Annotated in this window: 58 protein-coding genes and 1 riboswitch (2 of these 59 only partly in view); of the genes, 43 read left to right on the top strand and 15 right to left on the bottom strand. The window is 73.5% G+C overall.

Translation table 11 applies throughout. The features are described from left to right. The 10 genes from pepN to ACGFNF_RS02745 all read left to right on the top strand — a co-directional run. A protein-coding gene (pepN, locus tag ACGFNF_RS02790) for an aminopeptidase N (RefSeq protein ID WP_357577632.1) crosses the window boundary here: on the top strand, positions 1–754 show its 3' end. It extends 1,763 nt beyond the left edge of the window; the window shows 754 of its 2,517 coding nt (coding positions 1,764–2,517); its start codon lies off the left edge, out of view; its stop codon occupies positions 752–754. A 115-nt stretch (positions 755–869) separates the two neighbouring features. Beyond that, positions 870–1,466, top strand: a complete 597-nt coding sequence (nadD, locus tag ACGFNF_RS02785) for a nicotinate-nucleotide adenylyltransferase (protein WP_357577631.1) — start codon at positions 870–872, stop codon at positions 1,464–1,466. 110 nt (positions 1,467–1,576) lie between these two features. Further along, positions 1,577–1,987 carry a ribosome silencing factor gene (gene rsfS / locus ACGFNF_RS02780; protein ID WP_132240430.1) on the top strand — a complete coding sequence of 137 codons (411 nt, stop codon included), beginning with the start codon at positions 1,577–1,579 and terminating at the stop codon, positions 1,985–1,987. Then, the gene (locus ACGFNF_RS02775; RefSeq protein ID WP_357577630.1) at positions 1,984–2,610 is read left to right on the top strand and encodes a histidine phosphatase family protein; all 627 of its coding nucleotides are present in this window, start codon (positions 1,984–1,986) and stop codon (positions 2,608–2,610) included. Before rsfS ends, ACGFNF_RS02775 begins: the two co-directional genes overlap by 4 nt. Positions 2,611–2,649: 39 nt before the next feature. Further along, positions 2,650–3,510: a DegV family protein gene (locus ACGFNF_RS02770; protein ID WP_357577629.1), complete on the top strand. Its 861-nt coding sequence runs from the start codon at positions 2,650–2,652 to the stop codon at positions 3,508–3,510. A gap of 76 nt (positions 3,511–3,586) precedes the next feature. After that, the gene (locus tag ACGFNF_RS02765) at positions 3,587–4,156 is read left to right on the top strand and encodes a DinB family protein (protein WP_357577628.1); all 570 of its coding nucleotides are present in this window, start codon (positions 3,587–3,589) and stop codon (positions 4,154–4,156) included. A 165-nt stretch (positions 4,157–4,321) separates the two neighbouring features. Beyond that, positions 4,322–5,344: a ComEA family DNA-binding protein gene (locus tag ACGFNF_RS02760; protein WP_357577627.1), complete on the top strand. Its 1,023-nt coding sequence runs from the start codon at positions 4,322–4,324 to the stop codon at positions 5,342–5,344. 14 nt (positions 5,345–5,358) lie between these two features. Continuing rightward, positions 5,359–7,839: a ComEC/Rec2 family competence protein gene (locus ACGFNF_RS02755; RefSeq protein WP_393165349.1), complete on the top strand. Its 2,481-nt coding sequence runs from the start codon at positions 5,359–5,361 to the stop codon at positions 7,837–7,839. Positions 7,840–7,962: 123 nt separating this feature from the next. Next, entirely contained in the window at positions 7,963–8,943 is a 981-nt protein-coding gene (holA, locus tag ACGFNF_RS02750; protein WP_393165273.1) for a DNA polymerase III subunit delta, read from the top strand. Further along, complete coding sequence (locus ACGFNF_RS02745) at positions 8,940–9,461, top strand: hypothetical protein (protein WP_393165271.1); 522 nt, start codon at positions 8,940–8,942, stop codon at positions 9,459–9,461. Before holA ends, ACGFNF_RS02745 begins: the two co-directional genes overlap by 4 nt. A gap of 464 nt (positions 9,462–9,925) precedes the next feature. On the opposite strand, the gene rpsT is transcribed toward ACGFNF_RS02745, so the two are convergent. Together rpsT and ACGFNF_RS02735 are read right to left on the bottom strand one after the other, a co-directional pair. Next, the gene (gene rpsT / locus ACGFNF_RS02740; RefSeq protein ID WP_132240425.1) at positions 9,926–10,192 is read right to left on the bottom strand and encodes a 30S ribosomal protein S20; all 267 of its coding nucleotides are present in this window, start codon (positions 10,190–10,192) and stop codon (positions 9,926–9,928) included. 197 nt (positions 10,193–10,389) lie between these two features. After that, positions 10,390–11,613: an aminoglycoside phosphotransferase family protein gene (locus ACGFNF_RS02735; RefSeq protein ID WP_393165269.1), complete on the bottom strand. Its 1,224-nt coding sequence runs from the start codon at positions 11,611–11,613 to the stop codon at positions 10,390–10,392. Here ACGFNF_RS02735 and ACGFNF_RS02730 point away from each other — a divergent pair. The 8 genes from ACGFNF_RS02730 to ACGFNF_RS02695 all read left to right on the top strand — a co-directional run bounded on the left by ACGFNF_RS02730 (position 11,495) and on the right by ACGFNF_RS02695 (position 19,325). Further along, positions 11,495–12,031 (top strand): DUF4240 domain-containing protein, encoded by a 537-nt coding sequence (locus ACGFNF_RS02730; protein WP_357577606.1) that lies wholly within the window; start codon positions 11,495–11,497, stop codon positions 12,029–12,031. The two genes, ACGFNF_RS02735 and ACGFNF_RS02730, sit on opposite strands and share 119 nt — an antisense overlap. Before the next feature lie 194 nt (positions 12,032–12,225). Continuing rightward, positions 12,226–14,103 (top strand): translation elongation factor 4, encoded by a 1,878-nt coding sequence (gene lepA / locus ACGFNF_RS02725; RefSeq protein ID WP_357577605.1) that lies wholly within the window; start codon positions 12,226–12,228, stop codon positions 14,101–14,103. Between the two features lie 333 nt (positions 14,104–14,436). Beyond that, complete coding sequence (locus ACGFNF_RS02720) at positions 14,437–14,724, top strand: GlsB/YeaQ/YmgE family stress response membrane protein (protein WP_121400214.1); 288 nt, start codon at positions 14,437–14,439, stop codon at positions 14,722–14,724. Positions 14,725–14,992: 268 nt separating this feature from the next. Next, on the top strand, positions 14,993–15,280 hold the full coding sequence (locus tag ACGFNF_RS02715; RefSeq protein WP_132240420.1) for a GlsB/YeaQ/YmgE family stress response membrane protein: 288 nt from the start codon (positions 14,993–14,995) through the stop codon (positions 15,278–15,280). Between the two features lie 228 nt (positions 15,281–15,508). Continuing rightward, positions 15,509–16,798 (top strand): sugar ABC transporter substrate-binding protein, encoded by a 1,290-nt coding sequence (locus ACGFNF_RS02710; RefSeq protein WP_151452807.1) that lies wholly within the window; start codon positions 15,509–15,511, stop codon positions 16,796–16,798. Next, a complete protein-coding gene (locus tag ACGFNF_RS02705; protein WP_393165266.1) occupies positions 16,795–17,781 on the top strand; it encodes a carbohydrate ABC transporter permease in 987 nt (328 codons plus the stop codon). Before ACGFNF_RS02710 ends, ACGFNF_RS02705 begins: the two co-directional genes overlap by 4 nt. Beyond that, a complete protein-coding gene (locus ACGFNF_RS02700; protein WP_311413787.1) occupies positions 17,778–18,635 on the top strand; it encodes a carbohydrate ABC transporter permease in 858 nt (285 codons plus the stop codon). Before ACGFNF_RS02705 ends, ACGFNF_RS02700 begins: the two co-directional genes overlap by 4 nt. Positions 18,636–18,683: 48 nt before the next feature. Continuing rightward, positions 18,684–19,325 (top strand): MOSC domain-containing protein, encoded by a 642-nt coding sequence (locus ACGFNF_RS02695; RefSeq protein ID WP_393165264.1) that lies wholly within the window; start codon positions 18,684–18,686, stop codon positions 19,323–19,325. 86 nt (positions 19,326–19,411) lie between these two features. On the opposite strand, the gene ACGFNF_RS02690 is transcribed toward ACGFNF_RS02695, so the two are convergent. The 3 genes from ACGFNF_RS02690 to ACGFNF_RS02680 form a co-directional block, all read right to left on the bottom strand. Continuing rightward, positions 19,412–20,314: a phytanoyl-CoA dioxygenase family protein gene (locus ACGFNF_RS02690; RefSeq protein WP_357577604.1), complete on the bottom strand. Its 903-nt coding sequence runs from the start codon at positions 20,312–20,314 to the stop codon at positions 19,412–19,414. A gap of 221 nt (positions 20,315–20,535) precedes the next feature. Then, the gene (locus ACGFNF_RS02685) at positions 20,536–21,396 is read right to left on the bottom strand and encodes a hypothetical protein (RefSeq protein ID WP_393165262.1); all 861 of its coding nucleotides are present in this window, start codon (positions 21,394–21,396) and stop codon (positions 20,536–20,538) included. A gap of 179 nt (positions 21,397–21,575) precedes the next feature. Further along, on the bottom strand, positions 21,576–22,379 hold the full coding sequence (locus ACGFNF_RS02680) for an enoyl-CoA hydratase-related protein (protein WP_393165260.1): 804 nt from the start codon (positions 22,377–22,379) through the stop codon (positions 21,576–21,578). Between the two features lie 20 nt (positions 22,380–22,399). Between ACGFNF_RS02680 and hemW the strand changes: the two genes are divergently transcribed. After that, positions 22,400–23,623 carry a radical SAM family heme chaperone HemW gene (hemW, locus tag ACGFNF_RS02675; RefSeq protein WP_393165258.1) on the top strand — a complete coding sequence of 408 codons (1,224 nt, stop codon included), beginning with the start codon at positions 22,400–22,402 and terminating at the stop codon, positions 23,621–23,623. A gap of 40 nt (positions 23,624–23,663) precedes the next feature. Here the strand turns inward: hemW and ACGFNF_RS02670 are convergent, their stop codons facing one another. Beyond that, complete coding sequence (locus tag ACGFNF_RS02670) at positions 23,664–24,362, bottom strand: DUF4870 domain-containing protein (RefSeq protein ID WP_357577600.1); 699 nt, start codon at positions 24,360–24,362, stop codon at positions 23,664–23,666. A gap of 244 nt (positions 24,363–24,606) precedes the next feature. Here ACGFNF_RS02670 and hrcA point away from each other — a divergent pair, with 244 nt between their 5' ends. The 6 genes from hrcA to ACGFNF_RS02640 all read left to right on the top strand — a co-directional run bounded on the left by hrcA (position 24,607) and on the right by ACGFNF_RS02640 (position 30,253). Further along, positions 24,607–25,629, top strand: a complete 1,023-nt coding sequence (gene hrcA, locus ACGFNF_RS02665; protein ID WP_151452815.1) for a heat-inducible transcriptional repressor HrcA — start codon at positions 24,607–24,609, stop codon at positions 25,627–25,629. Positions 25,630–25,702: 73 nt separating this feature from the next. Continuing rightward, a complete protein-coding gene (gene dnaJ, locus ACGFNF_RS02660) occupies positions 25,703–26,848 on the top strand; it encodes a molecular chaperone DnaJ (RefSeq protein WP_192581261.1) in 1,146 nt (381 codons plus the stop codon). A 47-nt stretch (positions 26,849–26,895) separates the two neighbouring features. Next, on the top strand, positions 26,896–27,630 hold the full coding sequence (locus ACGFNF_RS02655; RefSeq protein ID WP_393165256.1) for a 16S rRNA (uracil(1498)-N(3))-methyltransferase: 735 nt from the start codon (positions 26,896–26,898) through the stop codon (positions 27,628–27,630). 280 nt (positions 27,631–27,910) lie between these two features. Next, positions 27,911–28,300 (top strand): GntR family transcriptional regulator, encoded by a 390-nt coding sequence (locus tag ACGFNF_RS02650; protein ID WP_393165254.1) that lies wholly within the window; start codon positions 27,911–27,913, stop codon positions 28,298–28,300. A 29-nt stretch (positions 28,301–28,329) separates the two neighbouring features. Further along, positions 28,330–29,274 carry an ABC transporter ATP-binding protein gene (locus ACGFNF_RS02645; RefSeq protein ID WP_393165347.1) on the top strand — a complete coding sequence of 315 codons (945 nt, stop codon included), beginning with the start codon at positions 28,330–28,332 and terminating at the stop codon, positions 29,272–29,274. A gap of 13 nt (positions 29,275–29,287) precedes the next feature. Further along, positions 29,288–30,253, top strand: a complete 966-nt coding sequence (locus tag ACGFNF_RS02640; RefSeq protein ID WP_393165252.1) for a hypothetical protein — start codon at positions 29,288–29,290, stop codon at positions 30,251–30,253. A gap of 190 nt (positions 30,254–30,443) precedes the next feature. Here the strand turns inward: ACGFNF_RS02640 and ppk2 are convergent, their stop codons facing one another. Both ppk2 and ACGFNF_RS02630 read right to left on the bottom strand, forming a co-directional pair. Then, positions 30,444–31,352, bottom strand: coding sequence for a polyphosphate kinase 2 (gene ppk2, locus ACGFNF_RS02635; RefSeq protein ID WP_151452819.1), 909 nt, complete (start codon positions 31,350–31,352; stop codon positions 30,444–30,446). Positions 31,353–31,425: 73 nt separating this feature from the next. Further along, complete coding sequence (locus ACGFNF_RS02630) at positions 31,426–32,187, bottom strand: SDR family NAD(P)-dependent oxidoreductase (protein ID WP_393165250.1); 762 nt, start codon at positions 32,185–32,187, stop codon at positions 31,426–31,428. A 93-nt stretch (positions 32,188–32,280) separates the two neighbouring features. On the opposite strand from ACGFNF_RS02630, the gene ACGFNF_RS02625 reads away from it, so the two are divergent. The 8 genes from ACGFNF_RS02625 to ACGFNF_RS02590 all read left to right on the top strand — a co-directional run bounded on the left by ACGFNF_RS02625 (position 32,281) and on the right by ACGFNF_RS02590 (position 39,770). Then, entirely contained in the window at positions 32,281–32,640 is a 360-nt protein-coding gene (locus ACGFNF_RS02625) for a histidine triad nucleotide-binding protein (protein WP_132240408.1), read from the top strand. Beyond that, positions 32,637–34,013, top strand: a complete 1,377-nt coding sequence (locus ACGFNF_RS02620) for a serine hydrolase domain-containing protein (RefSeq protein WP_393165248.1) — start codon at positions 32,637–32,639, stop codon at positions 34,011–34,013. The genes ACGFNF_RS02625 and ACGFNF_RS02620 overlap by 4 nt, the downstream gene beginning before the upstream one ends. 210 nt (positions 34,014–34,223) lie before the next feature. Continuing rightward, positions 34,224–35,279, top strand: coding sequence for a PhoH family protein (locus ACGFNF_RS02615; RefSeq protein ID WP_311413805.1), 1,056 nt, complete (start codon positions 34,224–34,226; stop codon positions 35,277–35,279). A 15-nt stretch (positions 35,280–35,294) separates the two neighbouring features. Beyond that, positions 35,295–35,768 (top strand): rRNA maturation RNase YbeY, encoded by a 474-nt coding sequence (gene ybeY / locus ACGFNF_RS02610; protein WP_132240405.1) that lies wholly within the window; start codon positions 35,295–35,297, stop codon positions 35,766–35,768. Next, positions 35,744–37,156, top strand: coding sequence for a hemolysin family protein (locus ACGFNF_RS02605; protein WP_393165345.1), 1,413 nt, complete (start codon positions 35,744–35,746; stop codon positions 37,154–37,156). Before ybeY ends, ACGFNF_RS02605 begins: the two co-directional genes overlap by 25 nt. Continuing rightward, complete coding sequence (locus tag ACGFNF_RS02600; RefSeq protein WP_101412356.1) at positions 37,149–37,535, top strand: cytidine deaminase; 387 nt, start codon at positions 37,149–37,151, stop codon at positions 37,533–37,535. The genes ACGFNF_RS02605 and ACGFNF_RS02600 overlap by 8 nt, the downstream gene beginning before the upstream one ends. Then, positions 37,532–38,428: a GTPase Era gene (gene era, locus ACGFNF_RS02595; RefSeq protein ID WP_151452825.1), complete on the top strand. Its 897-nt coding sequence runs from the start codon at positions 37,532–37,534 to the stop codon at positions 38,426–38,428. Before ACGFNF_RS02600 ends, era begins: the two co-directional genes overlap by 4 nt. Positions 38,429–38,603: 175 nt before the next feature. Then, positions 38,604–39,770, top strand: a complete 1,167-nt coding sequence (locus tag ACGFNF_RS02590; protein WP_357577597.1) for an acyltransferase — start codon at positions 38,604–38,606, stop codon at positions 39,768–39,770. On the opposite strand, the gene ACGFNF_RS02585 is transcribed toward ACGFNF_RS02590, so the two are convergent. Continuing rightward, on the bottom strand, positions 39,757–40,587 hold the full coding sequence (locus ACGFNF_RS02585; protein WP_357577596.1) for a DUF4097 family beta strand repeat-containing protein: 831 nt from the start codon (positions 40,585–40,587) through the stop codon (positions 39,757–39,759). The genes ACGFNF_RS02590 and ACGFNF_RS02585 overlap by 14 nt on opposite strands. Positions 40,588–40,687: 100 nt before the next feature. Here ACGFNF_RS02585 and recO point away from each other — a divergent pair, with 100 nt between their 5' ends. From recO to ACGFNF_RS02570, 3 genes are all read left to right on the top strand, one after another. After that, positions 40,688–41,530 carry a DNA repair protein RecO gene (recO, locus tag ACGFNF_RS02580; protein WP_311413808.1) on the top strand — a complete coding sequence of 281 codons (843 nt, stop codon included), beginning with the start codon at positions 40,688–40,690 and terminating at the stop codon, positions 41,528–41,530. 8 nt (positions 41,531–41,538) lie between these two features. Then, on the top strand, positions 41,539–42,342 hold the full coding sequence (locus ACGFNF_RS02575) for an isoprenyl transferase (protein ID WP_357577649.1): 804 nt from the start codon (positions 41,539–41,541) through the stop codon (positions 42,340–42,342). Between the two features lie 64 nt (positions 42,343–42,406). Continuing rightward, positions 42,407–42,592: a hypothetical protein gene (locus ACGFNF_RS02570; protein ID WP_311413809.1), complete on the top strand. Its 186-nt coding sequence runs from the start codon at positions 42,407–42,409 to the stop codon at positions 42,590–42,592. 141 nt (positions 42,593–42,733) lie between these two features. On the opposite strand, the gene gndA is transcribed toward ACGFNF_RS02570, so the two are convergent. Beyond that, entirely contained in the window at positions 42,734–44,176 is a 1,443-nt protein-coding gene (gene gndA, locus ACGFNF_RS02565; protein WP_393165343.1) for an NADP-dependent phosphogluconate dehydrogenase, read from the bottom strand. A 544-nt stretch (positions 44,177–44,720) separates the two neighbouring features. Between gndA and ACGFNF_RS02560 the strand changes: the two genes are divergently transcribed. Then, positions 44,721–44,957, top strand: coding sequence for a hypothetical protein (locus ACGFNF_RS02560; RefSeq protein ID WP_357577595.1), 237 nt, complete (start codon positions 44,721–44,723; stop codon positions 44,955–44,957). Between the two features lie 69 nt (positions 44,958–45,026). Here the strand turns inward: ACGFNF_RS02560 and ACGFNF_RS02555 are convergent, their stop codons facing one another. The 3 genes from ACGFNF_RS02555 to ACGFNF_RS02545 all read right to left on the bottom strand — a co-directional run bounded on the left by ACGFNF_RS02555 (position 45,027) and on the right by ACGFNF_RS02545 (position 48,095). After that, entirely contained in the window at positions 45,027–45,827 is an 801-nt protein-coding gene (locus ACGFNF_RS02555) for an energy-coupling factor transporter transmembrane protein EcfT (RefSeq protein WP_151452832.1), read from the bottom strand. A 120-nt stretch (positions 45,828–45,947) separates the two neighbouring features. Next, positions 45,948–47,363, bottom strand: a complete 1,416-nt coding sequence (locus ACGFNF_RS02550) for an ABC transporter ATP-binding protein (RefSeq protein ID WP_357577594.1) — start codon at positions 47,361–47,363, stop codon at positions 45,948–45,950. A gap of 138 nt (positions 47,364–47,501) precedes the next feature. Beyond that, on the bottom strand, positions 47,502–48,095 hold the full coding sequence (locus ACGFNF_RS02545) for an ECF transporter S component (RefSeq protein WP_132240395.1): 594 nt from the start codon (positions 48,093–48,095) through the stop codon (positions 47,502–47,504). A gap of 73 nt (positions 48,096–48,168) precedes the next feature. After that, a riboswitch (TPP riboswitch) is annotated at positions 48,169–48,274 on the bottom strand. A gap of 200 nt (positions 48,275–48,474) precedes the next feature. Between ACGFNF_RS02545 and ACGFNF_RS02540 the strand changes: the two genes are divergently transcribed. The 6 genes from ACGFNF_RS02540 (at position 48,475) to ACGFNF_RS02515 (ending at position 54,801) form a co-directional block, all read left to right on the top strand. After that, positions 48,475–49,476, top strand: a complete 1,002-nt coding sequence (locus tag ACGFNF_RS02540; RefSeq protein ID WP_393165341.1) for a permease — start codon at positions 48,475–48,477, stop codon at positions 49,474–49,476. Beyond that, a complete protein-coding gene (locus ACGFNF_RS02535) occupies positions 49,473–50,306 on the top strand; it encodes a TIGR03943 family putative permease subunit (RefSeq protein WP_357577593.1) in 834 nt (277 codons plus the stop codon). Before ACGFNF_RS02540 ends, ACGFNF_RS02535 begins: the two co-directional genes overlap by 4 nt. Positions 50,307–50,362: 56 nt before the next feature. Further along, entirely contained in the window at positions 50,363–51,193 is an 831-nt protein-coding gene (locus tag ACGFNF_RS02530) for an alpha/beta fold hydrolase (protein WP_393165243.1), read from the top strand. A gap of 61 nt (positions 51,194–51,254) precedes the next feature. Continuing rightward, positions 51,255–52,019 carry an SIS domain-containing protein gene (locus ACGFNF_RS02525; RefSeq protein WP_132240392.1) on the top strand — a complete coding sequence of 255 codons (765 nt, stop codon included), beginning with the start codon at positions 51,255–51,257 and terminating at the stop codon, positions 52,017–52,019. Positions 52,020–52,172: 153 nt separating this feature from the next. Then, a complete protein-coding gene (locus tag ACGFNF_RS02520) occupies positions 52,173–52,673 on the top strand; it encodes a DUF6328 family protein (protein ID WP_357577591.1) in 501 nt (166 codons plus the stop codon). 115 nt (positions 52,674–52,788) lie between these two features. Further along, entirely contained in the window at positions 52,789–54,801 is a 2,013-nt protein-coding gene (locus ACGFNF_RS02515) for an acyl-CoA dehydrogenase family protein (protein ID WP_357577590.1), read from the top strand. A 285-nt stretch (positions 54,802–55,086) separates the two neighbouring features. On the opposite strand, the gene ACGFNF_RS02510 is transcribed toward ACGFNF_RS02515, so the two are convergent. Together ACGFNF_RS02510 and ACGFNF_RS02505 are read right to left on the bottom strand one after the other, a co-directional pair. Then, complete coding sequence (locus tag ACGFNF_RS02510; protein WP_357577589.1) at positions 55,087–55,692, bottom strand: hypothetical protein; 606 nt, start codon at positions 55,690–55,692, stop codon at positions 55,087–55,089. 115 nt (positions 55,693–55,807) lie between these two features. Next, positions 55,808–56,065 carry the 3' portion of a transcriptional repressor gene (locus ACGFNF_RS02505; protein ID WP_192581556.1) on the bottom strand. It continues 135 nt past the right edge of the window, so 258 of the gene's 393 nt are visible here — the last part of the coding sequence; its start codon lies off the right edge, out of view; its stop codon occupies positions 55,808–55,810.

Genomic DNA, 56,065 nt, shown 5'->3' with positions numbered 1-56,065 from the left:
GGTGATCATCGCCGAGGACGTGCTCACGCTCAGCCGCTCACTTGTCGACCGCTACCTCGACCCGCCCGCCCGCGAGGCCGCCCTGGCGCAGGTCGCCGCCGCTTGTCGGAAACTGCTCGACGGCGCCCCGGCGGGCGGCTCGCTCCAGCTCGCGGCGGCCCGGGGCTGGATCGCCGCCAGCACCGACGCCGACCGGCTGGCCGGCTGGCTCGCCGGCCGGGACGTCCCGCCGGGGCTCGCGGTCGACGCCGAGTTGCGCTGGGCGCTGCTGCTGCGGCTGGTGGTGCTCGGCGCGGCCGGTGCGGCGGAGATCGCCGCCGAGGCTGCGGCCGACCCGAGCGCCGCCGGTGCCGAGCGGGCCGCCCGCTGCCGCGCGGCGCTGCCCGATCCGGCCGCCAAGCGGGCCGCGTGGGAGATCGTCGTGTCGAACACCGACCTGTCGAACCGACTCGTCGAGGCGACCGCGGAGGGGTTCTGGCAGCCGGAGCAGACCGAGCTGACCGCCGGCTACGTCGAGCGGTACTTCGCCGACATGCCGGCCGCCGCGCGGGCGCGTACGCCCTGGGTGGCCGACCACGTCGCGAGACTGGCCTTCCCCCGGCACGCCGTGGCGCAGCCCACCCGGGAGGCGGCCGCGGCGCTGCTGGCCCGCGACGACGTCACCCCCGGCCTGCGCCGCGTGGTGACCGACGCCGACGACGACCTGCGCCGCGCCCTGGTCGCCCGGACGGCGGTCGCCGCGGCGGCGGCCTGACGGCCGACGGGGTGGTCGCCGCCCGCCACCGTGGGGGCGCCGAGGCCGGGCCGCCGGACGGGACGGTCCGGCGGCCCCCCGGGGCCGCCGGTTCCGCCCGGCCTAGGATCGCGGGGTGGAGGAAGACATCCGGCGGGTCGGGATCATGGGCGGCACCTTCGACCCGATCCACCACGGGCACCTCGTCGCGGCCAGCGAGGTGGCGGACCGGTTCGGGCTGGACGAGGTGGTCTTCGTCCCCACCGGCCAGCCGTGGCAGAAGGCGGACGAGCCGGTCAGCCCGGCGGAGGACCGCTACCTGATGACGGTCATCGCCACCGCCTCCAACCCGCGCTTCCAGGTCAGCCGGGTGGACATCGACCGGGGTGGGCCCACCTACACCGTCGACACCCTGCGTGACCTGCACGCCGAGTACGGCCCGAAGGTGCAGCTGTTCTTCATCACCGGGGCGGACGCGCTGGAGCGGATCCTCTCCTGGAAGGACCTGGACGAGATCTTCGAGCTGGCCCACTTCATCGGGGTGACCCGGCCGGGCTTCGAGTTGACCGCCGCGCACCTGCCGGCCGACACGGTGAGCCTGGTGCAGGTCCCGGCCATGGCCATCTCGTCCACGGACTGCCGGGCCCGGGTCGCCCGGGGGGAGCCGGTCTGGTATCTGGTGCCGGACGGTGTGGTGCAGTACATCGCCAAGCGACGCCTCTATCAGCAGTGATTCGGCCCGTTATGGGGCGGTTCGGGCGGGTAACGCGCCAGAACTGACGAGTCGGGATTCCACCGGGTGTGAGACGCTTGGAGGATCGCACGGTTGATCGAAGGAGAACGGTGACAATTTCCGAACGCGCCCACGAGTTGGCCATCGCCGCCGCCCAGGCCGCGGCCGACAAGAAGGCGCAGGACATCGTCATCATCGACGTGGGCGACCAGCTCGCCATCACCGACGCGTTCCTGCTCGCCGCGGCTCCCAACGAGCGTCAGGTGCTCGCCATCGTCGATGCCATCGAGGAACGGCTGCTGGAGCTGCCGGAGAAGGCCAAGCCGATCCGGCGCGAGGGCGAGCGGGGCGGCCGGTGGGTGCTGCTCGACTACGTCGACATCGTGGTGCACGTCCAGCACACCGAGGAGCGCGAGTTCTACGCCCTCGACCGGCTCTGGAAGGACTGCCCGACGATCCCGTTCGTCGACCGCGACCTCGTCGACGCCGAGTCCGGCACCGGCTCCACCACCGCGGAATGACCCGCCTGATCATCTGGCGGCACGGCAACACCGACTGGAACGCCGCCAGCCGGGTCCAGGGGCAGACCGACGTACCGCTCAACGACCTCGGCCGCGAGCAGGCCCGCACCGCGGCGCCCCTGCTGGCCGGGCTGCGGCCCGACGCCATCGTGGCCAGCGACCTGAGCCGCGCGGCGGACACCGCCGGCGCGCTGTCCGTGCTGACCGGGCTGCCGGTGCGCACCGACCCACGGCTGCGGGAGCGCCACTTCGGTTCCTGGCAGGGGCTCGCCCTCACCGAGGCCGCCGAGCGCCATCCCGCCGAGTTCGCCCGCTGGCAGGCCGGCGACCCGGACCCGGGCGCCGGCATCGAGACCCTGGACGACCTCGGCAAGCGGATGGGCGCGGCCCTGTCCGACGCCGCCGACGCCGTACCCGGCGGCACCGTGGTGGTCGCCACCCACGGCGGCGCGGCCCGGCAGGGCTGCGGCCACCTGCTCGGCTGGGAGCACGCCGTCCTGCGCACCATCGGCGCGCTGCAGAACTGCCACTGGACCGAGCTGCGCCACGACGCCACCCGGGGCTGGCACCTGCGCGCCCACAACGTCGGCCTGATCACCGTCCCGGCCACCGAGGCCGTCTGACCCGGGCGTTCCCCGACGACATCGGCTAGCGTGCCGGGCATGCCCGTCGCGGTCGTCACCGACTCCACCGCCTACCTCCCGCCCGAGCTGCTGCGCGTGCACCGGCTGACGGTGGTGCCGCTGGCCGTCGTGCTCAACGGCGCCGAAGGGCTGGAGGGGGTGGAGACCACCCCCGCCGACGCCACCCGGGCGCTCGGCGGCCGGCGCGTCTCGGTGAGCACCTCCCGCCCCGCGCCGGAGCAGTTCGCCCAGACGTACCGGGAGCTGTTCGACGCGGGCGCCGACGGGATCGTCTCGGTGCACCTGTCGGCCGAGCTCTCCGGCACGGTGGAGGCTGCCCGGCTGGCCGCCGCCGGGTTCGACGACCGGGTCGCCGTGGTCGACAGCCGCTCGACCGGCATGGGCCTCGGCTTCCCCGCCGTCGCCGCCGCCACGGCCGCCGAGCGGGGCGGGGACCTGTCGGCGGTACGCGACGCCGCCGTCGACGCCATCGCCCGTACCAGCATCTGGTTCTACGTCGACACGCTGGAATTCCTTCGCCGGGGCGGCCGGATCGGCGCCGCCGAGGCGCTGCTCGGCACCGCCCTGTCGGTCAAGCCGATCATGCACATGCCGGCCGGCGCGATCGTCCTCCGGGACAAGGTGCGTACGGCCAGCCGGGGCGTGGCGCGGCTGGCCGACCTGGCCGTCGAGGCCGCCGGGGACGCCGACGTCGACCTGGCCGTGCACCACCTCGCCGCGCCGCAGCGGGCGGAGGCGCTGCTGGAGGCGCTGACGGCCCGGCTGGGCGACCGCCTGCACGACTCGTACGTCTCGGAGGCCGGCGCCGTGGTCGCCGCGCACGCCGGGCCCGGCCTGGCCTGCGTCGTCGTGCACCGCCGGCCGCCGGTCAGCGGCTAGGGTGTCCTAGCCGACCGTGATCGCTGTCGATCACGCGGGGCAGCGCCGACACCGGCCCGGATGCCATCGTGACCCGATGAAGGACGACCTGCACAGTTACCTCAAGGGCGGCCGTGACGCGCTGCTGTGGAAGCTCGACGGGCTCAGCGAGTACGACGCCCGGCGCCCGCTGACCCCGACCGCGACCAACCTGCTCGGTCTCGTGAAGCACGCGGCGGCCATGGAGATCCTCTACTTCGGCGTCGTGTTCGGCCGGCCGTTCGCGCAGGAGCTGCCGTACGTCGGCGACGGCGCCGAGGCCAATGCCGACATGTGGGCGACCGCGGACGAGAGCCGCGAAGAGATCTTCGCGTTGTACCGTCGCGCCAGCTCCCACGCCGACACCACCATCGAAGCCCTCGCGCTCGACGACGTCGGCCGGGTGCCGTGGTGGGGCGACGCCACGGTCACACTGCACCGCGTCCTGGTCCACGTCGTCGCGGAGACACAACGGCACGCCGGCCACGCGGACATCGTGCGCGAGCTGATCGACGGCGCGGCCGGGCTGCTGCCCGGGAACGACAACCTGCCACCCGCTGACGAGCCGTGGTGGCGGGACCACCACCAACGGGTGGAGCAGGCTGCCCTCGACGCCAGCAACCGCTAGGACGGGGCAGGTGAGCGGTCCGGGTCCCGACGCGCTGAGCTGCGGTTCCTCGCCGCCCTAGCACATCACCCGCATGATCAGGCGGTTGTCCACAGGCGGCGCCGTCATCCACAGCCGTACCCCGGCCGGCCGCGCGCCCCGGGCTCGCGGACCTAGCTTCGCGTCGTGTCAGAAGACGAGGAGACGGTGGTCCGGGAACGACTGCGCCAGCTGGTGGCGGGCTGGCCGTCGAGCGCCGCACCGGCGCACCCCGGCGGGTCCGCCGATCCCCTGGAGCGGACCGGCGAACCCGTCGGGCCGTTCGACGACCGTCAGGGGCCGGCCGGGCTGTCCGGCGATCATCGGAGGCTCGCCGGGCTGTCCGTCGACCGTCCGGGCTCGGTCGGGGTGCCGGAGCCGGTCGTAGCGCTGCCGCCTCGTACACCGGCGTCGCCACCGCGCACAACGGCGCTGCCGTCCCGCACAGCGGCATTGCCGGTCGGCGCGGCGGCGGCGCCGGAACCCGACCCGCCGGCCCGGGCCCCCGAGGCCGGTGTGGCGTCCCGGTTGCCGGGGCCCGGGGCGTTCGACCCCGGCCGGCGGGGAGTGCGGGCGCTGGCCGCCGTCGCCGTGCTGGTGGTGCTCGGGGCCGGCTTCTGGGCCTGGCGGTCCCGGCCGCAGACCGAGCCCGTCCGCCCGGTCGCCACCGCCGAGGCACCCGATGCGACGGTGACCGGCCTCGCGGAACCGGCCGCCACGTCGGCCGGCGAGCTGGTGGTCGCGGTCGCCGGCAAGGTACGCCGCCCCGGGCTGGTCCGGGTGCCGGCCGGCGCGCGGGTCGCCGACGCCGTGGAGGCGGCCGGCGGGGCGCTGCCGGGAGTGGACGTGGCCCTGCTCAACCCCGCCCGCAAGGTCACCGACGGGGAACTGATCCTGGTCGGCGTCGCGGCACCCCCGGGCGCGCCACCCCCGCCCGGGGCGGCTCCCGGCGGCGCGCCCGGAGCGCCCGGCGCGGGCGGCCGGCTCAACCTCAACACCGCGACGCTCGCGCAGCTCGACGCGCTGCCGGGCGTCGGGCCGGTGCTCGCCCAGCGCATCCTCACCCACCGCGACCAGCAGGGCGGCTTCCGCTCGGTCGGCGACCTGCGCCAGGTCGACGGCATCGGCGACGCCCGCTACGAGCAGCTCAAGGACCTGGTGACGGTGTGACGGCGGGCAGCGCGCTGGGCTCGCCCGGCCCCGGCCCCGGCCCTGGCTCGGCTGGCTCCGGCTCGGCTGGCTCCGGCCCGGCCGGCTCCGGCTCGGCTGGCTTTGGGACGTCCGGCGCCGATGCCGGGGGCGATCGGGTCGCGGCCATCGACCTGCGGCTGGCCGGACTGGCGGTGGCCACCTGGCTCGCCGCGCTGGCCGGGCTGCACCTGACCGTCGGCGAGACCACCCTGCTGGCGGCGGTGGCCGCCGGGGCGGCCGGGCTGGGCGGCCTGCACCTGGCCGGCGTCCTCGGGCGGCCCGCCGGGCCCGTCCGGCGGTACGGCTGGATCGCCGTCGCCGTGCTGATCGGCGTGGTCTGCGGCGCGACGGCCACCGCCGCGCGGCTGTCCGTCCGCGACTCCGGTCCCGTCCGCGCCCTGGTCGAGGAGCGGGCGGTCGTCACCGCCGAACTGGTCGTCCGCGACGATCCCCGCCCCGTACGCGGCGTCGCCGGGCGCCCGGCCACCCTGCTCGTGCCGGCCGAGCTGACCTGGTTCACCGGGCCGGACGGACGGCGGGTCGCGACGCCGGCCCGCGTGCTGGTCCTCGCCACCGATCCCGCCTGGCGGGGGCTGCTGCCCGGTCAGCGGCTGACCGCCGAAGGACGGCTCGCCGCCCCGCGCGGCGGCGACCTGACCGCGGCGGTGCTGAGCGCGGCCGGACCGCCGGTGCCGCACGGGGCCGCCCCGTCGGCGCAGCGCGCCGCCGGATCGTTGCGGGCCGGCCTGCAACGCGCCTGCCTGCCGCTCCCCGACGAGCAGGGCGGCCTGCTGCCCGGCCTGGTGGTCGGCGACACGAGCCGGCTGCCGCCCACCGTCGAGGAGGACTTCCTCGCCACCGGCATGACCCACCTGAACGCGGTCTCCGGCTCCAACGTGGCCATCGTCGTCGGGGCGGTGCTGCTGCTGGCCCGGTGGGCGCGGGCCGGGCCGTGGCTGGCCGCCGGGCTCTGCGGGCTGGCGCTGGTGGGCTTCGTCATCCTGGTCCGTCCCTCGCCGAGCGTGGTACGCGCCGCCACCATGGGCGCCATCGGGCTGGCGGCGTTGGCGGCCGGGCGCCCCCGGGCGGCGCTGCCCGCCCTCTCCGCCGGGGTGGCCGTGCTGGTGCTGGTCGACCCGGAGCTGGCCGGCGACGCCGGCTTCGCGCTCTCCGTGCTGGCCACCGGCGGCCTGCTGCTGCTCGCCCCGAGGTGGCGCGACGGGCTGCGTCGGCGCGGGGTGCCGGCCGGGCTCGCCGAGGCGCTGGCCGTGCCGGCGGCCGCGCAGCTCGCCTGCGCCCCGGTGGTGGCCGGGATCTCGGGCACGGTGAGCCTGGTTGCCGTGCCGGCCAATCTGCTGGCGGTGCCGGCCATCGCGCCCGCCACGGTGCTCGGGGTGCTGGCGGCGGCGGTGTCGCCCGTCTGGCCGGCGGGGGCGGAGTTCGTCGCGTGGCTGGCCAGCTGGCCGGCCTGGTGGCTGGTCATGGTGGCGCGGCACGGCGCGCGGCTGCCGGCGGGCACGCTGCCGTGGCCGGGCGGGGTGCCGGGGGCCCTGCTGCTGGCCGGGCTGACCGTCGCGCTGCTGGTGGCCACCCGGCACCCGGTCGTACGCCGGCTGGTGGCGGTGGTCGTCGTCGCCGTCGTGGCCGGCACGCTGCCTGTACGGCTGGCCGCCCCCGGCTGGCCCCCGGCGGGCTGGGTGGTCGCCGCCTGCGCGGTCGGCCAGGGCGACACCGTCGTGCTGCCGGTGGCGGCCGGCCGGGCGGTGGTGGTCGACGCCGGGCCGGACCCGGGGGCGGCGGACGGCTGCCTGCGTCGGCTGGGCGTACGGGAGGTCGCGCTGCTGGTGGTCAGCCACTTCCACGTCGACCACACCGGCGGCGTGGCGGGCGTGTTCCGGGGTCGACCGGTGGGCGCCGTGCTCACCCCGCAGTGGTCCGAGCCCGCCGCCGGGCGGGAGTTGGTCCTCGCCGAGGCCGCGGCGCACTCCGTCGACGTGGTGGCGGGCGCGGCCGGGTGGCGGTACCGGGAGGGTGGCGTCGAGTTCACCGTCATCGGCCCGCCCCGCCCGTTGCGCGGCACCCGGTCGGATCCCAACAACAACTCGCTGATGCTGCTCGCCACGGTCTCCGGCGTACGGATCCTGCTCGCCGGGGACGCCGAGACCGAGGAGCAGCGGGCGCTGCTGGACGGCACCTCGCCGGGCGGCCTGCGGGCCGAGGTGCTGAAGGTCGCGCACCACGGGTCGGCCTACCAGGACCCGGCCTTCCTGGACGCGGTGCGTCCCGTGGTGGCCCTGGTGCCGGTGGGGACGGGCAACACCTACGGGCATCCCAATCCGGCGGTGCTCGGGCGGCTGGCCCGGGGCGGGGCGCGGGTGCTGCGTACCGACACGGAGGGGGACGTGGCGGCGGTGCTCGGCCGGGCCGGCCTGGGGGTGGCGACACGAGGCACGCCGCCGGGCCGACAACGGTAGGAATCGACGCCGATTATTGGCTTTAGCGGCGTACTGAGGTAAATGTCTGGATTTGCGCTGAGTGCGGGCTCCGCAACCGGAGTGCCGACGAGCAGACTGGATCCGACCGCCGGCCGTGCGAATATGGGCGGCGTGACCGCCGCCAGCTTCGCTCCTATTCTGCTCGTCCTCGGCGACGAGGAGCTGCTCGCCACGCGCGCGGTCACCGAAGCCGTCGCGAAGGCCCGCAGCGTCGACCCCGACGTGGACGTCCGCGAATACCAGGCCGGGGCCCTCGTCGTCGGCGAGATCGCCGAGATGCTCAGCCCGTCCCTCTTCGGCGGGCGACGGATGCTGGTGCTGCGCGCCGGCCAGGACGCCCGCAAGGACCTGGTGGCGGCTCTGCTGGCGTACGCGAAGAATCCCGACCCGGACGTGCAGCTGATCGTGCTGCACCTCGGCGGGGCCAAGGGCAAGGCGTTCGCCGACGGGCTGAAGGCGGCTGGCGCGACGGTGGTGCCGGCGGCAAAGCTCAAGGGGCACCGCGACCGGGTGGCCTTCGTCCGGGACGAGATCCGCCGGGCCGGCGGGAAGTGCACCGACGACGCGGCCGAGACGCTCATCGCGGCGGTCGGCAACGACCTGCGCGAGCTGGCCGCCGCCTGCTCCCAGCTGATGGCCGACACCGACGGCCGCATCGGCGCCGACACGGTCTCCCGCTACTACCGGGGGCGGGTCGAGGTGACCGGCTTCACCGTCGCCGACGCCGCCATGGTGGGCGACGTGCCGGCGGCGCTGGAGGCGTTGCGCTGGGCGCTGCACGTGGGGGTCGACCCGGTGCCGATCGCCGACGCGATCGCCGACGGCGTACGCACCGTGGCCCGGGTGGCCGCCGCCGGCCGGGGCGACCCCTTCCAGTTGGCGAGCAGCCTCGGCATGCCGGCGTGGAAGATCAGGTCCGCTCAGCAGCGGGCCCGTGGCTGGACGCCCGAGGGGCTGGTCGAGGCGATGCGGGCGGCGGCCGACTGCAACGCGGCCGTCAAGGGCGGCTCGGACGACCGCGCGTACGCGCTGGAGCGGGCCGTGTTCTCGGTCGCCGCCGCCCGGCAGGGTGGCGCCCGGTGAGCGGAGCATCCCGTGGCTCGTGGGCCACGATCCCCGCCGACGAGGAGCGGTACCGTCCGCTCTACGCGCGCCTGCTCCGGCTGCGCTTCGTCAACCCGGGCGGGGTGCTCTGCTTCCTCTTCTTCGAGGGCGCCGTCGCGCTCGCCGCGCTGCTCGCCCTCGCCGAGCTGGTCACCTGGTGGTCGGTGCTCGTCCTGCCCGCCACGGTGGCCGCGATGGTGAAGCTCAACGACATGGTGGCCGCGATGGTGGTCCGCACCGCCGCCCTCGTGCCCGAGCAGGAACGGGACCGCTTCCGCCAGCAGATGGAGCCGGTGGTCGGGCGGGCCAGGGTCGACTGGGTCGCGCACACCGTGCCGGGCATCGTCGTCACGGCGTCGCCGGTGCCACACGCCGCGCGTGCCGTACGCGACCGGCAGATGTACCTGGACGCGCAGCACGGCACGGGGGAGCGCGACGGTGGCCGCGCGGACGCCGAGTTCGGCCCGCAGCGCGCCCACCCCGATCCGCTGGGCTGACGACCCGCCACCGGTCACGGCGATCCGACGACTGACCCGACGGCGACCCGACGACCGATCCGACGGCGATCCGTCGGCCGACCCGCCGGCGACCGATCGGTGCCTGGCAGGCCGTGGCGCACCCGGTGTCGCCCCGCTTGAGATCTTGGAAGGAAACGGCCCCGGTGAGGGCCCGTTCCCGCCAAGATCTGCTATGCGACCGACGGCGAGCCACGAAGAGCCGCAGCGAACGACGCCAGGGCACGGCGGACGAAGCCCGGCCACGGCGAACGAGGCCGGGTTGGGCCGACCTGCGGGGTGGCGCCGAGGGGCCGGCGGCGGGCCATGGCGAACGACCTCGGGCACGGCGAACGACGCCCGGCCACGGCGGACGACGGGGCGTCCGCAGTGCGGCGCGTCAAACGCAGACAGCCGGAAGCCCCGGGTCGTGCCCGGGGCTTCCGGTCAGGTCTGAGGTCGCCTCGTCAGGCGGAGAGCGACACCACGCGCCGGGCGATCGCGGACTTGCGGTTCGCGGCCTGGTTCGAGTGGATCACGCCCTTGCTGACCGCCTTGTCCAGCTTGCGCGAGGCGTCCCGCATGAGGATGGTGGCCTTCTCGACGTCACCGGCCTCAGCGGCCTCGTTGAACTTCCGGACGGCGGTCTTCAGCGACGACTTGACCGACTTGTTACGCAGCCGGCGCTTCTCGTTCTGCCGGTTGCGCTTGATCTGGGACTTGATGTTCGCCACGCGACAGCCTCGTCTTGATAGCTCGGGTTGGTCTGCATTCCGCGCGCGACGAGCATGCGTCATCGCTGCGCGAAGAGCCAGGTTACCAGGTCGCCCGGGACGAGCCAAAACGGCTCGGTCCCCGCCCTGGTCGGCGCCGCGGGCATGGCACCACGGCGAGCGGTCGTGGGCATGCCACAACGCGGCGAGCGGTCCGGTCAGGTCCAGCCCTGCCGGCGGGCGAGCCAGCCGAGTGACTGCTCGCCGCTCCACCGCTGGTGCGCCGGCAGGTGCGGCGACGCGGTACCGGGCGCCGAGGCGGCGGTGGTGAGGAAGTAGCCGGACAGGGCGGCGAGGCTGGCGTCCAGCGCGTCGGGAGGTGCGCCGGCCGATGCCGGGTGCCGGGCGAAGAGCGCGTCGGCGTCCAGGCCGTCGGCGTACGCGGTGAGCAGGAGGGTCACCAGGTCGAACCAGGGCGGCCCCTGGCAGAGCCACGTCCAGTCGCAGAACCAGGCCCGCCCCGCCCCGTCGATCAGCACGTTGTCCAGCCGCAGGTCGCCGTGGATCAGGCCGGTGGCGCCGGCGGCGTACGCGGGGAGACGGGACTCCAGCGCGACCAGCTCGGGCAGGCGGTCCCGGAGCGGCGTGGGCAGCGGCGGTGCCGGCTCCCGGCCGGCGGCCACCTCGCCCCACCAGAGGATGTCGTCGCGGGCCAGGTCGGCGAGGTGGGGCAGCCCGAGTTCGCGCAGCCCGGCCGGCGCACCGGCCAGCGCGGCGGCGACGTCGGCGTACCCGGTCAGGGTCGCGGTCAGCTCGGTGGGGTCCCAGGGCAGCCGGGGCGTGTGCCCGTCGACGGCGTCCAGGCAGAGCGCGAACCAGCCGGCCTCGTACAGGGTCCACCGGGGGCGGGGCGCCGGCAGTCCGGCCGGGAGCCGGTCGAGGATCGCGGCCTCCCGGGCGTACCAGTCGACCAGCCGCGGTTGCGCGGCGGTGGCCGCGGCCTTGACGAAGGCCCGGCCCCCGGCGGCGGTGCGGAGCACGGCGGCGAAGCCGCGGGTGAAGCCGGCGCCGGCGACCCGGGCCGCGACCACGGGCGCGCCGAGTCGGTCGCCGATGGCGGTACGCAGCGCCGCCGGCAGCGTCGCCCACTCCGGCCGACGGGCGGTCGCGTGGTACGGCACGGGCGGCGGGGACGTCGGGGTCACGCCACCATGCTGCCGGGTGGCGGGCCGGCCCGCACCGCCTCTGCGCCCGGCGCCCGCGACCCGCCGTGCCTGCCGTGGCGGGGCGGGAGCGGCGCGCGGTCTGCCAGACTGCCAGGCCATGAGGACCGACGACTTCTGGCAGTTGATCGACCGGGCCCGGGCCGGCGGCGGGGGAGAGCCGCACGCGGTCGCCGCGCGGGCCGTCGCCCTGCTCGCCGAGCGCGACCCGGAGGACATCGTCGGGTACGCCCGCCACCAGGCGCGGGTGCTGTCCGCCTCGCACAAGGTCGACCTCTGGGGCGCCGCCTACCTGATCAACGGTGGCGTGTCCGACGAGGGCTTCCACCACTTCCGGGGCTGGCTGATGACCCAGGGGCGCGAGGTGTTCGCACGTGCCGTCGCCGACCCGGACTCGCTGGCCGGGCTGTCCCAGGTGCGGGCGGCCTCGCTCAGCGGTGAGGAGTTCTCAGCCGCCGGGATGCTGGCGGCGCCGTGGGACGCGTACCGCCGGGTCACCGCCGCCGAGCTGCCGGCGGACCCGGAGCCGGCGCCGGTGCCCGACCTCAACGACTTCTGGGACTTCGACGACGAGGAGGAGGCGAAGCGGCGGCTGCCCAGGCTCGCCGCCCTCTTCGTCGAGCCCCCCGCCGAGTGACCCCGCTCGGCCCTCCGCCGCTCGGCGCGACACCGGGCGCGGTGCGCCAGGCGACGCTGGGCGAGGCGGCGCTCGCGGGGTGGTCCCGGCGGCGGGGATCGCCCGCGCAGCGGACGCGCGGCGGCGACGTGGGAGCATAGAGGGGGCCGGCGACGTGCCGGCCCGCTCACGTCAGCCGATCAGAACGGACCGCTGTGCCACCGACGCTCGATTCCGGCGCGAACGCTCCTGGTGCCACCGACCCGGCGCGCATCCGGAACTTCTGCATCATCGCCCACATCGACCACGGGAAGTCGACCCTGGCCGACCGGATGTTGCAGCTCACCGGCGTGGTCGACCCCCGGCAGATGCGTGCGCAGTACCTCGACCGGATGGACATCGAGCGCGAGCGCGGCATCACGATCAAGAGCCAGGCCGTCCGGATGCCCTGGACCATCCGGGAGGGCGACCGGACCGGCGAGACCGCCGTGCTCAACATGATCGACACCCCGGGCCACGTCGACTTCACCTACGAGGTGTCCCGGTCGCTGGCCGCCTGCGAGGGCGCGGTCCTGCTTGTCGACGCCGCGCAGGGCATCGAGGCGCAGACCCTGGCGAACCTCTACCTGGCGCTCGAGAACGACCTGCACGTCATCCCGGTGCTCAACAAGATCGACCTGCCGGCCGCCCAGCCGGAGAAGTACGCGGAGGAGTTGGCGCACCTCATCGGCGGCGACCCGGCGGACTGCATCAAGGTCTCCGGCAAGACCGGCGAGGGCGTGCCGTACCTGCTCGACGAGATCGTCCGGCAGTTCAAGCCACCGGTCGGCGACGCGGAGGCGTCCGCCCGCGCCATGATCTTCGACTCGGTCTACGACGTCTACCGGGGCGTGGTCACCTACGTCCGGGTCATCGACGGGCGGATCAGCGCCCGCGACCGGATCAAGATGATGTCCACCGCCGCCGTGCACGAGCTGCTGGAGATCGGCGTCATCTCGCCCGAGATGGTGAAGGCCGACGCGCTCGGCGTCGGCGAGGTGGGTTACCTGATCACCGGCGTGAAGGACGTCCGCCAGTCCCGGGTGGGTGACACGATCACCATCAACTCGCGGCCGGCGAAGGAGGCCCTCGGCGGCTACAAGGACCCGAAGCCGATGGTCTACTCGGGCCTCTACCCGATCGACGGCTCCGACTACCCCAACCTGCGCGAGGCGCTGGACAAGCTCAAGCTCAACGACGCCGCGCTCGACTACGAGCCGGAGACGTCGGGCGCGCTCGGCTTCGGCTTCCGGTGCGGCTTCCTCGGCCTGCTGCACCTGGAGATCATCCGGGAGCGGCTGGAGCGCGAGTACAACCTCGACCTCATCTCCACCGCGCCGAACGTGGTCTACCGGGCCATCACGGAGGACGGCGAGGAGATCGTCGTGACGAACCCGAGCGAGTACCCCACGGGCAAGATCGCCGAGGTGTACGAGCCGGTCGTGCGCGCCACGGTGCTCACCCCGAACGACTACGTCGGCGCGGTGATGGAGCTCTGCCAGGGCCGCCGGGGCAGCCTGCTCGGCATGGACTACCTCTCCGCCGACCGGGTCGAACTCCGTTACACGCTGCCCCTCGCGGAGATCATCTTCGACTTCTTCGACCAGTTGAAGAGCCGCACCAAGGGCTACGCCTCGCTGGACTACGAGCCCTCCACCGAGCAGGCGTCCGACCTGGTGAAGGTCGACATCCTGCTGCACGGTGAGCCGGTGGACGCGTTCAGCGCGATCGTGCACAAGGACAAGGCGTACAACTACGGCGTCACGATCGCGGCCAAGCTGCGCAACCTGATCCCGCGCCAGCAGTTCGAGGTGCCGATCCAGGCGGCGATCGGCAGCCGGGTGATCGCCCGGGAGACCATCCGGGCGATCCGCAAGGACGTGCTCGCCAAGTGCTACGGCGGTGACATCAGCCGCAAGCGCAAGCTGCTGGAGAAGCAGAAGGAGGGCAAGAAGCGGATGAAGATGGTGGGCCGGGTGGAGGTCCCCCAGGAGGCCTTCATCGCCGCGCTCTCCTCCGACTCCGGCGACGGGAAGGCCCCCGGCAAGAAGTGACCCGCCGCCGGTGCGTCCGGCGGATGACGACGTACGACGGCCGGCGCCCCGGCCGGGCTGCGGACCCTCGGTGGTCCCGCCCGCCCCGGGGCGCCGGCCGTTCGCGTCGGAGGAATTTTTCGGCCCCGTGGCCCCGCGCTCCGCTCGCCGGGCAGAAGGGCGCCACCTGCGCGAATGATCGCGCGGGTGTGGTCGCCGCCTGTGCGCCATTGATGTACGACGTCGTCTTCGTCGGTCGAACCGGTTTGGGTTTTCTGCGGGTCGGGAACTTAGCGGTCACGACAGGAACACCACAGACAGTGGAACTGATTCTTTTTGAAGGAGGAGGGCGACGTGGAGCTCACCGTTTGGGGCATCGTCACTGCGCTCATCGTTGGTCTTATCATCGGCGCTCTGGGTCGCCTGCTCGTGCCGGGCCGCCAGAACATGCCGATGTGGCTGCACATGCTGATCGGTGTCGGCGCCGCGCTGCTGGGCACCGTGCTGGCCCGGGCGATGGGTATCGCCACGGAGACCGCCGGTATCGACTGGGGCGAGCTGCTGGTCCAGGTGGTGCTGGCTGCGATCGCCGTGGCGCTGGTCGCCGGTGTGGGTCGTCGCCGCAGCGTCACCCACCGGTAATCCCCGTACCGCTCGACGGGCGTCCGACCGCACAGGTCGGGCGCCCGTTTCGCGTACGCCCCGGGGCCCTTCGCGGGCAGTCCGGGGCGTCTGTCCGCCCGGTCCCGGCGGACCCGGCGGCGCTGCGGCGGTGCCGGAAGTCCGGTCTGGAGCGTGCCGAACCGGTGCCCCAGAAAAGCGGTTTGGAATTTCGGCGGGTCGGGAACTTAGCGGTCACGACAGGAACACCACAGATCGTGGAACTGACTTTCTCAAGGAGGAGGGCGACATGGAGCTCACCGTTTGGGGCATCGTCACTGCGCTCATCGTCGGTCTCATTGTCGGCGCTCTGGGTCGCCTGCTCGTGCCGGGCCGCCAGAACATGCCGATGTGGCTGCACATGCTGATCGGTGTCGGCGCCGCGCTGCTGGGCACCGTGCTGGCCCGGGCGATGGGTATCGCCACGGAGACCGCCGGTATCGACTGGGGCGAGCTGCTGGTCCAGGTGGTGCTGGCTGCGATCGCCGTGGCGCTGGTCGCCGGTGTGGGTCGTCGCCGCAGCGTCACCCACCGGTAATCCCCGTACCGCTCGACGGGCGTCCGACCGCACAGGTCGGGCGCCCGTTTCGCGTACGCCCCGATCGTCTGGGTGCGCCCGGTTTCGCCCCCGCGCCCGGCCGCGCGTGATCGACCCGCTGCGGTACCGTCGCCTCTCTTTCGCCAACCGCCCACTGTCGTAAAGGAATTTTTCCTACTAAGGTGCGGCGGAGAAGGTTAGTGCCAAGCGGCGCGAGGGAGATGTGGCGTGAACAGGTGGAAGCGGCTGGCTCCGGTCACCGCCGTCGTGGCCTCGGCCGCGATGGTCCTGGCCGGTTGCGGTGGCTCGGATGACGACAAGGCCGCCGACAACAGCAAGCTGACGGTCTGGATGATGGGCGAGGGCAGCGAGGCGCAGACCAAGTTCCTCGACGGCGTCGAGACCGAGTTCCGGCAGAAGCACCCGGACACGGACGTGGTGGTCCAGTACATCCCCTGGCTCGAGGCGCCGAAGAAGTTCCAGGCCGCGCTCGCCGGTGGCGAGGGGCCGGACATCACCGAGCTGGGCAACACCGAGACCCAGGGCTGGGCGGCGCAGGAGGCGCTGGCCGACGTGACCGACCGGATGAACGGCTGGACCGAGGGCAAGGACCTCCTCCCCGACCTGGTCAAGAACGCCCAGCTCGACGGCAAGCAGTACGGCGTTCCGTGGTACGCCGGCGTCCGTGGGATGTACTACCGCGCCGACTGGTTCGCCGAGGCGGGCGTGAAGCCGCCGACCAACTGGGACGAGCTGGTCGCCGCCGCCAAGACCGTGCAGGCCAAGAAGCCGGGCACCTACGGCATCGCGCTGCCGGGCAACTCCGAACTGCCCTTCTACTCGTTCCTGTGGGGCGCCGGCGCGGAGATCGCCACGCAGCAGGGCGACTCCTGGAAGTCGGGCTACAACACGCCCGAGGCGCAGAAGGCCGTCAAGTTCTGGACCGACCTGGTGACCGTGCACAAGGTGGCCCCGCCGGCCGCCGCGGGCTGGAACGAGATCGACGCCCGGACCCAGTTCGCCACCGGCAAGGCGGCGATGGCCTTCGGCGGCAGCTGGCAGCAGGGCGCCATCAAGAAGGACAACCCGGAGATCGAGAAGGTCTGGGGTACGTTCCCGATTCCCGGCCCCGACGGCAAGGCGGCACCCGGCTTCGCCGGCGGCTCCGACGTCGCGATCTGGAAGGACAGCGAGCGGCAGGACCTCGCCTGGGACTACCTGACCGTGCTGGTGAACAAGAAGAACGACCAGGCCTTCGCCGACAGCCTCGGCTTCTTCCCGGTCTACAAGGACCTGGTCGGCGGCGACAAGTACGCCAACGACAAGATCATGTCGGCGTTCGCCACCACGATGCAGAACACCAAGCTCACGCCGCTCACCCCGAAGTGGGTGGAGGTCAGCCGGACCAAGACGGTGACCCAGGCGATGAACAGCTCGGTCATGAAGGGTCAGAAGACGGTCGAGAAGGCTACCGCCGACGCGGCCGCGGAGATGGAAAGCATCCTCAACGCCAAGTGACCACGCTGACCGAGGCGCCGGAGACGGCCGCCGCGCGGGAGACCCCCGCGCGGCGGCGTCGCCGGGTGGACCGCCTGCCCTACCTGCTGCTCCTGCCCTGCCTGGTGATCATCGGCGTGCTGCTGCTCTGGCCGCTCGGCCAGGTGGTGGTGATGTCCTTCCACCAGCTCAACAACGTCCGACAGTTGCGCGGCGACCGTGAGTGGCCGTGGGTGGGCTTCGGCAACTACGCCGAGATCCTCAGCGATCCGTTCTTCCTGACGGTGCTGCGCAACACCGTGCTCTTCGCGGTGGCCAACGTCGTGCTCACGATGGTCCTGGGCACCCTGGTCGGGCTGCTGCTCAACCGGCTCGGCAAGAAGATGGCCGCCTTCGTGGCCAGCTGCGTGATGCTCGCCTGGGCCACCCCCGCGCTGACCGGCACGATCGTCTGGAAATGGATCTTCGACGACACCAGCGGCCTGGTCACCTGGTTGTTCAACGCGCTGCCCGACGGGCTGTCGCAGGGCCTCTTCGGGCGCAGCGACTGGACGGGCTACGGCTGGTTCAACTCGCCGCTGCTGTTCTTCTCGATCCTGACGCTGGTGGTGGTCTGGCACTCGTTCCCGTTCATCGCGGTCAGCGTGCTCGCCGGCTTGAAGAGCGTGCCGAGCGAGCTGCACGAGGCGGCCCGGGTCGACGGGGCCGGACCGTGGAAGGTGTTCTGGAAGATCACCTTCCCGCTGCTGCGGCCGGTCTTCGGGATCCTGATCGTGCTCTCCACGATCTGGGACTTCAAGGTCTTCACCCAGCAGTTCGTGCTGGCCGGCGGCACGCAGGACCGGCCGACGTTCATGCTCTCCATCTACTCGTACGCGGAGGCGTTCTCACCCCCGCCGAAGTACGGTCTCGGCGCCGCGATCGCGGTGATCCTCACCCTGATCCTGCTGGTGGTGACCGGCCTCTACGTCCGCATGGTGCTCAAGCAGGAGGAGGACGCGTGACGCGACGCGGAGGCGGCGGGGGCGCGAAGCGACTCGCGCTCAACGGCGCGGGGCTGCTGGTGGCGCTCTTCGCCGCGTTCCCGGTCTACTGGATGATCGCGACCTCGCTGAAGCCGAGTTCGGAGATCTTCTCGTCCACCCCCCGGCCGGTGCCCACCGAGCCGACCCTGGAGCACTACCGGCAGATCCTCACCGGGAACCTGATCCCGGGCGTCACCTTCGGCGACTTCTTCCTCAACAGCGCGCTTGTCGCGGTCTGCACCGTGGTGCTCAGCGGGCTGGTGGCGCTGCTGGCCGCCACCGCCGTGGCCCGGTTCCGGTTCAAGCTGCGGACGACCTTCCTGATCATGCTGCTGATAGTGCAGATGATCCCGCTGGAGGCGCTGGTCATCCCGCTGTTCCTGATGATCCAGCGGCTCGGGCTCTACAACACCCTGCCGAGCCTGATCCTCACCTACCTCGGCTTCTCGCTGCCGTTCGCGGTGTGGATGCTGCGCGGCTTCGTCGCCGCGGTGCCCAAGGAACTGGAGGAGGCCGCCGCCATCGACGGGGCCAGCCGGGCGCAGATCTTCCGCAAGGTCCTCTTCCCGCTGGTGGCGCCCGGGCTGGTGGCCACGAGCATCTTCTCGTTCATCACCGCCTGGAACGAGCTGATCTTCGCGCTGACCTTCATCAACGACCAGGAGAGCTACACCCTGCCGGTCGCGATGACGTTCTTCTTCGGTCGCGACGACACCGCCTGGGGCCCGGTGATGGCCGCGTCCACGCTGTTCACCCTGCCGGTGATCATCTTCTTCCTGCTGGTGCAGCGGCGGATGGTCTCCGGGCTGGTGGCCGGCGCCGTCAAGGGCTGACCCTTACACGCGTCGGGGCGGTCTGCGGGGCGGGCTAGGCTGGCCGCCATGACGGGCAGGCTGGCTTCGGTGAACCTCGGCGGCGTGACCGAGGCGGAATGGGCGGGCGACGCGAGCGGTCGCAGCGGCATCGACAAGCGGCCGGTCGGCGGCCCGGTGCTGCTGCGCGTGGACGGGGTGGCCGGCGACTTCATCGGCGAACGCGCCCACCACGGCGGTCCGGAGCAGGCGGTCTACGCGTACGCCGAGGAGGACGCGTCCTGGTGGGCGGGGGAGCTGGGCCGCAGCATCCGCCCCGGCGGCTTCGGGGAGAACCTGACCACGTACGCGGTGGACGTGACGGGCGCCGTCATCGGCGAGCAGTGGGCGGTCGGGTCGGCGCTGCTCCAGGTGACCAAGCCGCGCACGCCGTGCACCACCTTCGCCGGCTTCTGGGGCGTACCCGACCTGATCAAACGGTTCACGGTACGGGCGACGCCCGGGGCGTACCTGCGGGTGCTGCACGAGGGGGAGGTCGGCGCGGGGGGCCCGGTCGAGGTGGTGGACCGGCCCGCGCACGGGGTGACGATCGGCGAGGTGTTCCGGGCCCTGAGCCTGGAGCCTGAGCTGCTGCCCCGGCTGCTCGACGCGCCCGACCTGCCGGACGGGGTCCGGGAGAAGGTGCGCCGCCGGCTCGCCGGCCGGAGCTGACGGCGGGCGGGTGAACGGGAACGGGCCCCGTCCCGTGGGGGAGGGGGCCCGTCCGACGTCGGCTCGGCGCGCGCCGGGTGACCGGCTCAGCGCAGCCAGGGCACGTTGCGGTCGAGCAGGCCGCGCTGCTTGAGCTCCTTGCGCAGCGGGATCTCGTCGTCGATGTAGCCGTCCCAGTTGATGCCCCAGTAGTTGGCGGTGTGGGTGCCCTCACCGCAGAGCTGGCGCTGCACCGGCGTGCGGTTGGCCCACCACTCGCCGTCCTTGTCGATGTGCAGCTCGTCCAGCGGCCGGATCCACCGGTAGGTGTAGCCGACGAAGAGCATCTTGCGGGTGATGGTCGACAGGTTGGTGGACCGCGAGTGCCACTGGCGGCGGTCGAAGATGAAGGCGTCACCGGGGTTGGCGGTGATCTCCACCGTGCCCTCCGGGTCCGGGTTGTGCACGGAGGTGTCCGCCGGGCGGGGCAGCGAGTTCCACAGGTGGCTGCCCGGGATCACCTTGGTGGCGCCCCGGCCGTTCTCCGACAGGTCGGAGAGGACGTAGGCCACCTTCAGCGAGAACATCGGCCGGGGCAGGTTCGGGTCCATCGTCTCCGGGTCGGAGTTCTGCCGGTAGCCGTCCTGGTGCCACCCCCAGTAGGGCTTCTCCGGCTCCGCAGCCGGCGGGGTGACGTCCAGGTGGTTGTGGTGGGTGTAGATGTTCCAGCCGGCCAGGCCCCACATGTACGGGAAGGCGATCGGGTGGGTCAGCAGGTCGCCGAAGAGCTCGTCGCGCTCCAGGAAGCCCAGCAGGTGCAGGGTGCCGTCCTTGGTGGTGGTGCCCTTCGCCTTCTCCTCGGCGTAGACGCGGTCGACCGCCGCCTCCAGCGCCGCCCGGTGGTCCTCCGTCAGGACGTTGCGCAGCAGGAGGAAGCCCTGCTCGTGGAATTCCTTGCGGTCGGTGTCACTGATCGGTTCGTAACCGGTCCGGTCGCCGTAGTCGAACACTTCGACGTACCCCTCCCCATGAGGCGAAACCATTGCTGGCACAGGCCGCCGATCGTAACCCGCTGGTTCCGAGGCGGGGTACTGCCCAGCACGATATGCGACCGTTGTCCGGACTGTGGGGAGCGGCGCGGTGACGAAAAGTCACAGTCGGGTGGCGAGACGGGACTTATCACCGGTAATGCCGGTTTGCGCGGTGACTGCCGGTAAGGAGATCGGGGCCACTACGCCTCGGCGAAGACCTCCGCGACGACCCGCCCGGTGGCCGGCGTGTCGTCGGTCCGGTTCCAGGTGCCGTCGCGGGCCGTCCACTCCAGGTCGCCGAAGCGCACCCGCTTCACGCCGTGGTCCTGAGCGTGCGAGACCAGCCAGTGCGCGTACCGCCAGCCCCGCAGCTCGTCGGCGGCCGGGACCGTCAGGCCCGTCAGGTCCGCCGCGGTGGTCGCGCCGGCCAGGCCCCAGTCCAACGACAGGCCGCGGGTCAGCGCGGTCGCCGCGGCCTCGCCGCGCATCGCCGGGTCGCGGCCCACCGTGCAGGCGACCGCGCCGGTGGCGTGCCCGAGCAGGGCCCGCGTCAGCACCTCGGACTCGTCGGCCCACTTCTCGTACGCCTCCGGGAAGGCCGAGCGCTGCACCTTCTGCGCCGCGTCGGTGACCCGCATCTGCTCCCAGCCGCGCACCTTCTTCAGCCCGGCGTAGAACTTCCTGGCCGCGTAGCGGGGGTCACGGATCTGCTCCGGGGTGCCCCACCCCTGGCTGGGGCGCTGCTGGAACAGCCCGACCGAGTCGCGGTCGCCGCCAGCGAGGTTGCGCAGGCCGGACTCCTGGTAGGCGGTGGCCAGCGCCACGACGACGGCCCGCTCGGGCATCTTCCGCTGGATGCCGATGGCCGCGATCGTCGCCGCGTTGGCCATCTGGTCGGGGTCCAGCGCCACCCGGCCGTCCGCCTGCACCGTGCAGGTCCGGCTGGCCAGGGGGAGGCGCAGCTGCCCGCCCATCTGCCGGATGACGATCCAGATCCCGACCGCGGCGAGGACGACGAGGACGACACCGCCCGCCACGACTGCCCGAGTACGCACCCACACCCCCTGATCGACAGTCCGACAAGCGTACGTCCCTCGTGGTGCCTTCCGGGTCGTCCGACCGGTTCTCCACGAGCGCCGGGCGTGGCCCCGGCCCGCCGGGCGGACGCCCCGGCGGGCCGCCGGGACGCAACCCGCAGTCCCCGCTCACCGCGCGGCCACACCCCCGCCGCAGCCCGGTGTCACCGCTCGGCGCCCGCGTCGCCGTCGGCGGGCACCCAGCGCGCCGGCCGCTTCTCCCGGAACGCCAGGACGCCCTCGCGTCCCTCCTCCGACAGGAAGTACCCGGTCGAGAGGGTGGACAGGTCGGCGATCTCCGCCCGCAGGTCCGCGGCGGGCGGCCGGCGCAGCAACTGCTTCGCCCCGGCCAGCGCGCCCGGTGCCCCCCGCACCAGAGAGTCGCAGTACCCCGCAACCGCCGCGTCCAGTCCGTCCGCCGGCACGGCGGCGGTGACCAGGCCGATCTCGGCCGCCCGCCGGCCGTCGAAGGTGTCGCCGGTCAGGTAGAGCTCGGCAGCCGCGCGGGGGTGCAGGCGGGGCAGCACGGTCGCGGAGATGACCGCCGGCACCACGCCGATCCGTACCTCGGTGAAGGCGAACGTCGCCTCCCGCGCGCACACCGCCAGGTCGGCCGCCGCGATGAGACCGAGGCCGCCCGCCCGGGCCGGGCCGGCCACCTTCGCCACCACCGGCTTCGGGCACTCCCAGACCGCCGCGAGCACGTCGCCGAGCATCCCGGCCGGCACGGTCCCGCTGGCGTACGCGGCGGCCGTCTCCTTCAGGTCCGCGCCGGAGCAGAAGACCGGGCCCGCGTGGTCGAGCACGATCACGCGTACGGCGTCGTCGGCGACCGCCTCGGCGAGGCCGGCCAGCAGCTGGGTCATCAGCGGCGTGGAGAGCGCGTTGCGGTTGTGCGGGCTGTCCAGGGTGAGCGTGGTCACCCCACGGGCCGTGGCGACCCGTACGAGCGCGTCGGGAGAGGTCATGGAAGGGCACACTAGTGGCCATGCCCGGCGTCCTTCCAGAAGGCGAAACCGTCCCCGTCGACGGCTCGCTGCCCGCCACCGCCACCCGAGCCGTCGGCGCGCGCGGCTTCGGCGTGTACGTGCACGTGCCGTTCTGCGCCAGCCGCTGCGGCTACTGCGACTTCAACACGTACACGGCCGCCGAGCTGGGCGGCGGGGCTAGCCGGGAGGGGTACGCCGACACCGTGCTGGCCGAGCTGGCGCTCGCCCGCCGGGTGCTTGGCGACGCACCGCCGCCCCGGGTCGACACGGTCTTCGTCGGCGGCGGCACCCCGACCCTGCTCCCCGCCGACGACCTGGCCCGGATCCTCGACGGCATCGACCGCACCTGGGGGCTCGCGCCCGGCGCCGAGGTGACCACCGAGGCCAATCCGGAGTCGGTCACGCCCGAGTCGCTGAAGGCGCTGCGGGCCGCCGGCTACACCCGGATCTCGCTGGGCATGCAGTCCGCCGCGCCGGGGGTGCTGGCGATCCTCGACCGCACGCACAGCGCCGGCCGGGCCGTCGCCGCCGCCCGCGAGGCCCGCGACGCCGGGTTCGACCACGTCAACCTGGACCTGATCTACGGCACGCCGGGGGAGACCGAGGCGGACTTCGCCGCCTCCCTCGACCAGGTCGTCGCCGCCGGGGTGGACCACGTCAGCGCGTACGCCCTGATCGTGGAGGACGGCACGCGGCTGGCCGCCCGGATGCGGCGCGGCGAGCTGCCGTACCCCTCCGACGACGTCGCCGCGGACCGCTACCTCGCCGCGGACGCCGCCCTCGGCGCGGCCGGCCTCTCCTGGTACGAGGTGTCCAACTGGGCCCGCGACGAGGCGGCCCGGTGCCGGCACAACCTGCTCTACTGGACCGGCGCCGACTGGTGGGGCCTCGGCCCGGGGGCGCACAGCCACGTCGGCGGCGTGCGCTGGTGGAACGTCAAGCACCCCACGACGTACGCGAAGCGGCTGGCGGCGGGCGGCTCGCCCGGCCTGGCCCGCGAGGTGCTCACGGCCGACGAGGCGCACATGGAGGACGTCATGCTCCGGCTGCGCCTCGCCTCCGGGCTGCCCCTGGACGCCCTCGACGACGCCGGTCGGGCCGGCGCCGCGCGGGCCCTCGCCGACGGGCTGCTGGCCGCCGACGAGCACGCGGCCGGCCGGGCCGTGCTGACCCTGCGGGGCCGGCTGCTCGCCGACGCGGTCGTCCGCGACCTGCTGCCCTGAACCGCGTGCCGGGGCCGGCCGGGGGAGCGGCCGACCCGGGTCACTTGGTGAAGGTGTAGGTCAACGGGTAGCGGTAGAGCACGCCTTCGTTGGCCTTGAGCCCGCCGATGATGCCGAAGATCAGCGGCACCAGCCAGACGAGCATGGGAACGAAGAACAGCACCCCGCAGGTGATCAGCGTGACCACCCAGCTCAGCACCCCGACGATCGTCCAGGTGAGCTGGAAGTTCAGCGCCGCGGCGGCGTGCGCCCGGGCGGTCGGCGACTGCTGCCCCCGGACCATCAGCGCGATGAGCGGCGCCAGCCAGCCGAGCATGCCGCCGCCGACGATCACGCCGGCCGCGCCGCCGAAGTGGGCGATCAGGGCCCAGTTCTTGTCCTCGTTGCTGGCGTAGCCGCCCGTCGGCGGTCCGTAGCCGCCACCGGCCGGATAGCCGGCCCCCGGCGCTCCGTAGCCGCCGGGCGCTCCGTAGCCGCCGGGCGGTCCGTAGTCGCCGGGCGGGGGATAGCCACCAGGCGGTGGGTAGTCGCCGGGCGGCGGGTAGCCGCCCGACGGCGGCTGGTCACCGGTGGGCGGCGGATAGCCACCGGGTGGAGGATGGCTGCCCGGGCCCGGTGCCCCGGACAGTGGTGCGGTGGGGTCGCCGTAGCCGGCGGGGCCGGGAACCCCCGACGGGGCGGTCGGGTCCGGCGGGAAGCCGGGGTCCCCCGCTCCGGGAGGGCGAGGTGGTTCAGTCATGAAGGTCACGGTAGGGGCAGCCGGCAAGGCGGCACCAGCGCGACACCGGCCGGGACGCCCGGAACACCGGCCCCACGGGGGCGTCGGGCGGGCCCGCGCGGTCGCCGATCGGACTGATCACCCCAGGTCGATCATCGCGCGGGCGGCCCCGCCGACGTAGACTGGCACTCGCTACAGTCGAGTGCCAGCAGCCCACCCCGGCCCCCCGCGTGCCGGGGCCGACGTGCGACAGGAGGTGGGGAGGATGGGTCTCGACGACCGCAAGCTCGCCGTGCTGCGCGCGATCGTCGAGGACTACGTCGCCACGCAGGAGCCCGTCGGCAGCAAGGCGCTTGTCGAGCGGCACCAGCTGGGGGTCTCACCGGCGACCGTCCGCAACGACATGGCCGTGCTGGAGGAGGAGGGCTACATCCGCCAGCCGCACACCAGCGCCGGCCGGGTGCCCACCGACCGGGGCTACCGGCTCTTCGTGGACCGGCTGTCCCGGGTGAAGCCGCTCAGCCCGGCCGAGCGCCGGGCGATCGAGCGTTTCCTGGTCGGCGCCGTCGACCTCGACGACGTGGTGCACCGCACCGTCCGGCTGCTGGCGCAACTCACCCGGCAGGTCGCCGTCGTGCAGTACCCGAGCCTGGCCCGTTCCTCGGTGCGTCATCTGGAGCTGGTGCCGATCTCCACCACCCGGCTGATGCTGGTCATGATCGCCGACACCGGCCGGGTCGAGCAGCGGCTGGTCGAGCTGCCCGCGCCGATCCCCGCCGACGACGTCACGGACCTGCGCCGGCTGGTCAACGAGAAGCTGGTCGGCACCCGGCTGTCGGAGACGCCGCCGCTGGTGCAGGCGCTCGTCGAGGAGTCGGTGCCGCACCTGCGCCCGGCCATGACCACCCTCTCCACCGTGCTGCTGGAGACGCTGATCGAGCGGCACGAGGAGCGGATCGCGCTGGCCGGGACGGCCAACCTCACCCGCGGCGGCCTGCTCGACTTCCAGGGCTCCCTGCGCCCCATCCTGGAGGCGCTGGAGGAGGAGGTCGTCATGCTCAAGCTCATCGGCGAGGCGGAGCCGAGCACGACGCGGGTGCTGATCGGCGACGAGAACGAGATCGACAACCTGCGCGCCGCCTCGGTGGTCAGCACCGGCTACGGGCCGGGCGCGACCAGCGTCGGCGGCCTCGGCGTGCTGGGGCCGACCCGGATGGACTACCCCGGCACCATCGCCACGGTGCGGGCCGTGGCACGCTACGTGGGCGAGCTGCTGGCCCAGAACTGACCAGTCAGGGCCGACGGCCGGCTCCAGCCGCCGACCGGCGCAACGCGAGACGAACATGAGGACACGGAACGCAGTGGCCAGGGACTACTACGGCATTCTCGGCGTGAGCCGGGAAGCCTCCGACGACGAGATCAAGCGCGCCTACCGCAAGCTGGCGCGGCAGTTCCACCCGGACGTGAATCCGGATCCGGAGGCCCAGGAGAAGTTCAAGGACATCAACGCCGCGTACGAGGTCCTCTCGGACGACCGGAAACGGCAGATCGTCGACCTGGGCGGTGACCCGCTCGCCCCCGGGGGCGGGGGCGCGGGTGGCCCGGGCGGCCCCGGCGGCGCCGGGCCGTTCGTCGGCTTCCAGGACATCATGGACGCGTTCTTCGGCGGCGCGGCCGGCGGTTCGCGGGGTCCGCGACCGCGTACCCGGCCCGGCGCCGACGCGATCCTGCGGCTGGAGCTGGACCTGCACGAGACCGCGTTCGGCGTCGAGGCGCCGATCACCGTCGACACCGCCGTGCTCTGCACCACCTGCTCCGGCGCCGGCACGGCGGCCGGCACCCACCTGGCCACCTGTGAGGCGTGCGCCGGCCGGGGCGAGGTGCAGTCCGTGCAGCGCACCTTCCTCGGCCAGGTGGTCTCCGCCCGGCCGTGCACGGTCTGCCAGGGCTACGGCACCACCATCCCGCACCCGTGCCCGACCTGCGCCGGCGACGGCCGCGTCCGCACCCGCCGTTCGCTGACCGTCAAGATCCCGGCCGGCGTCGAGGACGGCATGCGCATCCGCCTCGCCCAGCAGGGTGAGGTCGGCCCGGGCGGCGGCACGGCCGGCGACCTCTACGTGGAGATCCACGAGCGGCCCCACGACGTCTACTCCCGCAAGGGCGACGACCTGCACTGCCGGGTCACGGTGCCGATGACCGCGGCGGCCCTCGGCACCCGGCTGACCATCAAGACGCTGGACAGCGAGGAGACGGTCGACGTCAAGGCCGGCACCCAGCCGGGCAGCACGCTGCGGCTGCGCGCCCGGGGCGTGCCGCACCTGCGTGGCACCGGCCGGGGTGACCTCTACGTCCACCTCGACGTGCGCACCCCCACCAAGCTCGACGCCGACCAGGAGAAGATGCTGCGCGACTTCGCCAAGACTCGGGGCGAGGAGGTCGCCGAGCTCACCAAGCAGGGCGGCTTCTTCTCCCGGATGCGCGACGCCTTCAACGGCCACGCCTGAGCGGCCTGACCGCCCCGGCGTCCGCCGGGGCGGCTAGCCTGATCGTCGTGTCCGCGCCGCTGTTCCTGGTCGAGTCGCTGCCCACCGCCGACCAGCTCACCCTGGGCGGCCCCGAGGGGCACCACGCCGCCACGGTGCAACGACTGCGCGTCGGCGAGGAACTCCTGCTCGCCGACGGCCGGGGCGGCACCGCGTCCGCGGTGGTCACGACCGTCGGCCGGGGCAGCCTCGAACTCGACGTCATCTCCCGGGGGTACGTGGACGCGGCCGTTCCCCGGCTCGTCGTGGTGCAGGGCATCGCCAAGGGCGACCGGGGCGAGCTGGCCGTGCAGGCGATGACCGAGGTCGGGGTGGACGAGATCGTGCCCTGGGCGGCGTCCCGCTCGGTGGCGCAGTGGCGCGGCGACCGGGGCGCCCGGGCCCGGGAGAAGTGGGTGGCGACGGCCCGGGAGGCGGCGAAGCAGGCCCGCCGGTCGTGGCTGCCGGTGGTGGCCGGCGCCCCCGACGAGTCCACCGCGACGGTGGCCCGCCGGATCGCGGGCGCCGCCGCGACGTTCGTCCTGCACGAGGAGGCGCGGGAGCGGCTGACCGTCGTCGAGCTGCCCGCCGCCGGTGAGATCGTGCTGGTCGTCGGCCCGGAGGGCGGCATCGCCCCGGCCGAGCTGACCGCCTTCACCGAGGCCGGCGCCCGGCCGGTGCGGCTGGGGCCCTCGGTGCTGCGTACGTCGACCGCCGGGGTGGCTGCCCTCAGCGTCCTGGCCACCCGCCTCGGCCACTGGTGACCGCCGGCACGCCGTAGCCGCGTCGGGGCACCGGCCCCATCTTCTCTCGGACATGCGCTCATCCCCGTGCACCGGGCCGCACTCGGCGGCGACGTGAACGCCTCGAGGGCTCAGCGTCGCAGCACCGCCATCGCGCCAGAGCTGTCGCGCATCCCGGTGATCGGCGGAGGCGTCATGCCCGCGTGATCGCGGCGAGTCACTGCCGATCCGCCTGAGTGGCTTGACAGGGCCCTCCCGCGCCTTCACCCTTTCACTATTGAAATAGTGAAAGGGTGCGGAGTTGATCGAGTTCCACCTGGATCGTGGGTCCGGGGTCTCCACCTATCTGCAGCTCGTCCACCAGGTGAAACACGCGCTCCGGCTAGGGGTTCTTCAGCCCGGCGACAAGCTGCCCACCGCCAAGGAGGTGGTGGCGCGGTTGGCGATCAACCCCAACACGGTGCTCAAGGCATACCGGGAGCTCGAGCGGGAGGGCCTCGCCATCGGCCGCCCGGGGCAGGGCACGTTCGTCCGCCGGTCGCTGCGGACCGCCGACGCGGCCGAGCAGGCCCGACTCGCCGCCCAGCTGTCCGCCTGGGTAGGCCAGGCCCGCCGCGCCGGCCTGGACCAGGAGGACGTGGAGGCGCTGTTCGCGTCGGTGTTGATGGATTCGTTCCGGAGGTCGGCGTGAGGACGAGTGAGGATGCGGTGGTCGTGAACATGCCAGGACTGGGCAGGTCTCCGGAGGAGCACCCGGCCCGTGAACGACGGGAGGGAAATGCGCTGGAGGCGACCGGGCTCGGCAAGCGCTACCGCCGTACCTGGGCGCTGCGCGAGTGTTCGGTGGCCGTACCGGCCGGTCGGGTCGCCGCGCTGGTCGGCCCCAACGGAGCGGGCAAGACGACCTTCCTCCACATGATCGTCGGATTGCTGCAACCCACTCGGGGGTCGGTCCGCGTCTTCGGCACGACGGTGGGACGCGACGGCGCCGCGCTGTCCCGGATCGCGTTCCTGGCCCAGGAAAAGCCCCTCTACGATGGCTTCACCGTCGCGGAGATGATGCGGTTCGGGCGGGTGATGAATCCGAACTGGGACGACGACCTGGCCCGCGGCAGGCTCGACGAGTTGAGGATCCCGCTCGACCGGCGGGTGGCAAGGCTCTCCGGCGGCCAGCAGACCCAGGTGGCGCTCACCCTGGCGCTCGCCAAGCGGCCCGACCTGCTGGTGCTGGACGAACCGCTCGCCGACCTGGACCCTTTGGCCCGACACGACGTGACGAGCAGCCTGATGGCCGCCGTGGCGGAGACGGGCATGACCGTCCTGCTCTCCTCGCACGTGGTGCCCGACCTCGAGGGCACCTGCGACTGGTTGGTCGTTCTCAACGGCGGCCGTGTGCAGGTCAGCGGGGACATCGAGGACCTGCTCTCCGAGCACCGGCTCCTGACCGGTCCGGCGGACAGCGCCGAGGCGGTGGCCGCCCAGTTGCCCGTCGTCGCCCGTAGCAGCACCGGCCGGCAGGCCACGATGCTGGTCCGCGGCGCCGGTGCCGTTCCGGACCAGCGGTGGACCGAACGTCCCCTGTCCCTCGAGGACCTCGTCCTGACCTACCTGCGTGACCCCGACGCCGCAGCGCTGCCCCGCCCCAACGTCGTCCGGGCGAACTGAGAAGGAGAGCAAGATGGTCTGGCTGACCTACCGTCAGCACCGCGCCCAGCTGCTGGTCACGTTCGGGGCACTGATTCTGCTCGGCGGGACACTCCTGGTCTCCGCCCTCGAAGCCACCTCGTGGGCGGCAGGCCACGCTCCCGACGGTTGCCCGGGATCGTCGCCGGTGTGTCACGACTTCAACCGCGGGATGTTCGACCGTTACCACGCCGTCTACCAGGTCTTCGGCTACCTGCCCTTGGTGGGACCGGCACTGATCGGTGCGTTCTGGGGTGCGCCCCTCGTGGCCCGGGAGATGGAGCGCGGCACGTTCCGCATGGCCTGGACCCAGTCCGTGACGACGCTACGCTGGATCCTCGCCAAGCTCGGCCTGCTCTGCGTGGCCGTCGTCGTCGCCGGGGCAGCCCTGGCGGTGATGGTCGGTCGGTGGAACGCGGTGTTCGAGGGTGCCTTCCCTGACTCCTCCTTCACCAACCCCGGCAAGTTCAACATCGTCGGCCTCGCGCCTGCCGCGTGGTGGCTCTTCGCATTCGCAGTCGGCGCCGCCACCAGCGCCATCCTGCGCCGCACCGTGCCGGCCATGGCGGTCACCGTGGCGGTGATCGCCGTTGCCATCCCTGCGGTCATCGTCAGTCACGACCTCTACGCCAAGCCGGACCGGCAGGTCGGCGTCAGCCGGGACGCTCTCATCGCCAACGGGGACGTCATCGTCGCCGAGATGCGGGTGGCCCCGGACGGCCGGGTGTCGGACGGCTCGCTGTCCAGCGTGTGCCCACCCGCCGCCGGCGTCGACCCGTCGTCGAGCCGGGCCGAACTCGCCGAACAAGACTGCCTGCTCGCCAAGGGATACCAGGCGGCCTTCGACGTCCATCCGGCCAGCCGATTCTGGTTGTTCCAGTCGCTCCAGGCCCTCCTGCTGGTCGGCGGCGCCGTCGTCCTGCTCGTCGTCACGGTGCGCCGGACGCTGCGGCTGCACTGATCGTGAGCCAGCCTCCATTCGATCCAGGACAGACCCTTTCGTACCCCGCTGCGGGTTGACCGCGACGACGGTGACTCCGGCCCGGATGCCGCAGCCGACGGGTCGGTCACCAGCGGTGCGGGCCTCGTCCTTGACCGTCGCCGGCCACGGCATCTCGTCCGGGATGGTCGGGGCGCGCGTCCGGCGGGGGTCAGAGCCTGGGAAAGACGTGCACCGTCTGCTCCTCCGGGTCCAGGTCCAGCCCGGCCGGGCCGATGATCAGCGGGTCCGGTACGCCGACCACCTCGTGGTCCTTGTCGTAGTAGTCGAAGCGGCTCAGCACGTGGCGCATCGCCTCGATCCGGGCCCGCTTCTTGTCGTTGCTCTTCAGCACCGTCCACGGTGCGTCGGCGGTGTCGGTGTAGAAGAACATCGCCTCCTTGGCCTCGGTGTACTCGTCCCACTTGTCGAGCGAGGCGATGTCCATGTCGGAGAGCTTCCACTGCCGCACCGGGTCCACCTGGCGGACGGCGAACCGGGTGCGCTGTTCGTTCTGGGACACCGAGAACCAGAATTTGACCAGGCGGATGCCCGAGCGCACCAGCATCCTCTCCAGTTCGGGGGCCTGGCGGAGGAACTCGAGGTACTCCTTGCGGGTGCAGAAACCCATCACCCGCTCCACCCCGGCGCGGTTGTACCAGGACCGGTCGAACAGCACGATCTCGCCGGCCGCCGGCAGGTGCCCGAGCCACCGCTGGAAGTACCACTGGGTGGACTCCCGCTCGTTCGGCTTGGCGAGGGCAACCACCGACGCGCCGCGCGGATTGAGGTGCTCCATGAAGCGCTTGATCGTCCCGCCCTTGCCGGCCGCGTCGCGCCCCTCGAAGAGGATCACGAGCCGCTCACCGGACTCCCGGATCCAGTCCTGGAGCTTCAGCAGCTCGATCTGGAGCAGCCGCTTGTGGTGGTCGTACTCCGTGCGCTCCATGCGCTCGTCGTACGGGTAGTCCTCCCGCCAGGTGTCCACCGGGCTGCCGTCCGGGCGCAGCAGTACGGGATCGTCGTCGTGACCGTCGACCACCTGGTAGTCGTCGGTGAGGTCCAGCACGCTGTCCGTCATGCCGGCAACCCTTACCCCGGCAGTGCCCACCGTCACCCCCGCCACGCTGGGAGTTCGCTGAGGACCGGGCCGGTCAGCTGCGCAGGTAGGAGGCGCCGTTGAGGTCGACGATGGTGCCGGAGGCCCACTCCGCCTGCGGGGAGGCGAGCCAGTGCACGGCGGCGGCGATCTCCTCGGGGCGGGCCACCCGGTTGAACGGGCTCTGCGCCCGGATCGCGGCGCCCCGCTCCCCGCTCAGGTGTCCGGTGGTCATGTCGGTCTCCACGAAGCCGGGAGCCACCGTGGCGACCGTGATGCCGTACGGGGCGAGGGCCACCGCCAGCGACTGCCCCAGCGCGTTCAGCCCCGCCTTGCTCGCCCCGTACGCCGGCTGCTCCGGCTCGCCCCGGAACGCCCCGCGGGAGGAGACGTTGACGATCCGGCCGCCCCGGTCGCGCATGTGCTGCGCGGCGCACCAGATGACGTTGCCCGCGCCGGTCAGGTTGGTCTCCAGCACCTGCCGCCACTGCGCGCGCCACTGCTCGTAGGAGGCGCCGAAGACCGGGTGCGGGGCGTCCCGCTCGCCGTACACCCCGGCGTTGTTGACCAGCACGTCGAGCCCGCCGAGCAGGCCGGCCGCCTCGTCGACCATGGCCCGTACGGCGTCCGGGTCGGTGAGATCGGCGCGGACCACGACGTGCCCCTCGCCGGGCAGTTCGGCGCGCAGCCGCTCGGCCAGCTCCGCCGAGTCCCGGTGGTGGATCGCCACCCGGTCGCCGCCTGCCGCGAACGCGGTCGCCACCGCCCGCCCGATGCCGCGCGAGGCCCCCGTCACCAGTACCGCCCGTGAAGTCACGCCGGCCATCATGCCCGGCCCGCCCGGGTGCAAGGAAGGGACCCTTCCGCTACCGAAGGCGTTGACAAGGTGCCCTTCCTTACACTGCCCCGCATGGGAACCGACTGCCTCTTCTGCCGCATCGTCGCCGGCGAGATCCCGGCCACGATCGTCCGGGAAACCGCCACCACGCTCGCCTTCCGTGACATCGACCCGAAGGCGCCGGTGCACGTGCTGGTCATCCCGAAGGAGCACTACGCCGACGTGGCGGCCCTCGCCCAGGGCGATCCTGCGCTGGCCGGGGAGGTGCTCGCCACGGCCGCCACCGTGGCCGAGGACGAGGGACTGCTCGGTGACGGCTTCCGGCTGATGTTCAACACCGGCGCGTACGGCGGCCAGGAGGTCTTCCACGTGCACGCGCACGTGCTCGGCGGGGCGCCACTGGGCCCGATGCTGGCCCGGAACCTCGCATGACGGCGGTCGACGACCGCCTGTCGCGGATGGTCCGGACGGTCCAGGCGCAGGCCCGGGTGCCGGCGGTGTCGGCGGCCCTGCACCGGGCGGACCGCCCGCTCTGGACGTGCGCCGTCGGCGGGACCGGCAACGACACCGAGCTGGGGCCGGGCACCCGGTTCCGGATCGGGTCGGTCACGAAGACGTTCACCGCCGTGCTGACCCTCCAGTGCCGCGACGACGGCCTGCTGGACCTCGACGATCCGCTGGGCCGGCACCTGGACCTGCCGGCCCACGGCGAGCTGACGGTGCGCCGGCTGCTGTCGCACACCGCCGGCCTGCAACGCGAGCCGTACGGCGACGTCTGGGACACCCTGCGCACGCCGGACGCCGACGGGCTGGTCGCCGACCTGGCCCGGGCCGAGCGGGTGCTGCCCCCGGGCCGCCGCTACCACTACTCGAACCTCGGCATGGCGCTGCTCGGCCGGCTCGTCGGCCACCTGCGGGGCGGCACCTGGGCGGAGGCGCTCGCCGAGCGGGTGCTGACCCCGCTGGGACTGGCCGCGACCTCGACGGAACCCGGGCCGCACGCCGCGACGGGGTTCCTGGTCGACGCCTACTCCGACGAGGCGCGCCCCGAGCCGCCGACCGACTTCAGGGCGGTCGGTCCGGCGGCGCAGCTCTGGAGCACCGCCTCCGACATGGCCCGCTGGGCGGCCTTCCTCGCCGACCCGGCGGCGCTGGACCCGGCCGGCGCCGTGCTCGCCCCGGCCACGCTGGACGAGATGCGCTGGCCGGCGACGGTCACCGACGAGACGCTCTGGGCCGGCGGCTTCGGGCTGGGGCTGATCCTGGTGCCGCAGGGCAAGCGGATCATGCACGTCGGCCACGACGGCGCGATGCCCGGCTTCCTGGCCGGCGTCTACGGCCGGCGCGGCGGGGAGGGCACTCCCGGCGCCATGGGGGTCGCGGTGCTCGGCTCCTCCGGCACCGCCGGCGAGGTCCTCGACCTGCCGCACCGGCTGCTGGCCGCCGCGGTCGAGCACGACCCCGCCGACGTCACGCCGTGGCAGCCGGGCCCGCCCGCCCCCGAGGGCGTACGCGGGCTGCTCGGCCGCTGGTGGGGGGAGGGTTTCGAGTACGTCTTCTCCTGGCACGACGGCGAGCTGCGGGCCCGGGGCGCCGACGATCCGGCCGGAAAGCCGCCGTCGGTCTTCGTCGCGCTGCCGGACCGGCCGGACGTGTTCCGCACGGTCTCCGGCCGGGAGGCGGGGGAGCTGCTCCGGCTGACCCGGGACGAGCGCGGCACGGTGGTGCGGATGCACTGGGCGACCTACCGGTTCACCCGGCACCAGGAGACCTTCGAGCGGTACGACTTCCGAGCCGGCTCCTGACGTGCGCGACCGGACGGCCCGGACGGACCAGCCCCGGCCGGATCCGTCCGGGCCGCGGACGAGGTGACCGGTCCGCCCGTGCCCCACGCGCGGAAATGGGCAGGGTGCCGCCGCTGTTGGAAAGATAAGATGGCAGTAACGTCAGCGCGCCGCGCCAGCAGGCCGGCGCCGAGATCGAGAGCAGGTGCGCAGGGCCCCTCGGCCCGACCTATGACCGGCACCCCACCTCCCGGCCCGCCCCGGGTGCAGACCAGGATCACCGTCCCGGATTCCAAGATCATGGTCAACCTGCTCGGCGCGGGTGACGAGATCCTGCGACTGGTCGAGCGCTCGGTCGACAGCGACGTGCACGTCCGGGGCAACGAGATCACCATCACCGGCGCCCCCGCCGACAACGCCCTCGCCGAGCGGATCTTCAGCGAGCTGCTGGAACTCATCGAGAAAGGCGAGACCCTGACCACTGACGCCGTGCGGCGTACCGTCGGCATGCTCGAGCAGGGCGGCGCCGAGCGGCCCGCCGAGGTCCTGACGCTCAACATCCTCTCCCGGCGCGGCCGCACCATCCGTCCCAAGACGCTGGGGCAGAAGCGCTACGTCGACGCGATCGACGCGCACACCATCGTCTTCGGCATCGGCCCCGCCGGCACCGGCAAGACCTACCTGGCGATGGCGAAGGCCGTCCAGGCGTTGCAGGCCAAGCAGGTCAACCGGATCATCCTGACCCGGCCGGCGGTCGAGGCGGGGGAGCGGCTCGGGTTCCTGCCCGGCACGCTCAACGAGAAGATCGACCCCTACCTGCGCCCGCTCTACGACGCGCTGCACGACATGCTCGACCCGGATTCCATCCCCAAGCTGATGGCGGCGGGCACGATCGAGGTCGCGCCGCTGGCATATATGCGGGGAAGAACTTTGAATGACGCCTTCATCATCCTCGACGAGGCGCAGAACACCACGCCCGAGCAGATGAAGATGTTCCTCACCCGGCTCGGCTTCAATTCCAAGATCGTCGTCACCGGTGACGTCACCCAGGTGGACCTTCCCGGCGGCACGACCAGCGGCCTGCGGGTGGTCCGGGAGATCCTGGAGAACGTGGAGGACGTGCACTTCGCCGAGCTCTCCAGCTCCGACGTGGTCCGCCACCGGCTGGTCGGGGAGATCGTCGACGCGTACGCCCGCTGGGACGAGCGGGAGAACCAGCAGGCGCAGAGCGTGCACGCCGTGCCGGGGCGGTCCGCCCAGGGCGGCCGGGCCGGCCGGCGCCGCTAGACCGAGGGAAGACTGTTGTCCATCGAGATCGCCAACGAGTCGGGTGTCGACGTCGACACCGACGCCGTGCTCGCCGTGGCCCGGCACGCCCTCGACGAGATGGGGGTCAACCCCCTCGCCGAGCTGTCCGTGCTGCTGGTCGACATCGACTACATGACCGAGCTCAACCACCGGTGGATGGGCGGCGACGGCCCGACCGACGTGCTCGCCTTCCCCATGGACGAGGGCAGCGTCGACCACGGGCCCGGTGAGACGTCCGCCGCCGGCGGCGAGCCCGCACTGCTCGGCGACATCGTGCTCTGCCCGGAGGTGGCGGCCAAGCAGGCGGCCACCGCCGGTCACGCCGCCGCCGACGAGCTGCACCTGCTCACCGTGCACGGGGTGCTGCACCTGCTCGGCTACGACCACGCCGAGCCGGAGGAGGAACGGGAGATGTTCGCCCTCCAGGCCCGGCTGCTGGCGAGCTGGCGGTCGACCCGGTCCCGGTGATGACCACCCCGACACTGGCGGCCGCCGCCACCGGCCTGCCCGACCTGCAACTGCTGGTCTTCGCGGCCGGCCTGGTGGTGCTGGCCGGCCTCATCGCCATGACCGAAGCGGCCCTCGCCGCGGTCTCGCCCGCCCGCGCCGCCGAGCTGGCCCGCGACGGCGCGCGGGGCGCACGGACGCTCCAGGCCGTCGCCGGGGACGTGGTCCGCCACCTCAACCTCCTGCTCCTGCTGCGGCTGCTCGCCGAGCTGACCGCCACCACCCTGGTGGCGCTGGTCGCGGTCGACACCTTCGGCGCGGGCTGGCGTGCGGCGCTGGTCACCGCCGGCGCGATGACCGTGATCAGCTTCGTGGTGGTCGGGGTCGGCCCCCGGACCATCGGCCGGCAGCACGCGTACGTGGTCGGGCGGTCCGTCGCCCCGCTCGTCCGCTGGCTGGGCCGGGCGCTCAACCCGCTCGCCTCGCTGCTGATCCTGATCGGCAACGCGGTCACGCCGGGCCGGGGCTTCCGGGAGGGGCCGTTCGCCACCCAGGTGGAGCTGCGCGAGCTGGTCGACCTGGCCGAGCAGCGCGGTGTCGTGGAGCACGGCGAGCGGCAGATGATCCACTCGGTCTTCGCGCTCGGCGACACCATCGCCCGGGAGGTGATGGTGCCGCGTACCGAGATGGTGTGGATAGAGGAACGCAAGACGCTCTCCCAGGCGTTGGCGCTCTTCCTGCGCTCCGGTTTCTCCCGGATCCCGGTCATCGGCGAGAGCGTCGACGACGTGCTCGGCGTGCTCTACCTCAAGGACCTGATCCGGCGGACCCAGGGCGGTGCCCCGGAGGACCGGCAGCTCCCGGTCGCCGAGCTGATGCGCCCCGCCACCTTCGTGCCCGAGTCCAAGCCGGTCGACGACCTGCTCTCCGAGATGCAGGCCGCCCGCAACCACCTGGTCATCGTCGTCGACGAGTACGGCGGCACCGGCGGGCTGGTCACCATCGAGGACATCCTGGAGGAGATCGTCGGTGAGATCACCGACGAGTACGATGTCGAGCGCCCGCCGGTCGAGCACCTCGACGACGGGGCGGTGCGGGTCACCGCGCGGCTCCCGGTGGAGGATCTGGGCGAGCTGTTCGACACCGACCTCCCCACCGACGAGGTGGAGACCGTCGGCGGCCTGCTCGCCCAGTCCCTGGGCCGGGTCCCGATCCCCGGGGCGCAGGTCGAGGTCGCCGGGCTCCAGTTGGTCGCCGAGGGCACCACCGGCCGACGCAACCGGATCGACACCGTGCTGGTGAGCCGGGCGGAGTCGACCGACACGCAGAACGGCCCGGGGCGTGGCGAGCACGCCGAGCCCCGGGACGACACGAACCGATCCGAGGAGAGGCAACCCGCCGATGCCTGAGTCACCCGCCGTACCGGCCGCCCGGCCCACCCCGTCCGACCCGGTCGAGCTGAGCGCCGAGGACGGCAAGCTGGTCGTCCTGGCGCGGGGCGCGCGTGGCCGGGTGGGCGCCGTGGAGGGCGCGGCGGTCCGCGACCAGGACGGTCGGACGTACGCGGCGGCAAGCGTGTCGCTGCCCTCGTTGACGATCACCGCGCTCCAGCTCGCGGTGGCGTCCGCGGTGGCGGCCGGCGCGACCCGGCTGGAGGCCGCCGTGGTGGTCACCGAGGCGTCGACGCTGGACGGCGCGGGGCACGCGGCGGTACGCGACCTCGCCGCGGACGCGCCGATCCACGTGGCCGCCCCGGACGGGTCCGTCCTCGGCACGGTGGTCGAGTGAGCGATCTCCAGCCGCGCCCCTACCGGGCCGGGTTCGCCTGTTTCGTCGGCCGGCCGAACGCCGGCAAGTCGACGCTGACCAACGCGATCGTCGGGCAGAAGATCGCCATCACCTCGAACAAGCCGCAGACGACCAGGCACATCATCCGGGCCGTCCTGCACCGCCCGGAGTCCCAGCTCGTGCTGGTCGACACCCCGGGCCTGCACCGCCCCCGTACGCTGCTCGGCGAGCGCCTCAACGACCTGGTCCGGCAGACCTGGAGCGAGGTCGACGTGATCGGCCTCTGCATCCCGGCGGACGAGCCGATCGGGCGGGGCGACCGGTTCATCACCGGCGAGCTGGCCGAGTTGAAGGCCACGGTGCTGGCGGTGGTCACGAAGACCGACCTGGTGGACCGCAAGCGGCTGGCCGAGCAACTGCTCGCGGTCAGCGAGCTGGGTGAGTTCGCCGAGGTGGTGCCGGTCAGCGCGGTCTCCGGGCACCAGGTGGACACCCTGGTCGACGTGATGACCGGCTACCTTCCCGAGTCGCCGCAGCTCTATCCCGACGACATGCTCACCGACGACCCGGAGCAGGTGCTGGTCGCCGAGCTGATCCGGGAGGCCGCCCTGGAGGGCGTCCGCGACGAGCTGCCGCACTCCATCGCGGTGGTCGTCGAGGAGATGGTCCCCGAGGGCCGGCTCATGAAGATCTATGCCGATGTCTACGTCGAGCGCCCCAGCCAGAAGGCGATCGTGATCGGCCACCGGGCGAGCCGGCTCAAGCACGTCGGCACCACCGCCCGCCGGCAGATCGAGGAGCTGCTCGGCACCCGGGTCTACCTCGACCTGCACGTCCGGGTGGCGAAGGACTGGCAGCGGGATCCGAAGCAGCTACGCAAGCTGGGCTTCTGACGCCAGGGGCCGGGGCGCGCCGCGTCCCGGCCCAGAGCCCGTCCGACGCATGATCGGTATCGGTCGGACGTATGGAAGATGTCACCTTCTGGTGGGTTCTCTTCTGTTTGGCATGCTCGGCCCGGAGGGTAGGGGGTAGGAGAGCCCCCGTATCCCCGGACATAGATGCAGGCTGATGCGAAACCGATACCTGGACCTGCTCCGCTTCCTGGCCATCGTTCGAGTCGTCGTCTACCACGTCACAGGTTGGGCCACGCTGACCCTCGTCTTCCCGGCGATGTCGGTGATGTTCGCGCTCGCCGGCTCGCTGATGGCGGCCTCACTGCACCGGTGGGGGCCGGGGGCGGTCGTGCGCCGGCTGCGGCGCCTGCTGCCGTCGCTGTGGGTGCTCGCCGCCGTCTTCGTGCCGGCCATGCTGCTCACCGGGTTGCCGCTGAGCCCGAAGGTGCTGCTCTGGCTCTTTCCCATCGCCGACCCGCCGGCCAACGGCTGGGGCGCGATCGCGCTCAGCGTGATCTGGTACCTGCGCGACTACCTCTGGTTCGTGCTCGCCTCGCCGGTGGCCCTCTGGCTGTTCCGGCGCGCCCCGGTGCCGACCCTGATCGCCCCGTACGCCCTGCTCGCGGCGGCCGAACTGGGCCTGCTCCCGGCGCTGCCGGTGGCGCTGCACCAGTTCGGGCTCTACTTCGGGGCCTGGCTGCTCGGCTTCGCCCACCAGGCCGGCATGCTGCGCCGCCTCGCCAACCGGGTGCTGGTCCCGGTCGCGCTGGCCCTCGCCGCCGCCGGGGCCGCCTGGATCGTCACCCACCCCGGACCGCGCGGGTACGACCTGAACGACAACCCCCTGGGCAACGCCCTCTGGTCGGCGGCCTTCGTTCTCGTGCTGCTCGGTCGGGGGCCGGCGAGCGCACCCTGGGTGGACCGCAGCGCCGCGTTCGGCCGGGTGGTGACCATCTTCAACCGGCGGGCGCTCACCGTCTACCTGTGGCACATGCCGTTCGTGGTGGCGCTCACCCCGCTGGTCGACGTGGTGGGCTGGTCGCACCAGGACCCGCTCGGCCTGGCGATCCGGGTGGCGCTGGTCTTCGCGCTGGTCGCGGCGGTGACCGCCCTCGTCGGCTGGGTGGAGGACGTGGCCGCCCGCAGGCCGCCGGAGCTGGTCCCCGGCCGGGCCCGCCCCGGCCCGGCCACCATCGGCGCGCCCGCCGACGGCAGGGCCGGCGGACCGGCCACCCGGCACGGGGGCGACGGCAGGGCCGGCGGACCGGTCAGCGTGCGGGCGGTGGTGCCGGCGCCCCGGGCCGCGCGCGAGCCGGAGACCGTCGAGATCAACGCTGGGTGAGCGTGATGTCGCCGCTGCCGGTGGAGAGGTCGAGCACCAGCGTGGCGGACGGGTCGTCGGTGACGCCCAGCTCGGCGTCGCCGCCGTCGGTGGTGGAGCGGACCCGGTAGCGGCCCGCCGGCACGACCAGATCGACGCTCCCGCTGGAAGCGTGCACCCGCGCCGAGGCCGGCGTCGTGAGGTCGACGGTGATGTCCCCGGAGCCCGTCTCCGCGTCCACCCCGCCGCCGAGGCGGTGCCCGGTGATGTCGCCCGACGAGGTACGCAGCGTGGCCGCGGCCGCGACCTCGTCGACCTCGACGTTGCCGGAGCCGGTCTGGGCGCGTACGGGCCCGCCAGCGCCGGCCACCTGGATGTTGCCGGAGCCGGTCTCGGCGCGTACGGGGCCGCTGGAGGCGGTCACCCGGATGTTGCCCGAGCCGAGCCGCATCTCCACCGGGCCCACCCTGCTCAGGTCGACGTCACCGGAGCCGGTCTCGCCCTTCACGCTCACCCCGTCCGGGGCGGTGACCTCGTAGGAGATGCTGCACCGGGAACCGCAGTCGGTGTCCAGCACCAGCTCGCCGCCCTTGACCTCGTACGTCGCGTCGGGCTGACCGCCCTGGTAGCGCACCACCCGCTTGATCCGCACCTCGTCCTGCGCGCCGATGGCGCGGACGGTCACGTCGCCGGCCCCCGGGAGCACCCGGATGCTGTTGATCCGGACCGCCTCGGTGTTGTCGTAGTCGAGCCGGCGGAAGGACAGGTTGTCGCACCCGGCGGCGACGATCAGGGTGGTGGCCGCAGCGAGCGCGGCGGCGGTGCGGTGCAGAGCCATGCGAGCACGCTACGAGGCGTGACGGCCCCCGCGCATCGGGGTTCCGCGCGCGGACACCCCGAGCTGACCCTGATTCCGCACCCCGAGAGAGAATGGTCCGATGGCCGGGTACCGCCGACAGCTCTACCGCGACGACGCGGTGGTCCTGCGCGTGCAGAAGCTCGGCGAGTCCGACCGGATCATCACCCTGCTCACCCGCCGGCACGGCCGGCTCCGCGCAGTGGCCCGGGGGATCCGCCGCACCACCAGCAAGTTCGGTGCCCGGCTGGAGCCGTTCGGTCACGTCGACCTCCAGCTCGCCGGCGACCCGAAGGGCAACCTGGGCAGCTCGCTGCACACGGTCAGCCAGGTCGAGGGCATCGACCTCTACGGCAAGCGGTTCCTCGGCGACTATCCCCGCTACACGGCGGCCAGCGCGATCGCCGAGACCGCCGAGCGACTCACCCCCGTCGAACGGGAGCCGTCGCTGCGGCTGTTCCAGCTCACCCTGGGCGCGCTGCGGGCGCTCGCCGAGGGCAGCCACGCCACCACCCTGGTGCTCGACGCGTACCTGCTGCGGGGCATGACGCTCGCCGGCTGGGCGCCGGCGCTGACCGCCTGCGCCGTCTGCGGCACGCCGGGGCGGCACCGGGCGTTCTCCGTACCGGCCGGGGGCGCGGTCTGCCCGGACTGCCGGCCGCCCGGCGCGGCCCATCCGGCCCCGGCCACCATCGACCTGATGTCCGCGCTGACCAGCGGCGACTGGCGGGTCGCCGACGCCACCGAGACCGGCGTACGCCGGGAGTGCAGCGGCCTGGTCGCGGCACACCTGCAGTGGCACCTGGAGCGCGCGCTACGCTCGCTGCCGCTGGTCGACCGGGGCGCCCCGGGGGCCGGCCCGGTCCCGCCGCCGCCCGGCGTCGGGTCCGGTGCGGACGGTGTGAACAGGGGGAGAACCGAGTGATCCGATCGATGAGGGCCGGGCGTCGCGAGCCGGTGCCGCCGACTCCGCACCCGTCGGGCGCCCGGCCGCCGGCGCTGCCCGCCGACGCGGTGCCGAAGCACGTCGCCGTGGTGATGGACGGCAACGGCCGGTGGGCCAAGGATCGCGGGCTGCCCCGCACCAAGGGCCACGAGGCGGGGGAGTTCTCCCTCTTCGACACGGTCGAGGGCGCCATCGAGATGGGCATCCCCTACCTGTCGGCGTACGCCTTCTCCACGGAGAACTGGCGGCGCTCGCCGGACGAGGTCCGGTTCCTGATGGGCTTCAACCGCGACGTCATCCGCCGCCGCCGCGACCAGCTGGTCGACCTGGGGGTGCGGGTGGTCTGGTCCGGCCGGGCCGGCCGGCTCTGGAAGAGCGTCATCTCCGAGCTGCAGACGGCGGAGGAGATGTCCCGGGGCAACTCGACGCTGACCCTCCAGTTCTGCGTCAACTACGGCGGTCAGGCCGAGATCGCCGACGCCGCCGCCGCCATCGCCCGCGACGTGGCGGCGGGCCGGCTGGACCCTGAGAAGGTCAACGAGAAGACCGTCGCGAAGTACCTCTACCACCCGGAGATCCCCGAGGTGGACCTGTTCCTGCGTCCCTCCGGCGAGGAGCGGATCTCGAACTTCCTGCTCTGGCAGACCGCGTACGCCGAGCTGATCTTCCTCGACACGCTCTGGCCCGACTTCGACCGCCGCCACCTCTGGTACGCCTGCGAGCTCTACGCGCAGCGGGACCGTCGCTTCGGCGGCGCGCTGCCCAACCCGGTCGCCCCGCCGCCCGCCTGAGGCTTACCGCCCGCTCGTACGGGGTACCACGGTGGTCAGCAGCCACCGACGGAGGTGAACCCACATGATCCAGAAGCGTATTGCCCAGTGGGCGATGATGGCCGTCGCCGTGCCGTTGGCGGCGGCGGGCGCGCGCCGGCTCAGCCACACGCTGGAGGCCCGCCGCGGCCCGACCGGGGTGAGCCGCCTGCTCACCAAGGGCGCCGACATGCTCCGCCCGCAGAAGGCGAAGCGCCGCCGCTTCTTCTGACCACGCACCCGCCAACCCGTGACCTGACCCCACCCCCGACCCGTTCGTCGCTCATGCAGTCGTGGTGCTCCGTGAAAGCCCCACACCGGGGCGTTCCGCCCACCGGAAGTGCATGATCGACTCGCGGGTCGGGGGTTTGGGTCAGGTTCTCGTTTCGGTGCGGTCGGTGGGCCAGTTCGTGTGGAAGGTGCCCTCGCGGTCCACGCGCTGGTAGGTGTGCGCCCCGAAGTTGTCCCGCAGCGCCTGGATCAGGGCGGCCGGCAGCCGCTGGGCGCGCAGCGCGTCGAAGTACGCCAGCGACGAGGCGAACGCCGGGGCCGGCACGCCCGCCCGCGCCGCGTTGGCGACCACCCGCCGCCAGCTCGGCACGCCGTCGTTCACGGTGTCCGCGAACCACGGCGCCACCAGCAGCGTCGGCAGGTCGGGCCGCTCGTCGTACGCCTGGCGGATGCGGTCGAGGAAGCGGGCCCGGATGATGCAGCCGCCCCGCCAGATCGTCGCGGTGCCGCCCAGGTCGATGCCCCAGTCGTACTCGCGGGAGCCGGCGCGGATGTGGTCGAAGCCCTGCGCGTACGCGACGATCTTCGAGGCGAGCAGGGCGCGGCGGACGTCCTCGACGAAGGCGTCGGGGTCCTCGACCCGCCCGGTCGCGCCCGCCTCCGGAAACGCCTGCCGGGCCGCCTCGCGCTGGTCGGCGTGCCCGGACAGCGAGCGGGCGAAGGTCGCCTCGGCGATGCCGGTGATGGGGATGCCCAGGTCGAGCGCGCTCTGCACCGTCCAGCGACCGGTGCCCTTCTGCTCGGCGCGGTCCAGCACGACGTCCACGAACGCCCGCCCGGTGGCCGCGTCGGTGTGCGCCAGCACGTCGGCGGTGATCTCGATCAGGAAGGACTCCAGCTCGCCGGAGTTCCAGCCACGGAAGATCTCCGCGATCTCCGCCGGCTGCGCGCCCAGTCCGGCCCGCAGCAGGTCGTACGCCTCCGCGATGAGCTGCATGTCGGCGTACTCGATGCCGTTGTGCACCATCTTGACGAAGTGCCCGGCGCCGTCCGGCCCGATGTGCCGGCAGCACGGCACCCCGTCCACCTGGGCGGCGATCCGCTCGAAGATCGGCCCGAGCGTGCGGTACGACTCCGCGGATCCGCCCGGCATGATGCTCGGGCCGCGCAGGGCGCCCTCCTCGCCACCGGAGACGCCGGTGCCGACGAAGTGCAGGCCGTGGGCCCGTAGCGCCTCCTCCCGCCGGCGGGTGTCGGCGAAGTGCGCGTTGCCGCAGTCCACGACGATGTCGCCCGCGTCGAGCAGCGGGACCAGCTCGTCGACCACGGCGTCGGTGGGGCCGCCCGCCTTGACCATCACGATGACCGCGCGGGGCCGCTCCAGCGACGCGACGAAGTCGGCCATCGACTCGGCGGGCAGGAACGTCCCCTCGTCCCCGTGCTCCGCGACGAGGCTGCGGGTGCGCTCCGGCGACCGGTTGTGCACCGCCACGGCGAGACCGTTGCGGGCCAGGTTGCGGGCCAGGTTCCGGCCCATCACCGCCAGCCCGGTCACACCGATCCGTGCCGTCGCCCGCCCGGCCATCCGTCCGCCCTCCGCCGTCGACACCCGCCGGTGCGACCGTATCGCCGGGCGGGGGGTCCCGGAGGCATGTCGGGCACCCCGTCACCGCCACGTGGCGGTCGCCCCGAAGGGCGCGAGGGCCTGCCGACGATCCCGCGCCGGGCGGCCTCCCCGGGCCGTGACCGGCCAGCCGAGATCCTGCGCCGGAGGGCCTCCGCGAGGCGCGACCGGCCGACCCGCCGGGCTGCCTCCGTGGGGACGCGGCCGGCCGGTCCCGGACCCCGCCGGTAATTCGGCTGCGCGCGGACCGGTCGGGCGGCTAGCGTGTGGGCATGCGCAACTGACGCCCCACTTCCGAGCCGACCCGCCGCATCGCCGCGGGTCCGCGTGCTCCCGGGCGTCCGCATTCCGCACCTGCCGTCGAACGGCGGTGTTCCTCGTGGTCGATCCCGGGCAGCTGTCCCGATCCCGCCCGACCGTCGCGTGACGGTCGCCGAACGAGACGGGCCCCGGTCACCGGACGTCGCTCCGGTGCGGCAGGGCCCGCAGACCGAGGAGGCACCGGATGCCCGCCAGGCGCAACCCGAAGAAGTCCCGTACCACCGTCCCCACGCCGTCCGTCGCGGACCTGACGCCCGTCAACCTCGACGAGGTGGCGGTCGCGCCGGTCGTGCCGGCGCTGCCGGTCGACCGGCCAGCGGCGCCGAAGGCCGGTCCGCCGGTCTCCGGCGCCGGCCGCTCCGGCGCGCTGCGCGGCCAGAAGGCCGGGCAGGCCCGCCGGTACGCCTTCCGGCGCAGCTGACGGTGCCGGTCGGGTGGAGTCGTCGTCACGGCGACTCCACCCGGCCCGCCCGCCGACCAGCGGGCGGCGTCAGCCGATCAGCGGGCGGAAGGTGCCGAGCAGCACGCTGACGGTCAGCGCGGCCCCGGCGAGCACCGCCGCGCCGGCGATCAGCAGGCCGTCGGCGGCGACGAAGCGCTGTCGCCGGGCGACGGTGCGCGGGACCCCGGCGTCGAAGCCCCGGGCGTCCATCGCCACGGCCAGCCGGGTGCCCCGGCGGATCGCCCCGACGAGCAGCGCGAAGGCCGTCGACACGAACAGCCGCAGCTTCGCCAGGGGATTACGGCCGGCCTCGACCCCCCGGGCGCGACGCGCCATGGAGATCATCTGCCACTCCTGCCCGAGCAGCGGCACGAGCCGGAACGCGGCCAGCGCCCCGATGGCGAACCGGGCCGGCGCCTTCGCGTTCTGGATCAGCGCGTCCGCCAGGTCGGTCGGGTCGGTGGTGGCGAAGACGATCACGCCGGGCAGCGCCACCGCGAACATGCGCAGCACCAGGCCGAGCGCGGTGAGCAGCACCCCGGAGGTGACCACCACCGGGCCGGCCTCGACCAGCACCCGGCCGGAGCGCTCGGCGGCGAAGAGCACCAGCGTCACCACCACGCCGACCGCGCCGACGAGCAGTGGCCAGGCCCGCCGCGCCAACACCCGGAAACGGACCCCGAACAGCGGCAGCAGGGCCAACTCGACGGCGATCGCGATGGCCGGGGCCACCGGGTCCAGGGTGGCGATCAGGATGAACGAGAACACCAGCGCCGCAGCGAGCTTGGCCACCGGGTTGCGCCGGGCCAGCAACGCCTCCGGCGCGGCGACCGGCTCGAAACTGATCACGCCCGCTCCAGGGTGGGGCGGCGGTCCGGGTGGGTGACCGGTGCGGCGTTCGGGCTGGTCACGGTCGCTCCAGGGTGAGGCGGCGATCCGGGTGGGTGACCGGTGCGGCGTTCGGGCCGGTCACGGGCGCTCCAGGGTGAGGCGGCGATCTGCCAGGGCGGCGACGAACTCCGGGTCGTGGGTGACGGCGACCAGGCCGTGCCCGGCGTCGCGCAGCTCGGCGAAGAGGTCCACCAGCTCCAGCCAGGTCCGCCGGTCCTGACCGAAGGTCGGTTCGTCGCAGATGAGCAGGCGGGGCGCGGTGGCCAGGGCGGTCGCCACGCTCAGCCGCCGCGCCTCCCCGCCGGAGAGGGTGTACGGGTTGGCGGCGGCGAGTTTCGTCAACCGCAGCCGGGACAGCAGGGTGTCGACGGTGGCGTGGACCGCCGCCTCGGGCTGGCCGGTGCGGCGCGGGCCGAGCGCCAGCTCGTCGAAGACGGTGTTGGTGACGAACTGGTGCTCCGGGTCCTGGAAGACCGAGCCGATCCGGCGGGCCAGCGCCGGGGCGCGCCAGCGGTGTGGGGGCGTGCGGGCGTCGTCACCGGCCAGTGCCGTCGTCGCCGCGATCCGGCCGGCCCCGGGCTTGAGCAGCCCGCCCAGCAGCAGGGCGAGGGTCGACTTGCCGGCCCCGTTGGGCCCGACGACGGCGAGCGCCTCGCCGGCGCGTACCGCCAGGTCGACGGGGGCCAGCCGGGGCGGCAGGCCGAGTCGGTCGGCGGTGAGCAACACGTCGCCGGGCGGCGCAGTCGCGTGGCGGGGCGGTACCGGGCGGCCGGGCACCCAGACGCCCTCGTCGGCGAGCGCGTCGCCGTGCATACCGAAAACGGACTCGGGCGTGCCGTCGGCGCGGACGCCGCCGCCGGGTTCGAGCACGACCACGCGGTCGACCAGGGGCAACGCCTCGGCGACGCGGTGTTCGACCAGGATCAGCGTGGTGTCGGCGTCGAGCGCGCCGGCCACCGCCGCCCGGATCAGCGCCGCGCCGGTCGGGTCGAGGTTGGCGGTCGGCTCGTCGAGCAGCAGCAGGCCGGGGCGCAGGGCCAGCACCCCGGCCAGGGCGAGCCGCTGCTGCTCGCCGCCGGAGAGCGCGGCGGTGGGGCGGTCCCGGGGGTACGGGAAGCCGACCCGGGTCAGCGCCTCGTCGACGCGGGGCCAGATCTCCCCGGCGGGTGTGCCGCGGTTCTCCAGCCCGAACGCCACGTCGTCGCCGCTGCGGGCCATCACGAGCTGGGTTTCCGGGTCCTGGAAGACGATGCCCACCCGCTCCCGGCCCTTGCGGGGGTCGAGCCCGTCGATCTCGACGGTGCCCTCCTGCTCGCCCGAGTCCTCGGGCAGCAGCCCGGCCAGCGCGGCGAGCAGCGTGCTCTTGCCGGCCCCGGAGGGCCCCAGCAGCAGCACCCGCTCCCCGGCTTCCACGCGCAGGTCCACCCCGCGCACGGCCCAGGCCCGCCGCCCGGCGTGCCGCCACCCGAACCCCCGCAACGTCACCGCCCCCACGCCGCCCCCTTCCTTCCTGCCTGCCCGCGGGCGTTGATCATGAGGTTGTTGTCGTTCGGCACGGCGTGTCGTGGCAACAACTTCATGATCAACGCGGCCGGGTCGTGGGTGGGTGGGGTGGGTGCGTGGGGGTGGGGGTCAGATTGGGGTGCGGTCTCGGGCGGCGGGGAAGCGGTCCAGGGCGCCCGTGGTGGCCAGGGCGCGGGTCAGGGCCCAGCCGCCGGCGCCCGCGACGATCGTGGCGCTGACGATGGTGAGCAGGGCGTAGGGGATCCGGTAGCTGCCCAGGGCGTACTCGCTGTTCCAGACGAAGAAGTCGAACAGGGCCGCGCCGAGGCCGGTCAGCGCGCCCGCGATCAGCGCGGTGGGCAGCCGGAACGAGCGGTACCGGAACGCGGCGAAGGCCAACTCGGCGCCGAGCCCCTGGATCAGGCCCTGGACGATGGTGACGCCGCCCCACTCCGAGCCGAGCAGCGCGGAGACCGTCGCCGCCACCGCCTCGCAGAAGAGCGCCGCGCCGGGCTTGCGGATCACCAGACCGCCGAGGACGGCCGGGACCAGCCAGACGCCGTACATGATCGCCTGGCTGGCGGGGAAGAACGCGAACGCCGGGTCGACGGCCCGCCACAGCAGGCCCCAGGCCCAGAAGATGACGCCGAAGGCCACCGCGATCACGGCCGCGACGACGACGTCGACGGTACGCCAGCGGGTGGCGGTGTTGTTGTCTCGCATGATTGCTCCCAGTCCCGAACGAGAACCAGGAGAAGACGCACGCCGCGCCCGGAACGTGCCGGACGTCGACGCGGCTGGAGGTCGACCGAACTCCCTGCGCTGGCATTACCCAGATCAGGTTCGAGGGTCTGCGGGCGGTGCCCGCACTCTCAGCGCTGTGCGCTCCCCTGTCGGATGTGAAGTTGTGGCCCGACGCTAACACCTTTGAAGATCATCGGGCAAAGTGATCTTTCCGCAGCTCACCAGCGCAGTCGATCGACGGCGTCGATTCCGGCCCGGTACTCTCGGGCGGCCACTGGGAATCCGGCAGAGGGACACGTACGTGACATCCGAGGCTGACCGCCGCGCGCCGGACGGGTCGCACCCGGGCGCGGTGGGCGTGGCCGCTCCAGGCGTACGCGAGGAGAAGCCGGCGGCGCCCCGCGGCCCGGACCGGCGGGTCGGGTCGGTGGAGGTCCTCGCCGGCCTGCTGATCCTGCTGGTCGTCTTCCGCGAGCCGCTCGCCCGGGCCCTCTCCGCGCCCCGGTTGCAGACCTGGACCACCGTCTTCGTCTCGGTCATGGTGCAGGCGGTGCCGTTCCTGGTCTTCGGGGTGCTGCTCTCCGCGGTGATCGCCGTCTTCGTGCCCCGGTCGTTCTGGGCCCGGGCGCTGCCGCGGCACCCCGCGCTCGCGGTGCCGGTGGCCAGCGCGGCCGGCGTGGTGCTGCCCGGCTGCGAGTGTGGGGCGGTGCCGATCGCCGGGTCGCTGATCCGGCGCGGGGTCACCCCGGCCGCCGCGTTGGCGTTCCTGCTCGCCGCCCCGGCGATCAACCCGATCGTGCTGACCGCCACCGCCGTGGCCTTCCCCGACGACCCGGCGATGGTCCTCGGGCGGGCCGTCGCGAGCCTGCTCGTGGCGATGGTCATGGGCTGGCTGTGGCTGCGCCTCGGCCGGGCCGACTGGATCCGGCTGCCGCGCCGGCCGGAGCTGGACGGCGGCCCGCGCGGGCGGGCGTTCTGGGGGGCGGTCCGGCACGACGTCACGCACGCCGGCGGCTTCCTGGTCATCGGCGCGGCGGCCGCCGCCACGATCAACGTCGTGGTGCCGGAGCGCTGGTTGCAGACGCTCGCCGACGAGCCGGTGCTGTCGGTGCTCGCGCTGGCCGTGCTCGCCGTGCTGCTCTCCCTCTGCTCCGAGGCGGACGCCTTCGTCGCCGCCTCGCTGTCGCAGTTCTCGCTGACCTCCCGACTGGTCTTCCTGGTGGTGGGGCCGATGGTCGACCTCAAGCTCATCTCGATGCAGGCCGGCGTCTTCGGCCGGCGGTTCGCGCTGCGGTTCGCCCCGACCACCTTCGCGGTGGCCGTCACCGTGGCCGCCGCGACCGGGGCGGTGCTGCTGTGAACCGGCAGGCGCAGGCGGTCGTCCTGCTGCTGCTCGGCGGCGCGGTGGTCCGCGCCAGCCTCACCGACCTGCACCTGCGCTACGTCAAGGAGGGTCTGCGGCCCTTCCTGATCGCCGCCGGCCTGCTGCTGGTGGCCGCCGCGGTCATGACCCTCTTCTACGAGCTGCGCCCGCTCCTGCGACGCACGCCCGCCGGCGACCACGACGGCCCGGCCGGTGGATGGCGGCCCCGGCGCGCACCCGGCCCCGACGCTCCCGGCGATGGCGACGACGGGCACGAGGGCGACGGCGGGCACGGCGACGACGACGGGCATGACGGGCACGGGCACCGCGAGCCGCGGGTCGGCTGGCTGCTGATCCTGCCCGTGCTGGGCCTGCTGCTGGTCGCCCCGCCGGCCCTGGGCTCGTACGCGGCCGGTCAGGCCGGCACCGCCGTCACCACCCGGCAGCAGCCGTCCGACTATCCGCCGCTGCCCGCCGGCGACCCCGTGCGGGTGACCGTGCTCGACTACGCCTCCCGGGCCCTGTTCGACCGGGGCACCTCGATCGGCGAGCGCCGGGTCCAGCTGACCGGCTTCGTCACCACCGGCCCCGACGGCCGGCCGCTGCTGGCCCGGATGGTGCTCTCCTGCTGTGCCGCCGACGGGCGGCCGGTCAAGCTGGGCCTGACCGGCGCGGCCCCCGACGGGCTCGCCGACGACACCTGGATCGAGGTGACGGGCCGCTACAGCGACCGCATCGCCCGCGACCCGGTCAACGACGCCGAGATTCCCTACCTGGACGTGGAGTCCTGGCGGCAGGTGCCCGTCCCCCGGCAACAGTACGAGTGACAGGTGGGCCCGGCAGTCCCGGGCGGCCAGGTGCGGCGCTGGGTAGGCTCACGATCATGCGGATCGAGGCCCGGGGGTTCACGTTCGACGTCCGCGTCGGCGGACCGGAGGGCGGCACGCCCGTCCTGCTGCTGCACGGCTTCCCCCAGCACGGCGGGGAGTTCGACGACGTGGTGCCCGCGCTGCACGCCGCGGGCCTGCGCACGTACGCGCCGGACCAGCGCGGCTACTCGCCGGGCGCGCGGCCCGAGGCGGTCGAGGCGTACCGGCTGCCGGAGCTGGTCGCCGACGCGGTGGGCCTACTCGACGCGCTGGGCGTCGACGCGGCGCACCTGGTGGGGCACGACTGGGGCGCGGTCGTGGCCTGGGCCGTCGCGGCCCACCATCCCGAGTGGGTCCGCACGCTGACCGCGGTCTCCGTGCCGCACCCCGCCGCCATGGCGTGGGCGCTGACCGAGGACGCGGGGCAGAAGGCGCGCTCGGCGTACATGACGGTGTTCCGCAAGCCGGGCACGGCGGAGAAGGCGCTGCTGGTGCTGGGCGCGACCGGGCTGCGCCGGATGCTGCACGGGGTCGGCGACGACGCGCGGGTGGCCGCGTACGCGGACCCGATGCGCGAGCCGGGCGCGCTGACCGCCGCCCTGAACTGGTACCGCGCGATGTCCCGCCGGGACCTGGCCGCCATCGGGCCGGTGGCGGTGCCGACCACGTACGTGTGGAGCGGTCGCGACATCGCGATCGGCCGGACCGCCGCCGAGGCGTGCGCCGAGCACGTGACCGCCGACTACCGCTTCGTCGAGCTGCCCCGGGTGAGCCACTGGATCCCCGACGAGGCGCCCGCCGCGCTGGCCGAGGCGATCCTGGCCCGGGTGCACGACCCGGTCTGACCTTCCCCCGCGACGACACCGGGCCGGCGGACGCCGGGCCCACCCCTCACGGAGGTACGACATGGACCGAGCAGACACGACGGTGAAGGCCGAGGACTTCCTGGCCGTGGTGACCGACACGATGCACCGGGTCGCCGAGAGCCAGCGCGAGGCGGTGGGGCGGGCCGCCGACCTGATCGCCGAGGCGGTACGCGCCGACGGCGTGGTCCACGCGTTCGGCACCGGTCACTCCGAGGCGCTGGCCATGGAGATCGCCGGGCGGGCCGGCGGGCTGGTCCCGACGAACCGCATCGCCCTGCGGGACCTGGTGCTGCTCGGCGGCGCCCCGGTCGACGTGCTCGGGCCGCTGCTGGAGCGGGACCCGGCGGTGGCGCACCGCCTCTACGAGCTGGCCCCGGTCGGCCCCCGGGACGTCTTCGTGCTCGCCTCCAACTCGGGCGTGAACGGCGCGATGGTGGAGTTCGCGTCGCTGGTCAGGGAGAAGGGCCACGGGCTCGTTGCGATCACCTCGGCGCAGCACTCCGGGCAGATGACCTCGCGCCATCCGTCGGGACGCAAGCTCGCCGACTTCGCCGACGTGGTGCTCGACAACGGCGCCCCGTACGGCGACGCGACGCTGCCACTGCCCGGCGGGGGCGCGGTCGGCGCGGTCTCGTCGATCACCGCGGCGCTGCTGGCGCAGCAGATCACGGTCGAGGTGGTGGCGCGGCTGCTGGCGGCGGGGGAGCGGCCCCCGGTCTACCTGTCGGCCAACATCGCCGGGGGCGACGAGCACAACAACGCCCTCGAGGCCCGGTACGCGGGCCGGATCCGCCGCGGCTCCTGACGCCTCGTGGCTACGGTCGGCCGCCTGACGATCGACAGGGAACCGGCGCGTCAGACAGTGACGTGAGTCGGTTTCGCGCGTCGACGGGTGGGGCATCAGCGATGCTGCCGCCGGCCGCCCCCGCCGGCAGTACCGTCTGACCGGAGGTAGCGCGTGTCCAAGGAAACCGAGAAGCAGCGCTGGCAGCGCAACTTCGCCGACCTGCTCCAGGAGCTTCGGGTCGCCCAGACCGGCGTGCAGATCCTCTTCGCGTTCCTGCTCACCCTGCCGTTCAGCAACGGCTTCACCCGTACGAGTGGCTTCCAGAAGGACGTCTACATCGTCGCGTTGCTGGCTGCTGCCGCCGCCACCGCGATGATCATCTCTCCGGTGGCGTTCCACCGTGCGCTGTTCCGGCAGGGCCGCAAGCCGGAGCTGGTCCGCTTCGCCCACCGGATGGCCAGCGGCGGGCTCGCCTTCATGCTGATCTCGATGGTCAGCGCGGTGCTGCTGATCACCGACTTCGTGCTGGACCGGAGCATCGCCCTGGTGCTCAGCGGCCTCACCGGCCTCTGGTTCCTCACCTTCTGGGTGTTCCTGCCGTTCTCCCGGCGCAACTGGGGCGAGGACGACGACGATGACGACGACGATGATCCCCGGTCCCTGAGCGACTGACTGACGTCGACACGACTCGATATTTACCGAACGCTACCCCTGGGTAACACCCGGGGGTAGCGTGCTTCTTGTCGCGCACGTTGACGCATCCGGACCGAGGTTCGAGGGGGCCGCCGTGACCACGACACACAACAGCCGACCCGCACCCGACGGATCAGGCGACGACCGACCGCCGGCCGGTGCCGCCGGACCGCTGCCGACGGAGGCCGGCCAGGTCTCCGAGAAGGAGGCCCGCCAGGTCGCCGAGGCGGCCCGGGAGTCCTCCTGGGACCGTCCCAGCTTCGGCAAGGAACTCTTCCTCGGCCGGTTCCGGCTCGACCTGATCAACCCCTGGCCGCGCTCCGACCCGGCGGACGTCGCCCGCGCCGACGAGTTCCTCGGCCGGTTCCGCGAGTTCCTCGCCTCCGACGTGGACGGTGCCGCGATCGAACGGGACGCGTCCATCCCGGACGAGGTGTTCCAGGGAATGGCCCGGCTCGGCGCGTTCGGCATGAAGATCGACCGGTCGTACGGCGGGCTCGGGCTCAGCAACCTGCACTACTGCCGGGCGCTCATGCTGGCCGGCTCGGTCAGCCCGGCGATCGGCGCGCTGCTCTCGGCGCACCAGTCGATCGGGGTGCCGCAGCCGCTGAAGATGTTCGGCACCGCCGAGCAGAAGCAGCGCTTCCTGCCCCGGCTCGCCGCCGGTGAGGTCTCCGCGTTCCTGCTCACCGAACCGGACGTCGGCTCCGACCCGGCCCGGCTGGCCACCACCGCCGAGCCCACGCCCGACGGCACCGGCTACCGCCTCAACGGCGTGAAGCTGTGGGCCACCAACGGCACCGTCGCCTCCCTGCTCGTGGTGATGGCCCGGGTGCCCGCCGCCGAGGGGCGGCGCGGCGGGATCACCGCCTTCGTCGTCGAGGGCGACAGCGAGGGCATCACGGTCGAACGGCGCAACGCCTTCATCGGCCTGCGCGGCCTGGAGAACAGCCTGACCCGCTTCCACGACGTCCTCGTGCCGAAGGAGAACGTCATCGGTGGCGAGGGCAAGGGCCTGAAGATCGCGCTGACCACCCTGAACACCGGGCGGCTGTCGCTGCCGGCGATGTGTGTCGGCGCCGGCAAGTGGGCGCTGAACGTGGCCCGGGAGTGGGCCGCCGACCGGGTGCAGTGGGGCCGGCCCGTGGGCGAGCACGAGGCGGTGGCCCAGAAGCTGTCCTTCATCGCCGCGACGACGTACGGCATGGAGACCATGCTGGACCTCTGCTGCCTGCTCGCCGACGACGACCGTAACGACATCCGGATCGAGGCGGCGCTGGTCAAGCTCTACGCCAGCGAGATGGCCTGGAAGATCGCCGACGAGCTGGTGCAGATCCGGGGCGGTCGCGGCTACGAGACGGCCGACTCCCTCGCCGCGCGGGGCGAGCGGCCGGCCGCCGTCGAGCAGCTGCTGCGCGACCTGCGGATCAACCGCATCTTCGAGGGCTCCACCGAGATCATGCACCTGCTCATCGCCCGGGAGGCGGTCGACGCGCACCTGTCGGTCGCCGGCGACATCATCGACCCGGACGCCGGGCTCGGCCGCAAGGCGAAGGCCGGGGCGCGGGCCGGCGCCTTCTACGCGAAGTGGCTGCCCACCCTCGCCGTCGGCAGGGGACAGCGCCCGTCGGCGTACGCCGAGTTCGGCCCGCTCGCCGGCCACCTGCGGCAGGTGGAGCGCGCCTCGCGCAAGCTGGCCCGCTCGACGTTCTACGCGATGTCCCGCTGGCAGGGCAAGATGGAGCGCAAGCAGGCGTTCCTCGGCCGGGTGGTGGACATCGGCGCGGAGCTGTTCGCGATGTCCGCGGTCTGCGTGCGCGCCTACGCCGAGCGGGACACCCGCCCCGAGAACGTCGAGCTGGCCGACCTGTTCTGCCGGCAGGCCCGGGTGCGCGTCGACGCGCTCTTCGCCGCCCTGTGGGACAACACCGACTCCGTCGACACGGCCGCCGCGAAGCGGATCCTGGCGGGGCGCTACGCCGCCCTGGAGGACGGCGTGCTCACCCCCGCCGACGACCTGCCCTGGGTGGCCCCCTGGTCGCCGGGCCCGTCCACCGCCGACGACACCCGCCGCCGCATCCCACCCCCGCCCCCACCCTCCTCCTGACCAGCCCTCCCCGCCCCCGTACCCAGGCGTCGATCATGCAGTTGTGGCGCCCCACGAAAGGCGCGAAAGCGGCCGTTCCAGGCACCACAACTGCATGATCGCCCGGCCGAGTCGGGCCGAGTCGGGCCGAGTCGGGCCGAGCCGAGCCGGGCCGAGCCGGGCCGAGCCGGGCCGGGGCGGGCCGAGCTGGGGCGAGCCGGGCCGGGGCGGGCCGGGGCGAGCCGGGCCGAGCTGGGGCGAGCCAGGGGCGGGCCGGGGCGAGCCGGGGCAGGGTGGGGCAGGGGGTCAGCGGCTTGGGCGTAGGCCGAGGTGGCGTAGTTCCAGGGCGGCGAGGGCGTCGACGGTGGCGTCGTCGCCGCGCCGCCACGACTCGGCCACGTCGGGGGCGATCCGGGTCAGTCGCCCCAGGGGCTGGGTGGCCAGCGCGCGCAGGGCGAGCAGGTCCCGGCCGGCGGGCGCGGCGGCCAGCTTCGCGGCCGAGCCGGCGCGGCGCATCCAGCGCACCCGCAGCGGCAGCCAGCCGAAGAGCACCAGGCCGAGCGGGAAGACCAGCACGGCGACGGCCAGCGCGAGGGCGAGCTGGTCGACCAGTTCCTGCTGGTCGCGTCCCGCCTCGGCCAGCCCCCGGGCGGCGGTGGCGGCCCGCTCGAACGGCGCGGTCAGCTCGTCGCCGACCAGCGGCACCCGGCCGACCTTGCCGCCGGCGTCGGCCAGGTTGTCGGCCAGGCCGCCGCCGGCGCCCTCCAGCTTCTGTCCGGGTACGGCGAGCTTCTGGACCAGGTCGTGCAGCCACAGCGCGCCACGGATCGCGCCGTACACCCAGGCGACGACGAGCAGGTCGGTGATCAACTGTCGGACGGCGGTCGGGAAACGATCGGCGTAGATCTTCACGCCGGACAGCGTGCCACGTGCGCGGGCCCCTGGCACGGCGCGAACGACGGCACTCAGCCCGGCGAACGGCGGGCGCCGACGCAACGGGACCCGGCGCACGGCGCTACGGGCGGGGTCAGCTCGCGCAGGCCGGGCAGGTGCCGAAGATCTCCAGGGTGTGGCTGACGTCGGCGTAGCCGTGCTTCGCCGCCACCCGCTCGGCCCAGCTCTCCACCGTCGGCCCCGCCACCTCCACGGTGCGGCCGCAGGTGCGGCAGACCAGGTGGTGGTGGTGGCCCTCGCTGCACCGGCGGTAGAGGTGCTCGCCGCCCGGCGGGCGCATCACGTCGATCTCGCCCGTGTCGGCGAGCCCCTGGAGCGTGCGGTAGACGGT

Origin of the sequence: Micromonospora sp. NPDC048868 (assembly GCF_043198195.1) — a bacterium.
Classification (GTDB): domain Bacteria; phylum Actinomycetota; class Actinomycetes; order Mycobacteriales; family Micromonosporaceae; genus Micromonospora; species Micromonospora reichwaldensis.
Note: the sequence above shows the minus strand (reverse complement) of the source record. Positions and strands in the feature narration are given on the sequence as shown.

Bases quoted from the DNA above. Each gene is read 5' to 3' on its own strand.
- ACGFNF_RS02670 (WP_357577600.1), bottom strand. From the start codon at position 24,362: ATGACTGAACCACCTCGCCCTCCCGGAGCGGGGGACCCCGGCTTCCCG.
- ACGFNF_RS02570 (WP_311413809.1), top strand. From the start codon at position 42,407: ATGATCCAGAAGCGTATTGCCCAGTGGGCGATGATGGCCGTCGCCGTG.
- gndA (WP_393165343.1), bottom strand. From the start codon at position 44,176: ATGGCCGGGCGGGCGACGGCACGGATCGGTGTGACCGGGCTGGCGGTG.
- ACGFNF_RS02765 (WP_357577628.1), top strand. From the start codon at position 3,587: ATGAAGGACGACCTGCACAGTTACCTCAAGGGCGGCCGTGACGCGCTG.
- recO (WP_311413808.1), top strand. From the start codon at position 40,688: ATGGCCGGGTACCGCCGACAGCTCTACCGCGACGACGCGGTGGTCCTG.
- ACGFNF_RS02775 (WP_357577630.1), top strand. From the start codon at position 1,984: ATGACCCGCCTGATCATCTGGCGGCACGGCAACACCGACTGGAACGCC.
- ACGFNF_RS02525 (WP_132240392.1), top strand. From the start codon at position 51,255: ATGGACCGAGCAGACACGACGGTGAAGGCCGAGGACTTCCTGGCCGTG.
- ppk2 (WP_151452819.1), bottom strand. From the start codon at position 31,352: ATGACGGACAGCGTGCTGGACCTCACCGACGACTACCAGGTGGTCGAC.
- hrcA (WP_151452815.1), top strand. From the start codon at position 24,607: ATGGGTCTCGACGACCGCAAGCTCGCCGTGCTGCGCGCGATCGTCGAG.
- ACGFNF_RS02620 (WP_393165248.1), top strand. From the start codon at position 32,637: ATGACGGCGGTCGACGACCGCCTGTCGCGGATGGTCCGGACGGTCCAG.
- ACGFNF_RS02545 (WP_132240395.1), bottom strand. From the start codon at position 48,095: ATGCGAGACAACAACACCGCCACCCGCTGGCGTACCGTCGACGTCGTC.
- ACGFNF_RS02695 (WP_393165264.1), top strand. From the start codon at position 18,684: ATGACGGGCAGGCTGGCTTCGGTGAACCTCGGCGGCGTGACCGAGGCG.
- ACGFNF_RS02590 (WP_357577597.1), top strand. From the start codon at position 38,604: ATGCGAAACCGATACCTGGACCTGCTCCGCTTCCTGGCCATCGTTCGA.
- ACGFNF_RS02640 (WP_393165252.1), top strand. From the start codon at position 29,288: ATGGTCTGGCTGACCTACCGTCAGCACCGCGCCCAGCTGCTGGTCACG.
- ACGFNF_RS02600 (WP_101412356.1), top strand. From the start codon at position 37,149: ATGCCTGAGTCACCCGCCGTACCGGCCGCCCGGCCCACCCCGTCCGAC.
- hemW (WP_393165258.1), top strand. From the start codon at position 22,400: ATGCCCGGCGTCCTTCCAGAAGGCGAAACCGTCCCCGTCGACGGCTCG.
- ACGFNF_RS02560 (WP_357577595.1), top strand. From the start codon at position 44,721: ATGCCCGCCAGGCGCAACCCGAAGAAGTCCCGTACCACCGTCCCCACG.
- ACGFNF_RS02530 (WP_393165243.1), top strand. From the start codon at position 50,363: ATGCGGATCGAGGCCCGGGGGTTCACGTTCGACGTCCGCGTCGGCGGA.
- ACGFNF_RS02575 (WP_357577649.1), top strand. From the start codon at position 41,539: ATGAGGGCCGGGCGTCGCGAGCCGGTGCCGCCGACTCCGCACCCGTCG.
- ACGFNF_RS02645 (WP_393165347.1), top strand. From the start codon at position 28,330: ATGCCAGGACTGGGCAGGTCTCCGGAGGAGCACCCGGCCCGTGAACGA.
- ACGFNF_RS02770 (WP_357577629.1), top strand. From the start codon at position 2,650: ATGCCCGTCGCGGTCGTCACCGACTCCACCGCCTACCTCCCGCCCGAG.
- holA (WP_393165273.1), top strand. From the start codon at position 7,963: ATGGGCGGCGTGACCGCCGCCAGCTTCGCTCCTATTCTGCTCGTCCTC.
- ACGFNF_RS02730 (WP_357577606.1), top strand. From the start codon at position 11,495: ATGAGGACCGACGACTTCTGGCAGTTGATCGACCGGGCCCGGGCCGGC.
- ACGFNF_RS02585 (WP_357577596.1), bottom strand. From the start codon at position 40,587: ATGGCTCTGCACCGCACCGCCGCCGCGCTCGCTGCGGCCACCACCCTG.
- ACGFNF_RS02615 (WP_311413805.1), top strand. From the start codon at position 34,224: ATGACCGGCACCCCACCTCCCGGCCCGCCCCGGGTGCAGACCAGGATC.
- ACGFNF_RS02625 (WP_132240408.1), top strand. From the start codon at position 32,281: ATGGGAACCGACTGCCTCTTCTGCCGCATCGTCGCCGGCGAGATCCCG.
- ACGFNF_RS02680 (WP_393165260.1), bottom strand. From the start codon at position 22,379: ATGACCTCTCCCGACGCGCTCGTACGGGTCGCCACGGCCCGTGGGGTG.
- ACGFNF_RS02715 (WP_132240420.1), top strand. From the start codon at position 14,993: ATGGAGCTCACCGTTTGGGGCATCGTCACTGCGCTCATCGTCGGTCTC.
- ACGFNF_RS02735 (WP_393165269.1), bottom strand. From the start codon at position 11,613: ATGTCCTCCGGGTCGCGCTCGGCGAGCAGGGCGACGGCCCGCGCGGCG.